This is a genomic window from Aureibaculum marinum (assembly GCF_003813905.1).
GTDB classification, from domain to species: Bacteria; Bacteroidota; Bacteroidia; order Flavobacteriales; family Flavobacteriaceae; genus Aureibaculum; species Aureibaculum marinum.
Map to the genome: position 1 here is coordinate 62,672 of NZ_RPFJ01000003.1, position 57,671 is coordinate 120,342.

General features: G+C 31.1%; 42 protein-coding genes and 1 pseudogene (2 of these 43 running past the window's edge). 18 read left to right on the forward strand and 25 right to left on the reverse strand.

The genetic code is table 11. From position 1 onward, the window contains the following. Positions 1-677, reverse strand: partial view of a PPK2 family polyphosphate kinase gene (locus EGM88_RS03260; protein ID WP_123896544.1) — the 5' portion only. 181 nt of this gene lie to the left of the window's left edge; only the first 677 of its 858 coding nucleotides appear in the window; the start codon lies at positions 675-677; its stop codon lies beyond the left edge, outside the window. Positions 678-990: 313 nt separating this feature from the next. Between EGM88_RS03260 and katG the strand changes: the two are divergent. Then, a pseudogene (gene katG / locus EGM88_RS03265) lies at positions 991-3,171 on the forward strand (catalase/peroxidase HPI). 285 nt (positions 3,172-3,456) lie between these two features. On the opposite strand, the gene EGM88_RS03270 reads toward katG, so the two are convergent. From EGM88_RS03270 to EGM88_RS03300, 7 genes are all read right to left on the reverse strand, one after another. Continuing rightward, positions 3,457-3,714 (reverse strand): DUF6952 family protein, encoded by a 258-nt coding sequence (locus tag EGM88_RS03270; protein WP_123896545.1) that lies wholly within the window; start codon positions 3,712-3,714, stop codon positions 3,457-3,459. A gap of 96 nt (positions 3,715-3,810) precedes the next feature. Then, complete coding sequence (locus EGM88_RS03275) at positions 3,811-4,122, reverse strand: thioredoxin family protein (protein WP_123896546.1); 312 nt, start codon at positions 4,120-4,122, stop codon at positions 3,811-3,813. Between the two features lie 73 nt (positions 4,123-4,195). Next, a complete protein-coding gene (locus EGM88_RS03280; RefSeq protein WP_123896547.1) occupies positions 4,196-4,834 on the reverse strand; it encodes a peroxiredoxin in 639 nt (212 codons plus the stop codon). Positions 4,835-5,015: 181 nt separating this feature from the next. After that, on the reverse strand, positions 5,016-6,179 hold the full coding sequence (locus EGM88_RS03285) for a sigma-54-dependent transcriptional regulator (RefSeq protein ID WP_123896548.1): 1,164 nt from the start codon (positions 6,177-6,179) through the stop codon (positions 5,016-5,018). Between the two features lie 71 nt (positions 6,180-6,250). Continuing rightward, positions 6,251-7,099 (reverse strand): mechanosensitive ion channel family protein, encoded by an 849-nt coding sequence (locus tag EGM88_RS03290; protein ID WP_123896549.1) that lies wholly within the window; start codon positions 7,097-7,099, stop codon positions 6,251-6,253. Between the two features lie 20 nt (positions 7,100-7,119). Beyond that, positions 7,120-8,439: an ABC transporter permease gene (locus EGM88_RS03295; protein WP_123896550.1), complete on the reverse strand. Its 1,320-nt coding sequence runs from the start codon at positions 8,437-8,439 to the stop codon at positions 7,120-7,122. A gap of 3 nt (positions 8,440-8,442) precedes the next feature. Then, positions 8,443-9,369 (reverse strand): ABC transporter ATP-binding protein, encoded by a 927-nt coding sequence (locus EGM88_RS03300; RefSeq protein ID WP_123896551.1) that lies wholly within the window; start codon positions 9,367-9,369, stop codon positions 8,443-8,445. 349 nt (positions 9,370-9,718) lie between these two features. Between EGM88_RS03300 and EGM88_RS03305 the strand changes: the two genes are divergently transcribed. From EGM88_RS03305 to EGM88_RS03325, 5 genes are all read left to right on the forward strand, one after another. After that, the gene (locus tag EGM88_RS03305) at positions 9,719-10,177 is read left to right on the forward strand and encodes a MarR family winged helix-turn-helix transcriptional regulator (protein WP_123896552.1); all 459 of its coding nucleotides are present in this window, start codon (positions 9,719-9,721) and stop codon (positions 10,175-10,177) included. A gap of 12 nt (positions 10,178-10,189) precedes the next feature. Beyond that, the gene (locus EGM88_RS03310; protein WP_123896553.1) at positions 10,190-12,580 is read left to right on the forward strand and encodes a 3-hydroxyacyl-CoA dehydrogenase/enoyl-CoA hydratase family protein; all 2,391 of its coding nucleotides are present in this window, start codon (positions 10,190-10,192) and stop codon (positions 12,578-12,580) included. A gap of 4 nt (positions 12,581-12,584) precedes the next feature. After that, positions 12,585-13,769, forward strand: coding sequence for an acetyl-CoA C-acyltransferase (locus tag EGM88_RS03315; protein WP_123896554.1), 1,185 nt, complete (start codon positions 12,585-12,587; stop codon positions 13,767-13,769). 220 nt (positions 13,770-13,989) lie between these two features. Then, positions 13,990-15,801, forward strand: coding sequence for an acyl-CoA dehydrogenase family protein (locus tag EGM88_RS03320; RefSeq protein WP_123896555.1), 1,812 nt, complete (start codon positions 13,990-13,992; stop codon positions 15,799-15,801). 217 nt (positions 15,802-16,018) lie between these two features. Next, positions 16,019-19,306, forward strand: a complete 3,288-nt coding sequence (locus tag EGM88_RS03325; protein WP_123896556.1) for an amidohydrolase family protein — start codon at positions 16,019-16,021, stop codon at positions 19,304-19,306. 185 nt (positions 19,307-19,491) lie between these two features. Here the strand turns inward: EGM88_RS03325 and EGM88_RS03330 are convergent, their stop codons facing one another. Then, positions 19,492-20,220, reverse strand: a complete 729-nt coding sequence (locus EGM88_RS03330) for an NYN domain-containing protein (protein WP_123896557.1) — start codon at positions 20,218-20,220, stop codon at positions 19,492-19,494. A 134-nt stretch (positions 20,221-20,354) separates the two neighbouring features. Further along, complete coding sequence (locus tag EGM88_RS03335; protein ID WP_123896558.1) at positions 20,355-20,939, reverse strand: hypothetical protein; 585 nt, start codon at positions 20,937-20,939, stop codon at positions 20,355-20,357. A 123-nt stretch (positions 20,940-21,062) separates the two neighbouring features. Here EGM88_RS03335 and EGM88_RS03340 point away from each other — a divergent pair, with 123 nt between their 5' ends. Continuing rightward, positions 21,063-22,040: a YpdA family putative bacillithiol disulfide reductase gene (locus EGM88_RS03340; protein WP_123896559.1), complete on the forward strand. Its 978-nt coding sequence runs from the start codon at positions 21,063-21,065 to the stop codon at positions 22,038-22,040. 20 nt (positions 22,041-22,060) lie between these two features. Here EGM88_RS03340 and EGM88_RS03345 read toward each other — a convergent pair whose 3' ends face one another. The 5 genes from EGM88_RS03345 to EGM88_RS03365 form a co-directional block, all read right to left on the reverse strand. After that, positions 22,061-22,915, reverse strand: a complete 855-nt coding sequence (locus EGM88_RS03345; protein WP_123896560.1) for a hydroxymethylglutaryl-CoA lyase — start codon at positions 22,913-22,915, stop codon at positions 22,061-22,063. Between the two features lie 31 nt (positions 22,916-22,946). Further along, complete coding sequence (locus EGM88_RS03350) at positions 22,947-23,561, reverse strand: LysE family translocator (protein WP_238988366.1); 615 nt, start codon at positions 23,559-23,561, stop codon at positions 22,947-22,949. Between the two features lie 184 nt (positions 23,562-23,745). Further along, complete coding sequence (gap, locus tag EGM88_RS03355) at positions 23,746-24,747, reverse strand: type I glyceraldehyde-3-phosphate dehydrogenase (RefSeq protein WP_123896561.1); 1,002 nt, start codon at positions 24,745-24,747, stop codon at positions 23,746-23,748. 12 nt (positions 24,748-24,759) lie between these two features. Then, complete coding sequence (pfkA, locus tag EGM88_RS03360) at positions 24,760-25,746, reverse strand: 6-phosphofructokinase (protein WP_123896562.1); 987 nt, start codon at positions 25,744-25,746, stop codon at positions 24,760-24,762. A gap of 136 nt (positions 25,747-25,882) precedes the next feature. Further along, positions 25,883-30,316, reverse strand: a complete 4,434-nt coding sequence (locus tag EGM88_RS03365; protein WP_162497537.1) for a translocation/assembly module TamB domain-containing protein — start codon at positions 30,314-30,316, stop codon at positions 25,883-25,885. Between the two features lie 131 nt (positions 30,317-30,447). On the opposite strand from EGM88_RS03365, the gene tsaD reads away from it, so the two are divergent. After that, positions 30,448-31,476, forward strand: a complete 1,029-nt coding sequence (tsaD, locus tag EGM88_RS03370) for a tRNA (adenosine(37)-N6)-threonylcarbamoyltransferase complex transferase subunit TsaD (RefSeq protein ID WP_123896564.1) — start codon at positions 30,448-30,450, stop codon at positions 31,474-31,476. 153 nt (positions 31,477-31,629) lie between these two features. Here tsaD and EGM88_RS03375 read toward each other — a convergent pair whose 3' ends face one another. From EGM88_RS03375 to EGM88_RS03385, 3 genes are all read right to left on the reverse strand, one after another. Continuing rightward, positions 31,630-32,877 (reverse strand): aminotransferase class I/II-fold pyridoxal phosphate-dependent enzyme, encoded by a 1,248-nt coding sequence (locus EGM88_RS03375; RefSeq protein ID WP_123896565.1) that lies wholly within the window; start codon positions 32,875-32,877, stop codon positions 31,630-31,632. 164 nt (positions 32,878-33,041) lie between these two features. Continuing rightward, complete coding sequence (locus EGM88_RS03380; protein WP_123896566.1) at positions 33,042-34,079, reverse strand: PLP-dependent cysteine synthase family protein; 1,038 nt, start codon at positions 34,077-34,079, stop codon at positions 33,042-33,044. A 293-nt stretch (positions 34,080-34,372) separates the two neighbouring features. Then, positions 34,373-36,538: a S9 family peptidase gene (locus EGM88_RS03385; protein ID WP_238988367.1), complete on the reverse strand. Its 2,166-nt coding sequence runs from the start codon at positions 36,536-36,538 to the stop codon at positions 34,373-34,375. Between the two features lie 145 nt (positions 36,539-36,683). Between EGM88_RS03385 and EGM88_RS03390 the strand changes: the two genes are divergently transcribed. The 3 genes from EGM88_RS03390 to ric all read left to right on the forward strand — a co-directional run bounded on the left by EGM88_RS03390 (position 36,684) and on the right by ric (position 38,363). After that, positions 36,684-37,007 (forward strand): YbaB/EbfC family nucleoid-associated protein, encoded by a 324-nt coding sequence (locus EGM88_RS03390; protein ID WP_123896567.1) that lies wholly within the window; start codon positions 36,684-36,686, stop codon positions 37,005-37,007. Between the two features lie 133 nt (positions 37,008-37,140). Beyond that, entirely contained in the window at positions 37,141-37,575 is a 435-nt protein-coding gene (locus EGM88_RS03395; protein WP_123896568.1) for an RrF2 family transcriptional regulator, read from the forward strand. Positions 37,576-37,631: 56 nt separating this feature from the next. Continuing rightward, positions 37,632-38,363: an iron-sulfur cluster repair di-iron protein gene (ric, locus tag EGM88_RS03400; RefSeq protein ID WP_203229421.1), complete on the forward strand. Its 732-nt coding sequence runs from the start codon at positions 37,632-37,634 to the stop codon at positions 38,361-38,363. A gap of 170 nt (positions 38,364-38,533) precedes the next feature. Here the strand turns inward: ric and EGM88_RS03405 are convergent, their stop codons facing one another. Beyond that, complete coding sequence (locus EGM88_RS03405) at positions 38,534-39,220, reverse strand: DUF4294 domain-containing protein (RefSeq protein WP_123896569.1); 687 nt, start codon at positions 39,218-39,220, stop codon at positions 38,534-38,536. Positions 39,221-39,345: 125 nt separating this feature from the next. Here EGM88_RS03405 and EGM88_RS03410 point away from each other — a divergent pair, with 125 nt between their 5' ends. From EGM88_RS03410 to EGM88_RS03435, 6 genes are all read left to right on the forward strand, one after another. Further along, a complete protein-coding gene (locus tag EGM88_RS03410; protein ID WP_123896570.1) occupies positions 39,346-40,434 on the forward strand; it encodes a M42 family metallopeptidase in 1,089 nt (362 codons plus the stop codon). A gap of 91 nt (positions 40,435-40,525) precedes the next feature. After that, the gene (locus tag EGM88_RS03415; RefSeq protein ID WP_123896571.1) at positions 40,526-42,442 is read left to right on the forward strand and encodes a DUF294 nucleotidyltransferase-like domain-containing protein; all 1,917 of its coding nucleotides are present in this window, start codon (positions 40,526-40,528) and stop codon (positions 42,440-42,442) included. Beyond that, on the forward strand, positions 42,442-43,092 hold the full coding sequence (locus EGM88_RS03420; RefSeq protein WP_123896572.1) for a 3'-5' exonuclease: 651 nt from the start codon (positions 42,442-42,444) through the stop codon (positions 43,090-43,092). Before EGM88_RS03415 ends, EGM88_RS03420 begins: the two co-directional genes overlap by 1 nt. A 29-nt stretch (positions 43,093-43,121) precedes the next feature. Further along, positions 43,122-43,610, forward strand: coding sequence for an acetyl-CoA carboxylase biotin carboxyl carrier protein subunit (locus EGM88_RS03425; RefSeq protein WP_123896573.1), 489 nt, complete (start codon positions 43,122-43,124; stop codon positions 43,608-43,610). Between the two features lie 71 nt (positions 43,611-43,681). Then, positions 43,682-45,121: an acetyl-CoA carboxylase biotin carboxylase subunit gene (accC, locus tag EGM88_RS03430; RefSeq protein ID WP_123896574.1), complete on the forward strand. Its 1,440-nt coding sequence runs from the start codon at positions 43,682-43,684 to the stop codon at positions 45,119-45,121. A 5-nt stretch (positions 45,122-45,126) separates the two neighbouring features. Continuing rightward, positions 45,127-46,668 carry an acyl-CoA carboxylase subunit beta gene (locus tag EGM88_RS03435; protein ID WP_123896575.1) on the forward strand — a complete coding sequence of 514 codons (1,542 nt, stop codon included), beginning with the start codon at positions 45,127-45,129 and terminating at the stop codon, positions 46,666-46,668. An 81-nt stretch (positions 46,669-46,749) separates the two neighbouring features. On the opposite strand, the gene ppdK is transcribed toward EGM88_RS03435, so the two are convergent. The 3 genes from ppdK to EGM88_RS03450 form a co-directional block, all read right to left on the reverse strand. After that, positions 46,750-49,479, reverse strand: a complete 2,730-nt coding sequence (gene ppdK, locus EGM88_RS03440) for a pyruvate, phosphate dikinase (protein ID WP_123896576.1) — start codon at positions 49,477-49,479, stop codon at positions 46,750-46,752. Positions 49,480-49,621: 142 nt separating this feature from the next. After that, positions 49,622-50,185: a hypothetical protein gene (locus tag EGM88_RS03445; protein WP_123896577.1), complete on the reverse strand. Its 564-nt coding sequence runs from the start codon at positions 50,183-50,185 to the stop codon at positions 49,622-49,624. A 159-nt stretch (positions 50,186-50,344) separates the two neighbouring features. Further along, positions 50,345-52,261, reverse strand: a complete 1,917-nt coding sequence (locus tag EGM88_RS03450; RefSeq protein ID WP_123896578.1) for an ABC-F family ATP-binding cassette domain-containing protein — start codon at positions 52,259-52,261, stop codon at positions 50,345-50,347. Between the two features lie 69 nt (positions 52,262-52,330). On the opposite strand from EGM88_RS03450, the gene EGM88_RS03455 reads away from it, so the two are divergent. After that, a complete protein-coding gene (locus tag EGM88_RS03455) occupies positions 52,331-52,729 on the forward strand; it encodes a DUF983 domain-containing protein (RefSeq protein ID WP_123896579.1) in 399 nt (132 codons plus the stop codon). Between the two features lie 4 nt (positions 52,730-52,733). Here EGM88_RS03455 and EGM88_RS03460 read toward each other — a convergent pair whose 3' ends face one another. From EGM88_RS03460 to EGM88_RS03470, 3 genes are all read right to left on the reverse strand, one after another. Beyond that, on the reverse strand, positions 52,734-53,921 hold the full coding sequence (locus EGM88_RS03460; protein ID WP_123896580.1) for an exo-beta-N-acetylmuramidase NamZ family protein: 1,188 nt from the start codon (positions 53,919-53,921) through the stop codon (positions 52,734-52,736). Positions 53,922-54,022: 101 nt separating this feature from the next. After that, on the reverse strand, positions 54,023-55,369 hold the full coding sequence (locus EGM88_RS03465) for a RagB/SusD family nutrient uptake outer membrane protein (protein WP_123896581.1): 1,347 nt from the start codon (positions 55,367-55,369) through the stop codon (positions 54,023-54,025). A gap of 10 nt (positions 55,370-55,379) precedes the next feature. Then, a protein-coding gene (locus tag EGM88_RS03470; RefSeq protein WP_123896582.1) for a SusC/RagA family TonB-linked outer membrane protein crosses the window boundary here: on the reverse strand, positions 55,380-57,671 show its 3' portion. 678 nt of this gene lie beyond the right edge of the window; only the last 2,292 of its 2,970 coding nucleotides appear in the window; the start codon falls outside the window, past its right edge; the stop codon is at positions 55,380-55,382.

Below are 57,671 nucleotides of genomic sequence, written 5' to 3' on the forward strand. Positions count from 1 at the left end.
GTTCTATTAATTGCATCTTCATAGCAAGCTTGATATTTATCCCACAGTTTTCGTTCTTTTAAATCACTTGCAGAAAACTTCCAATTTTTATTCTTTTTCTCTATTCTGCGTAACAACCTATTTTTTTGTTCTTCTTTAGATATATGTAAGAAAAATTTTAAAATTATAGTACCATTTTCAGAAAGGTGTTTTTCAAAATTATTAATGTGTTCCATCCTGTTATGGAAAAACTCATCAGTAACATCATTAATACTTCTAATTGAAGGAAGGTTTTCTCCTAAAATATATTCAGGATGTACTCTAGTTACCAATACATTCTCATAATGTGTACGGTTAAAAACACCTATTTTACCTCTTTGGGGCAAAGCAATATAATGCCTCCATAAATAATCATTTTTTAATTCATTTTCCGTAGGCACTTTAAAACTTTGCACAACAACACCCCTAGCATTTACTTGTTTAAAAACTTCTCTAATTAAACTGTCTTTACCTGCGGTATCCATCCCTTGTAAACAAACAAGCATACTATATTTACCATGAGCATACATAGTGTCTTGCACTTCACTAAGCTTTTTTCTAGCTTTTTTAAGTTTACTTTTAGCTTTATCGTCTATTTCTTTAGTCTCTATTTCTGCAAGTTTAATTGTACCTGTTACTTTATAATTTCTACTACTCATTACTCTTTTTTTATTGGGTTAAAATTAGGTAAATTATTCTGTATAGGAAAAGGAATACTTTTTTAGTTTTTAATATCAACCCCCAATCAACAATCACTTTAAATCAGATAAATTGTTATAAAACATCTATCAATAAAACTACTTTTTTAATATAACAAGTCTGCATCACACACATTATTATAAGAATAATTTAAAACTTTTTCAGTAATGATAGATTATCTTTATAAAATAATAAAATATAAAAATAACATTTAAAGATTTCTAAATCTCTAATCATTAACTTTATACAATAAATAATTTTAAAATTTTAAGTATGAAAAATAACCAAAACAACAATAAAAGGCAAGGTAAATGCCCTGTTATGCATGGAGCAAACACTGTATCTGACAACTCTGTTATGAATTGGTGGCCTAAAGCTTTAAACTTAGATATTTTACATCAACACGATACTAAAACCAACCCTCTAGGTAAGGACTTTAATTATCGTGAAGAATTAAAAAAATTAGATGTTAATGCTTTAAGAAAAGACCTCACTCATTTAATGACCGAAAGTCAAGATTGGTGGCCTGCAGATTGGGGACATTATTGAGGATTAATGATTCGTTTATCATGGCATGCTGCTGGAACGTATAGAATTGCTGATGGTCGTGGAGGTGGAGGAACTGGAAATCAACGTTTTGCCCCATTAAATTCTTGGCCTGACAATGTAAGTTTAGATAAAGCGAGACGTTTGCTATGGCCAATTAAAAAGAAATATGGAAATAAAGTTAGTTGGGCTGACTTAATTATTTTAGCCGGCACTATTGCTTATGAAAGTATGGGCTTGAAAACATTTGGTTTTGCTTTTGGTCGTGAAGATATTTGGGGGCCTGAAAAAGACACTTATTGGGGAGCTGAAAAAGAATGGTTAGCTCCTAGTGATGGACGCTATGATAATATAGACAAACCTTCTACAATGGAAAACCCTTTGGCTGCAGTTCAAATGGGATTAATTTATGTAAATCCAGAAGGTGTTAATGGAGTACCTAACCCTCTAAAAACCGCCCAACAAATTCGTGAAACTTTTAAAAGAATGGCCATGAATGATGAAGAGACTGTAGCCTTAACAGCTGGAGGGCATACAGTAGGAAAAACACATGGAAATGGTGATGCTAGCATTTTAGGACCAGATCCGGAAGGCAGCTCGGTTGACCAACAAGGTTTAGGATGGCTCAACCCAACTAGGACAGGAAAAGGAAAAGATACTGTAACTAGTGGTCTAGAAGGTGCTTGGACAACAAACCCTACAAAATGGGATAATGGTTTTTTTGAAATGTTATTCAATCATGAATGGGAATTAACAAAAAGTCCTGCAGGTGCTTGGCAGTGGGAACCTGTAACTATAAAAGAAGAGGATAAACCTGTTGATGTAGAAGATATGACTACGCGTCACAACCCTATGATGACCGATGCGGATATAGCAATGAAAGTAGACCCTATTTATAGAGAAATTTCATTAAAATTTATGAATGATTTTGATGCTTTTTCTGATGCTTTTGCAAGAGCTTGGTTTAAATTAACACATCGAGATTTGGGCCCGAAAGATCGTTATTTTGGACCAAACGTACCTAAAGAAGATTTAATATGGCAAGACCCAATACCAAAAGGAAATAAAGAGTATAATATAGACGCTGTTAAAGCTAAAATTTCCGATTCAGGATTATCTATTTCTGATATGGTTTCAACAGCTTGGGATAGTGCCCGAACTTTTAGAGGTTCAGACTTTAGAGGAGGTGCTAATGGTGCTAGAATACGCTTGGCTCCACAAAAAGATTGGGAAGGTAATGAACCTAAACGTTTAGCCTACGTACTTTCTATATTAGAACCAATTGCCAAAGAATTTGGAATTAGCATTGCTGACACCATTGTTTTGGCTGGTAATATCGGCGTAGAAAAAGCTGCAAAAAATGCTGGCATTAACATTAATATTCCATTTACACCTGGTCGTGGTGATGCCTCAGATGAAATGACTGATGCTGAATCTTTTGAACCTTTAGAACCACTAGCTGATGGTTATAGAAATTGGTTAAAAAAAGATTATGCCGTTAGCCCTGAAGAATTAATGTTAGATAGGACTCAATTGATGGGATTAACAGCACCTGAAATGACGGTCTTAATTGGAGGAATGCGTGTTATGGGAACCAATTATGGGGAAACCAGTCATGGCGTATTTACCGATACTATTGGTGCATTAACTAATGACTTTTTTATTAACCTCACAGACATGTCTAACTATTGGAAACCAAAAAATGGAATTTACGAAATATGTGATCGTAAAACGGGTAACGTAAAATGGACTGCCACAAGAATAGACTTGGTATTTGGATCTAACTCTGTTTTAAGGGCATATGCAGAAGTTTATGCTCAAGATGATAGTAAAGAAAAATTTGTGCAAGACTTTGTGGCAGCTTGGACCAAAGTCATGAACCAAGATCGATTTGACGTAAAGTATTAATTTATTTGAGTAGAACTAAAATAAGTTGTTAAATTAAACCGTTGAAGCTAGCTTCAACGGTTATTTATTATGTATAATTTTTTTTAATAAGACTCAACTACAACCTTTGTAGTTTCTATTGATTCTTTTAACAGTAGTTTAAGATGTTTACAATTCTCTCATATATAAATAAAACCTGTTTTACAATACCATTTGCATCCAATTTAATGCCTAAGCAACAATCACGTTTCAACAAAAAAGCCACTTCAACTGAAGTGGCTTTTTGTTATTGATATCTTTTATCTTCTATTTATCAATAGAACCTAAAACCCTTTTCATAAAATTATTGAGAGCCTCTTTTTTTGGTGTACCTTCTTTAATCATTTTATCCACTTCTATTGCACCATAGAGATTAGATATAACTTCTCCTAAAACATCTAGTTCCTCATCTTTTAACGATGGTACTTCAGTTAAAGCTTCTAATGTCTCAATTGTTTCAATAACATAATCTTGATCATTTTCTTCAATAAAATTAGTCAAGTGTTTTATTATAGGTAATTTCATTTGTAGCTTATAAATTTATGTATTTACCGAATTAACTCTATATGATTTCACAAAAGCTAACTCTCTTTTTAATTAACCTATCCGGTTAAGATATAATTATTTTAAAGTTTTATCAAGTAAACCACTTAACACATCAAATTTATTTGTTTGTGTCTGATCTACAAAACTACCTCCTTTAAACATAGCAAAAGTTGGTAAATTGTCAACTGTAGCCATTTTTCTAGATTCTGGATATTTTTCAGCATCTACAATAACAAAGGTAATGTCTTCATTTTCTGATGCCAATTTTTTAAATTTAGGCTTCATAATTCTACAATTACCACACCAAGAAGCCGCATACTGTACCGCAACTTTATCATTATTGGCAACTATTTCTGCCAAATTATCATTATCTATTTCTTTTACCATAATTTTTATTTGTTTTTCAGATTCCAAATTCCAATATTTTTATTGGAATTTGGAACTTGAAAGTTAAAATTTATTAGTGTGAAGCTAAGTATTCAGCTGTACCTTTAGCATTAGCTTGCATAGCATCTTTACCTTCTTCCCAGTTAGCTGGACAAACTTCACCTTTTTCTTGTACATGAGTTAAAGCATCAATTATACGTAAATACTCATTTACATTTCTACCAATTGGCATATTATTAATACTTTCATGTTGTACCACTCCTTCTTCATCAATAACATAAGTTGCTCTGTAAGTTACGTTGTCTCCTTCTACTTGTACAGTTCCTGTAGCTTCATCGTAAGTTTCATTAGTTATATCTAAAATTCCTAAAATACTAGACAAATTACGATTGCTATCTGCTAAAATTGGATAAGTTACCCCTTCAATACCTCCATTATCTTTAGAAGTGCTCAACCATGCGAAATGTACTTCAGGAGTATCACAAGATGCACCAATAACAATTGTATTTCTTTTTTCAAATTCTCCCATAGCTTCTTGAAAAGCATGCAATTCTGTTGGACAAACAAATGTAAAATCTTTTGGATACCAAAACAGTACCACTTTCTTTTTGTTGTTTACGGCTTCGTCTAATACATTTACTTTAAAAGTTTCGCCCATTTCATTCATGGCGTCAACACTCAAATCTGGAAATTTTTTACCTACTAATGTCATTTTATAATTTTTTTGTTATTATTAATTGTCTTTAACCAAGGTAGAAACCATAACATGAACTACCTTTTTTTAACGACTACAAATATACCATCAAAGAAAAGGCATTACAAGTAGATTCAATCCATTTTTTTTATACAATCATAAAGTTTATTTATAATTAAAAATATTTTATAAAAAGATGTTATTTACTAGCAAATAACTTAACATCTTCTTCAGACACTTCACTACCTCCTAAAATAATTAAACGTTCAACAACATTACGTAATTCTCGAATATTACCGGTCCAATCATATTCTTGAAGTTTTTTAATTGCTTTATCTGAAAATGATTTTTTAGCATTCCCTTGTTCTTTTGCAATTTTTTCAGCAAAAAAATCAACCAATAGCGGAATGTCTTCTCTTCTGTCATTTAGCCCTGGAACTTCTATTAAAATTACAGCTAATCTGTGATACAAATCTTCTCTAAAATTACCTTCTTTTATTTCGTTTTTTAGATTTTTATTTGTGGCTGCAATTACGCGTACATTTACTTTAATATCTTTATCACTGCCTACTCTACTTATTTTATTTTCTTGCAAAGCACGTAATACTTTAGCCTGAGCAGAAAGGCTCATATCTCCTATTTCATCTAAAAAAATAGTTCCCCCATTTGCTGCTTCAAACTTACCTGCACGGTCTTTATTAGCACCTGTAAACGACCCTTTTACATGGCCAAATAGTTCACTTTCTATTAACTCTGAAGGAATTGCTGCACAATTTACCTCTACCATTGGAAATTTTGACCGTTCACTCTTTTCATGTAACCAATGAGCTACTAATTCCTTACCAGTTCCATTTGGACCTGTAATTAACACTCTAGCATCTGTAATTGCAACCTTTTCTATAATGTTTTTAATAAGAGAGATGGCTTTACTCTCCCCAATCATTTGGTAGTTTTTACTAACTTTTTTCTTTAGTTTTTTATTCTCTACAACCAAATTCTTTTTATCCAATGCATTTCGTACGGCATTTAACAATCTATTTAAATCTGGCGGTTTAGAAATATAATCAAATGCTCCCATACGCATAGTCTGCACTGCTGTATCCAAATCTCCGTGGCCCGAAATCATCAAAACTGGTATTTCTGGTTTAATTTTTTGAGTTTTTTCCAAGACCTCAACACCATCCATTTTTGGCATTTTTATATCACATAATACTAAATCATAGTCATTATTTTTTATCATTTCCATTCCCGAAAGTCCATCTTCCGCTTCTTCAACTTGATAGGTTGAATTTTCTTCAGAAATAATTTTTTTTAATACTCTGCGGATAGCCGCTTCATCTTCAATAATTAATATTCTCGACATTTTTTATATGTTATTTTAGGAATGCTAAATCTAATCCTAAAGTTATTTTTTATTTTTTTAAAACACAATTTTTATTCCATTTTTGGCTTACTTTGCTCTGTAGAGTAAACATGCACATCTCTTTGAGGAAATGGAATTGAAATATTATGCTCTCGAAACAATCTATCTATTTCAAATCGAATATCACTTTTAGGAATTCGAACATTAAAACTATCATTAATAGAGAAAGACACTTTAAAATCTAATGAACTTTCTCCAAAATTCAAAAATAAAACCTTTGGTTCTGGTTCTTTCAAAACTGCTGGGTGCGATTTTGCAGCTTGTATTAATAACGATTCTACCAACCTAACATCACTACCATAAGCTACTCCAATTTCAATACTTTCTCTGGTTTCAATTCCGTTGGCTGTCCAATTGAACAAACTATTAGTTAAATATAAATGATTAGGTATAATTAATACTTTATTATCTACGGTTACCGCTCGTGTAGTACGCAATTTGATTTCTTCTACCCTACCTACTTTTCCGTCAAGTTCAATAATGTCACCAACATGAACAGATTGATCTATTAAAATAAAAACTCCTGAAATAATATCTTGAAACAACGTCTGCAATGCTAAACCAACACCAATTAACAACGCCGCCGAAGCAGTTAACATGGCTGTAACATTTACCCCAATATTATGGAGTGTCATTAATAAGATAATCAGGTAAATAAACCATCTTCCAAATGAAAATAATGAAATAAATTTCACCTTATCCAATTCCGGTAACTTTCTAGTTAAAATTTGCCTAAATAATCTTAAAATTACAGAAGTAATAAATAAAGCTATAATTACAACTAAAATTCCCTTTATTGTAATTGAAATAGTATCTGAAAATTGAATTGACGTATTTAAAATCCCATTAATTTCACCCATAAGTTAAATTGTTAAACAAACTAATACTTTAACCATTTATACAGTTCTTTATATGTAGGTTTTTTACCATACATTAAAATTCCTACTCTGTAAATTTTTGCAGCAATAATTACAGTAAAATAAAAGGTTATAAATAATATTAATACAGACACTAATTGTTGCCAAATAGGTACTCCAAATGGTATACGCATTAACATTACTACAGGAGATGTCAACGGAATATATGAAAAGACTTGTGAAACCGTACCGTGTGGATTTTCAATTACTGTAAAAAAGCCAACATATATAGCTAACATTAAAGGCATAATTATAGGCATCATAAACTGTTGCGTATCTGTTTCATTATCTACAGCAGCACCGATAGCTGCATATAATGATGCGTACAATAAATACCCACCGATAAAAAATAATATAAACATAATAATTAAGTTGGCAATTGGCATATTCCAAAATTCTAGAACAACTTCTGTTACCTTATTTTGCATATCAGAATTATCTGCCATTTGTTGCATTATTTCTTGTTGCTGTCCAGCCATAGGATTTTGTGACACATCTATACCAAAAAAAGCAGAAACACCAACCATTAATAAACCTCCAACAATTGTCCAAATTACAAATTGTGTTAAACCTGCTAATGAAGTACCAAATATTTTACCTAATAATAATTTTATGGGTTTAACGGACGATATGATAACTTCTATAATTCTACTTGTTTTTTCCTCAATAACGCTACGCATAATCATATTGCCATAAATTATAATAAACATAAACAACAAATATCCTAAAGCTCCACCAAAGACCAACTTCATTAAGCTACCAACTTTTGAAGTCTTCTCTCCATCAAAAGTTTCTAAATTTGTTCTTACATTAACACTTAATTTATTAACTATATCTGGGTCTAAACCTGATTTTCTCAGTTTTATAACTCTGGCTTTTTCTTCAATTTTATCTTCAATATTATCCATTACATTTAAAGAAGGAGATTCTTCAGAATAGAATACAATTTTATTAGCAATAGCATCAACATTTTCTGCTGGAGGTATATATAACAATCCATAATTTTCAGCTTCACGAACTACTTTTTTAGCATCCTCCAAATTTAGACCTGTTAAAATATCATATTTAGTATGGTCTGTGTTTTCAAATTCATTAGAAAACAAATTACTTTCATCTAGTATTGAAATTGTTTTAACACTATCATTATTCAATTGAGTTAAAAACCCAATTAAAGCGAAAATGCCCACCATAATAAGAGGACTCAAAAAAGTCATAATAATAAATGACTTGTTTTTTACTTTATTAAGATATTCTCTTTTTGTAATTAGAGATAAATGATTCATAAATTAATGATTTTGAACAGTTTGAATAAAAATATCGTTTACACTTGGTATTACCTCTACAAAATGAGTAAGTTCTCCTTTTGAAGTTAAATGTTTAATCAATTGATTTGCTGAAGTTTTATCGTCAATTTTAATATTGAATTGTAGTTCATTATTTAAACTTTTAAATGTAGCCTTTGTCAACTCAAAATTATCTTTCAAGTTCTGAGTTACTTCTGCTTCATTATCAGTAATCAAGCCTATTTCATACTCATTGTTTTTATATTGGCGTTTGATATCTATCAATTTCCCTTCTAAAACTTTATTTGATTTGTGGATTAGAGCAATATCATCACATAACTCCTCAACAGATTCCATTCTATGTGTAGAAAAAATAACACTGGCTCCTTCATCTCTTAATTTCAGAATTTCATCTTTTATTAAATTGGCATTTATAGGGTCAAATCCGCTGAATGGCTCATCAAAAATCAATAATTTTGGTTGATGCAATACGGTAACAATAAATTGTATTTTTTGAGCCATCCCTTTAGATAGTTCTTGAATTTTTTTATCCCACCAATCTCCTATTTCAAATTTATCAAACCAATATTTTAACCGTTGACGTGCTTCTGATTTAGACAACCCTTTCAGTTGTGCTAAATAAAGAGCTTGTTCTCCAACTTTCATGGATTTATACAAACCTCGTTCTTCAGGTAAATATCCAATATCTTTTATATGATCAGGTTTTAATGGTTGACCATCTAATGTAACCAGCCCTTCGTCAGGCATAGTAATTTGATTAATTATTCTAATTAAAGTGGTTTTACCAGCTCCATTTGGGCCTAAAAGACCGAAAATACTACCTTTTGCAACATTTATAGAAACATTATTTAATGCCCTATAATCGCCATAATTTTTTACAACATTTTCAACAACAAGAATATCTCTCATATTATTATTTTATTTTTTCAAAGATATTGATTTGACGTTGGTTTTTGACCATTGTTACATACATATTTACAGTATTCTAATTTAATTTATAAAAAATAAGAATAAAAATACCTGTGTACCAACTACTAAAAAAATAATTGATTTTAATTCTTAACCAATATATATAAACATCCCAGCAATACTACATATAAAAAAATCAATTATTAAAGATAATTATTTTTTAGCAACTCTAAATATCAGCTATCAAAGAAAAATATACTAAAAGTTAAAAACTACTTATACAACCTTATAAGTTTCAAATTTTTAATTTTACTATGCGTGCATAATATTTTTTTGTTATATTTGTGAAATGCAAAAAGAACATACTATTGATCATGTACTGAGAGCAACTTGGCAGGCCGTTGCAAAAATGTACAACGAACAAGCTGCAAAACATGGTAGTACCATGGCTACAGCATTTGTATTATTAAATATAGATTACGAAAATGGTACACCATCAACTTCCTTGGGTCCGCAAATGGGAATGGAACCTACTAGTTTATCCCGTATTTTAAAAACAATGGAAGAAAAAGGTGCAATTTATAGGGAGAAAAATCCAGAAGATGGCAGAAGCGTACTTATAAAATTAACTGACTATGGCAAAGAAATGCGTAAGATTTCAAGAGCTTCTGTAATTGCATTTAACGAAAGAGTTAGAGGCGAACTCTCCGAAGAACAAATAAATCACTTCTTTGAAGTTACAGAAAAAATAAATCAATTAATAGCAGAGCGTGAAATTTTCAAAGAGATTAAACGTAAAGCGGTATAAAAAACAATTATAATGGACAAAAGACATATTAAAAAAGTAGCCATAATTGGTTCCGGTATAATGGGATCGGGTATTGCTTGTCATTTTGCTAATATTGGTGTCGAAGTTTTATTACTAGATATTGTTCCAAGAGAATTGACCGATTCAGAAAAAGCAAAAGGATTAACATTAGAACATAAAAATGTAAGAAACAGGTTGGTTAATGATAGTTTAAAAGCATCATTAAAATCAAAACCATCACCTATTTACAATCAAAAATTTGCAGACAGAATTTCTACTGGAAACTTAGAAGATGATTTACATAAAATTTCAGAAGTAGACTGGATTATAGAAGTTGTTGTTGAACGTTTAGATATTAAACAAAAAGTATTTGAGCGTGTTGAAAAACATAGAAAACCTGGTACTTTAATTTCTTCAAACACTTCTGGTATTCCTATTCACTTTATGAATAAAGGTAGAAGTGAAGATTTTCAACAACATTTTGCGGTAACACACTTTTTCAATCCACCAAGGTATTTACAACTTTTTGAAGTGATTCCTGGACCAAATTGCAAACAGGAAGTTACAGACTTTTTAATGATGTATGGCGAAAAGTTTTTAGGAAAAACTTCTGTTTTAGCAAAAGACACTCCTGCATTTATAGGCAATAGAATTGGTATTTTTGGTATTATGAGCCTTTTCCATCAAGTAAAAGAACTTGGGTTATCTGTTGAAGAGGTTGATAAATTAACAGGTCCTGTTATTGGACGCCCAAAATCAGCAACTTTCCGTACGGTTGATGTAGTTGGATTAGACACACTGGTTCATGTAGCTAATGGCATTTATGAAAATTGCCCAAAAGATGAGGCTCATGACCTTTTTAAATTACCTGATTTCATCGACACTATGATGAAAAATAAAATGCTAGGTAGTAAAACAAAAAAAGGTTTTTATAAAAAAGAAGGTAAAGAAATTTTAACACTTGACCTTGATACGCTAGAATACCGTCAAAAGAAAAGAGCAAAATTTGCCACTTTAGAATTAACAAAAACAGTAGATAAGGTTATAGACCGTTTTAAAATTTTAGTAAATGGTAAAGACAAAGCTGGTGAATTTTACAGAAAAAATTTCACAGCAATGTTTGCCTATGTACAAAATAGAATTCCCGAAATTTCTGACGAACTATTCAGAATTGATGATGCAATGAAAGCTGGTTTTGGTTGGGAACACGGACCATTTCAAATATGGGATGCAATTGGGGTTGAAAAGGGAATAGAACTTATGAAATCCGAAGGTTTTGAGCCTGCTAAATGGGTTTCTGAAATGGTAGCTAGTGGAAACACTTCTTTTTATACCGTTAAAGAAGGTTCTAAATATTATTATGACATTTCTGCAAAAAAACAAACTAAAATTCCAGGTCAAGACTCATTTATTATTTTAGATAATATTAGAGAAGCACAAACCATTTGGAAAAATAGTGATGCTTCTATTCAGCATTTAGGCGATGGAGTTTTAAATGTAGAATTCCAATCAAAAATGAATACTTTGGGTAGTGGCGTTTTACAAGCGATTAACAAAGGCATAGACTTAGCTGAATCTGAATACGATGCTGTTATTTTAGGAAATCAAGATGCAAACTTTACTGTAGGGGCAAATCTTGCTATGATTTTTATGATGGCTGTAGAGCAAGAATACGATGAGCTTAATTATGCCGTAAAATATTTTCAAGATACGGTAATGCGATTGAGGTATTCTTCTTGTCCTACAATTGTTGCTCCACATGGAATGACCTTAGGAGGAGGGTGTGAACTTTCTTTACATGCAGATAAAGTCGTGGCGGCAGCTGAAACCTACATCGGGCTAGTAGAATTTGGTGTGGGTATAATCCCTGGAGGTGCTGGTTCTAAAGAAATGGCTCTTCGTGCTACAGAAGGTCTTTTAAAAGATGATGTAAAACTTAACAAATTAAGAGATTACTTTATTAATGTAGCAATGGCCAAGGTAGCAACCTCTGCTTATGAAGCTTTTGATTTAGGCTTCTTTAAAAAACATAAAGATAGTGTAGTTGTTAACAAAAACAGACAAATTGCCACTGCAAAAAGACATGCTATTCAAATGCTAGAAGATGGTTACACACAACCAACACCTAAAAAGGCATATGTTATGGGACAACAGGCTTTAGGTATGTTTTTAGTAGGAACTGACAGTTTGGAAAAAGGACGTTATGCCTCTGAACACGATAAAAAAATAGCTAATAAACTAGGCTATGTTTTAGCTGGCGGCGATTTATCTGAACCTACTTACGTGTCCGAAAGATACTTATTAGATCTTGAACGTGAAGCATTTATGTCTTTAATAACGGAAAGAAAAACGTTAGAAAGGATTGAGCATATGTTAAAAACAGGAAAACCTTTAAGAAACTAAAAAAATGAAAACAGCATATATAGTAAAAGGATACAGAACAGCAGTTGGTAAAGCACCTAGAGGTGTATTTAGGTTTAAAAGACCTGATGAATTAGCAGCAGAAACAATTCAACACTTATTAAAAGAAGTTCCTACTCTTGATAAAACAAGAATTGATGATGTAATTGTTGGTAATGCTATGCCGGAAGCTGAACAAGGGTTAAACATTGGTAGATTAATCTCTTTAATGGGGCTAAAAATTGAAGATGTTCCTGGAGTAACAGTAAATAGATATTGTGCTTCTGGATTGGAAACTATTAGTATTGGCGTAGCCAAAATACAATCAGGAATGGCAAAGTGTGTTATTGCCGGTGGTGTAGAAAGTATGAGTTATATCCCTATGGGTGGATATAGACCAACACCTAATTATAAAGTGGCAAAAAATGGGCACGAAGATTATTATTGGGGCATGGGCTTAACTGCAGAAGCCGTTGCTGATAAATATAAAGTTTCTAGAGAAGAACAGGATGAATTTGCATTCAATTCTCATCAAAAATCGCTTAGAGCTCAAGACAATAATACTTTTCAAGACGATATTGTTCCTATCGAAGTTGAAGAAATTTTTGTTGATGAAAATGGCAAAAAACAATCAAAAAAATATACCGTGTCAAAAGACGAAGGTCCACGAAAAGGTACTTCTATTGAAGCTCTAGCTAAATTACGTCCTGTTTTTGCTCAAGGCGGAAGCGTAACCGCAGGAAACTCATCACAAATGAGTGATGGTGCTGCTTTTGTATTGATAATGGATGAAGATATGGTTAAAGAACTTAATCTTGAACCCGTGGCCAGAATGGTTTCGTTTGCCGCAGCAGGTGTTGATCCAAAATATATGGGAATTGGCCCTGTAAAAGCCATTCCAAAAGCCATTGAACAAGCTGGATTAAAATTAAAAGATATTGATTTAATTGAATTGAATGAAGCTTTTGCTTCTCAATCCATAGCCGTAATAAAAGAGTTAGGCCTAAATAAAGACATTGTAAATGTAAATGGCGGTGCAATTTCTTTAGGGCATCCATTAGGATGTACTGGTGCTAAATTATCAGTTCAATTGTTTAATGAAATGAGACGTAGAAAAAACAAATATGGAATAGTAACCATGTGCGTAGGTACTGGACAGGGTGCAGCTGGAATCTATGAGTTTTTAAAATAAAAAACAGAACAATTGTACTCTTAATGTAAAACTGAAAAGGATAGAAAATTTGCCAATTACATAAATACGTTAAAATATTAATTTAGTTGTTGCCAATAAATTCATAATACCTGAAAATAAAATAATTCCAAAAACTGATTTCAAGTTTTCAAGATAGACTGCACTGGTCTAAACTCTTGCATCTTGTTATCCAGATTCAATAATAATTAACACAAATAACATGAGTACAGAAGATAAAAATTTATTAAGAGGTGGACAATTTCTCGTAAGAGAAATAAATAGCGATGAAATTTTCACACCTGAAGATTTTAACGAAGAACAACTGATGATGAAAGAATCAGTTACAGAATTTGTTGACCGTGAACTTTGGCCAAATAAATCTAAGTTTGAAGCTAAAGATTATGCTCTAACCGAAGAATGTATGCGAAAAGCTGGAGACTTAGGTTTCTTAAGCGTATCTGTTCCTGAAGAATATGAAGGCATGGGAATGGGATTTGTCTCAACCATGTTAGTCTGCGATTACATTTCTGGAGCAACGGGCTCTTTTAGTACAGCTTTTGGTGCTCATACAGGTATTGGAACTATGCCAATTACACTATACGGAACAGAAGAACAAAAGAAAAAATATGTCCCTAAATTAGCCTCAGGAGAATGGTTTGGCTCTTACTGCTTAACTGAACCCAGTGCAGGTAGTGACGCAAATTCAGGAAAAACCAAAGCTGTACTTTCTGATGATGGAAAATATTACAGTATTACTGGACAAAAAATGTGGATTTCAAACGCTGGTTTCTGTAAATTAATGATTGTTTTTGCTCGTATAGAAGACGATAAAAATATTACTGGATTTATTGTTGAGTATGATAAAGACAATCCTAACGGAATTACTATGGGCGAAGAAGAGCACAAGCTCGGAATTAGAGCTTCTTCTACTCGTCAAGTGTTTTTTAATGAAACCAAAGTTCCAGTCGAAAATATGTTGTCTACTCGTGGTAATGGTTTTAAAATTGCCATGAATGCTCTTAATGTTGGTCGAATTAAACTAGCTGTTGCGTGTTTAGATGCTCAACGTAGAACAATTACCGAATCTATAAAATATGCTAACGAACGTTTGCAATTTAAAACACCTATTGCTAAGTTTGGTGCCATTCGTCAAAAAATTGCAGAAATGGCAACAAACTGTTGGGTAGGTGAATCTGCAAGTTATAGAGCGGCTAAAAATATAGAAGACAGAATTGAACTTCGTAAAAAAAATGGAAAAGACACAGATCAAGAAGCTGAATTAAAAGGAGTTGAAGAATATGCAATAGAATGTTCTATTTTAAAAGTTGCTGTTTCTGAACACATTCAAAAATGCACAGATGAAGGCATTCAAATATTTGGAGGAATGGGCTTTTCTGAAGAAACTCCAATGGAATCAGCATGGCGTGATGCTAGAATTACTAGAATTTACGAAGGGACCAATGAAATTAACAGAATGCTATCTATTGGCATGTTAATAAAAAAAGCCATGAAAGGTCATGTAGATTTATTGGGCCCTGCAACAGCAGTAGCAAACGAATTAACAGGCATCCCTTCTTTTGAACAACCCGATGCTAGTGTTTTATTTTCAGAAGAAAAACAAATTATAGTAAACTTAAAAAAATTATTTTTAATGGTTGCGGGTGCTGCTCTACAGAAATATGGAGAAGAAATAGAAAATCATCAACAACTAATGTTAGCTGCTTCTGATATTTTAATCCAAATATATCTAGCTGAATCTGCAATTTTAAGAGCTGAAAAATTGGCAAAAAAAGAAGGTGAAGAAAACGTTAAAGAACAAATAGCCATGGCAAAATTAAACTTATTCCATGCTATAGACATTATAGAAACCGCAGGTAAACACTCCATAATTTCTTTTGCAACAGGAGATGAGCAACGCATGATGTTAATGGGCCTTAAACGTTATATTAAATATGTTAACATGCCAAATATAATAGAGTTAAGAAATATAATTGCAGATAAAATAACAGAGAAAAATAAATATTGCTTTTAGTAATACTATTATTTTAAAATAGTATTCTCAAATAATTTTAGCGAATTAAACCGTTTTTTAAATACCTAAATTGTTTATAGGTATTGAAAACGGTTTTTTGTTTCAAATAAACTTCTATTCTAATCTTTTTCTATAATTATTAGGGTAATAAATTCCCTTTTTTACAATATAAAGTTTTATAGTTATCTTCGCATTTCATGTCTAAAACATTTTCAAAATGTCAAAAATTAACCTACTTTTTTTTATTACGCTAGTTTTATCAATAAACCTTTTGGCCCAAGATAAAAAATCTAAAAAATGGGATGTTTCAAATCCTGAAGGAAATTGGGAATTTAAAGAGGTTCAACTAAATACTGATGAAGGTACATGGATGAATTTAGATGTAAGCCCTGATGGAAAAACTATCGTTTTTGACCTCTTAGGTGATATTTACAAGATGCCAATAACTGGAGGAAAAGCAATAATATTAAGAGAAGGATTACCTTTTGAAATTCAACCACAATTTAGTCCAGATGGCAAGAAAATATTATTTACTAGTGATGCTGGTGGTGGTGATAATATTTGGATAATGAATTCTGATGGTTCAAATGCAAAACAAGTAACTAAGGAAAATTTTAGATTGTTAAACAATGCTACTTGGACGCCTGATGCCAATTATATTATTGCTAGAAAACATTTTACTTCTGGGCGTTCTTTAGGTGCCGGTGAAATGTGGATGTATCATATCACAGGTGGTTCTGGCACGCAACTCACTAAAAGAAAAAATGATCAACAGGACGTTAACGAACCTACGGTATCTCCTGATGGAAAATACTTATATTACAGTGAAGATGTATACCCCGGAGGAGCATTTAATTACAACAAAGACCCTAACAGTCAAATTTATGTAATTAAAAGATATAGTTTTGAAGATGGAAGCAATCAAACTATTACTGGTGGTCCTGGAGGTGCCGCACGACCTCAAGTTTCACCTGATGGTAAAAAATTAGCATTTATAAAACGTGTTAGAACAAAATCAGTTCTTTACATCCATAATTTAGAAACTGGTGAAGAATATCCTGTTTATGACAACTTAAATAAAGATCAACAAGAAGCTTGGGCTATTTTTGGAGTTTATCCTCGTTTTGATTGGATGCCCAACAATAAAGAATTGGTTTTTTGGTCAGGTGGAAAAATCAATAAATTAAATATTGAAACCTTAACAGTTAGCAACATTCCTTTTCAAGTAGAAACAACACTTAAAATTGCTAAGGCATTAGAATTTGATTCTCCTGTATATACTGAAAATTTTACTGCTAAAGCAATAAGAAATGCTGTTACATCTCCTGATGGAAAAACATTGGCGTTTAATGCTCTAGGTCATATTTACATAAAAAAACTACCTAATGGCACTCCAAAAAGACTCACCAAGGAAACCGATATTGAGGCTGAACCTCAATTTTCACCCAACGGAAAAGAAATTGTATATGTAACTTGGAATGATGAAAATTTGGGAGCTATCCGTACAGTATCAATTAAAGGAGGAAAAACCACAAAAATTACAAACGAAAAAGGAATTTATAGAATGCCTTCTTTTAGTAAAGATGGTAAAACTATTGTATACGTAAAAGAAAGTGGAAACAACGAACAAGGCAGAACGTTTTCAAAAAAATCAGGTATTTATACCATTAACAAAGATGGTTCTAATAATAAATGGTTAAAAGTTAAAGGAGAATATCCTCAATTTTCTAAAGATAACAAGAGGATACTTTACCAGACAGGAGGTACATATTTTGGAAAGCTCACTAAATCTTTAAAAAGTATTGATATAAATGGTAAAAATGAAAAAACATTAATTACTTCTAAATATGCAAATCGATTAGTGCCTAGTCCTGACAATAAATGGATAGCCTTTAGTAACTTACACAAAGTTTATTTAGCTCCTATGCCAACAACAGGTCAACCATTAAATTTAGATAGTAAAACCAAAGTAGTACCTGTTTCTCAAATTTCAAAAGATGCTGGTACAAATTTACATTGGTCTTCGGATAGTAAAAGCATACACTTCACTCTAGGTGAACAATATTTTAGTAATAAAATAGAAGAAAGGTTTACATTCTTAGAAAATTCACCAGATAGCATTCCTGCGATTAAAGAGAAAGGTATAAATATTAATTTGGTTGCTAAGATGGACAACCCCATGGGTAAAATAGCTTTTACTAATGCTAGAATTATCACTATGGAAGGTAATGAAGTTATTGAAGATGGCACCATAGTTATCCAAGAGAATAAAATTATAGCTGTTGGAAAATCGAAAGAGATAAAGCTCGACTCTAACACTAGAGTTTATGATCTAAGCGGAAAAACTATTATGCCTGGTATTGTAGATGTTCATGCTCACATAGGCGGGTTTAGATATGGATTAAATGCTCAAAAACATTGGCAATTTTATGCTAATTTAGCTTTTGGTGTGACCACCTCACATGACCCTTCTGCAAATACAGAAACTGTTTTTACTTTGGCTGAGCTGATAAAAAGTGGACAAATGGTTGGACCACGTCTCTACTCCACTGGTTTTATTTTATATGGAGCAGATGGTGATTTTAAGGCTGTTGTAAATAGTCTTGATGATGCCAGGTCTTCCATTCGAAGGACCAAAGCGTTTGGTGCAAAATCAGTTAAAAGTTACAACCAACCAAGAAGAGAACAACGCCAACAAATTATACAAGCTGCCCGTGAAGAAGGTATTTTTGTTGTTCCTGAAGGCGGCTCTACATTTTATCATAATATGACTATGATTATGGATGGTCATACTGGAATAGAGCACAATATTCCTATTGCTCCAGTTTATAAAGATGTAATTACATTATGGAGTAATAGTAACACAGGCTATACTCCAACACTTATCGTAAACTATGCCGGTATGAGTGGTGAATATTATTGGTATCAAGCAACCAATGTTTGGGAAAATGAAAAATTATTAAAATATACGCCTAGAGGTATTATTGATGCAAGATCAAGACATAGAACTATGGTACCAATGGAAGAGTATGAAAATGGACATATATTAACTTCTAAAACAGCTAAAGAACTTTCTGACGCTGGTGTAAAAGTGAATTTAGGTGCTCATGGTCAATTACAAGGTTTAGGAGCACATTGGGAGTTATGGATGCTACAACAAGGAGGAATGACCAATCACGAAGCATTACGTGCTGCTACTATTAATGGAGCCGAGTATTTAGGATTAAGCAATGATATTGGCTCTCTAAAAGTAGGTAAATTGGCGGATTTGATAGTACTGGATAAAAACCCTTTAGAAGACATTAAAAATTCAAATAGTGTTAAATATACTATGGTAAATGGTAGATTATATGATACTGAAACCATGAACGAAATTGGCAATACCATAAAAAAACGAAGTAAATTCTATTGGGAAAACAACAATTACAACCAAGCATTTCCTTGGCATGATGAAGCTCAAAGCTTTACACAACCAGGTTGCGGATGTGTTATAGGACATAATTAGAAAAAATATTAAATTTAGTATTTTCTTCTTGTAAAGAAATAAAATTAAGTTAAAGAAATAGTTCTCTAACCTCTAATTAAATGAAAAAAACTTGATATTGTGAATAAAAAATTCCTCTCCTATTATCAAGGAGAGGAATTTAAAATCTTATTTTAATATTTCTAAAGTTTTAAAAGAGAAAAACATTACTTATTCCTTACATAAATTAATTTAAAACGCTTATTTCCTTGATCTCGTTGTTCTATTTCAAATTGTTTTAGTGAATGAAATAGTGGTGTCAATTTATCAAAACCAAAGTTACGAGCATCAAAATTTGGTTGTTTTTTTATTATTAAAGAACCTACATCTCCTAAAAAAGCCCATCCATCTTCATCAGCTGCATCATCAACTGATTGTTTTAACAGCCGTATGGTTGTAGGGGTTATTTTGTCTAAACTTGGCTTTTTAGAATCATTCTTACCATCTTCTTTATCGGTATAGGTTTCTAATATTTCCAAATAAATAAATTTATCACATGCAACAATAAATGGATCTGGTGTTTTTTTCTCTCCAATACCAATTACCTGCATTCCGGATTCTCTTAATCGAGTAGCTAATTTTGTAAAATCACTATCTGAAGAAACCAAACAAAAACCGTCAATATTTTTAGAATAAAGAATATCCATTGCATCAATAATCATAGCAGAATCTGTTGCGTTTTTACCAGTAGTATAAGCATACTGCTGTATTGGATTAATGGCATTTTCTAACAATACGTTTTTCCACTTGTTTAAATTTGGTTTAGTCCAATCACCATAAATACGTTTAATAGTTGGAGTACCATATTTGGTAATCTCTTCCATCATCTCTTTTATATACTTTGATGGAATATTATCTCCATCAATAAGTACCGCTAATTTTATGTCTTTTATCATGTAGGTAAAGATACAATTTTAATAAAATTTAACAAGTTCTCTCTCTAACACAAATTAATTCTCAGATTGATCAAAAATAGCAAATAGAATACTTTTTTTGACAATTCAAATTTAATCCTTATTTCGTTAACCTTTTACTTTCTTACCTTACCACTAAAGACACTTACTTTAGAGTTAAAAGGATTTCCTGACGCTCTTCTCAAAATGGCTATTTGTCCTGAATGCCACACAGCATCTTCGATAGGTCCATTAATTGTTTTCCAAAATGGGTGCTCTGAAGTACCATAATCATTTTTAAAAATAATTTTAAAATCGTTTAACGATTCCGCTTTTAATAAAATTTCACTAGCCTTTTTAAAATTTAGCAATGTAGCTTTACGTAGTTCTTCAAAAGATAAAGAATCTTTTTTAGTGTGAGCATTGGGGGTTTTGGTAGTAGCATTAACAATCATTTTAGACAACTCATAAATATGCTCAATGGTTTTAATTGTGGTTCTTCCCTCTTTATTAAGCTTATACGCCAAATCTTCTGCTCTCAATCCTTCAGTAGCCCAATAATATCTAAATCCCAGTCCATCAACCATTCTCGCTACTACTGTGGTAGCTGAATATTCTTTAGGATAAGGTGGAATTTCTGAATAAGGCAACTCTGTTTTCAAACCTTGTGCATTTATTGATGAAATAACTAAAAACAATGTTATATATAAAAATGATTTCATTATGAAATGATTAATTTTGTTTTTTAAAAGTAATACAAATATTGATTGCATACCCCTATAAGAGACATTTATTAAAAATTAGTTCTTTTGGGTTACTGTAAACAATTAAAATAAAGCAAGTTGATGAAAAATAATTTCGATGTTTTAATCATTGGAGCTGGTCCAATTGGTATTGCCTGTGCTTTAGAAGCCAAAAAAAAGGGATTGAGTTACATAATTATTGAAAAAGGAGTTTTGGTTAATTCTCTTTATAATTATCCCACAAATATGACATTTTTCTCTACTTCTGAAAAGTTAGAGATAGACAATATCCCCTTTATTAGTAGTAACCCTAAACCAAATAAAAAAGAAGCCTTAGAGTATTACAGACGTATTGTTTCATCTAACAACCTCAACGTTAATTTATTCGAAAAAGTTGAGACTGTAACTTCAGAAAATGGAATCTATACTGTAAAGACGAATAAAAATAATTATCATTCAAAAAATATTATAATTGCTACAGGCTTTTATGACCTTCCAAATTATTTAAATGTTCCTGGAGAAGATTTACCTAAAGTGTTCCATTATTATAACGATCCTCATTATTTCTCAGCTCAAGATGTTATTGTAGTAGGAGCTAGCAACTCTTCTGTCGATGCTGCTTTAGAAGTCTATAGAAAAGGTGGTCGGGTTACTATGGTAATACGTGGTAAGACCATTGGTGAAAGAGTTAAATATTGGGTTAAGCCTGATATTATAAATAGAATTAAAGAAGGCAGCATTAAAGCCTATTTTAAAACTGAAATTAAAGAAATATTTGAGGATAAAGTAATTATCACAACAGAAAATGGAAAAGATATTACGCTTAAAAATGATTTTGTTATTGCTTTAACTGGATACCGTCCTAATTTTGAATTTTTAAAAAACATTGGTGTAGACCTTTCCAATGATGGATTAAAAAAACCTGTTTATAATCCTGAAACTATGGAAAGTAATTTAAAAGGCATCTATTTAGCTGGAGTTATTTGTGGTGGTATGGAAACGCATAAATGGTTTATAGAGAACTCAAGAATTCATGCAAAAATGATTATTCAAAACATCACCACATCTTCTAAAATTTAATAATTATAATACTTAGATAGTTATAAGAATACATTTGAGGATTTTGCAAAGGCATTATCAAATTCAATAGTATTTAGGTCAATATCAACATTATTTTCTTTAAAATAAGATACTAGCTTTTCAGTAGGCATATTACCTGTTAACTCATCTTTTGCCATTGGACAGCCACCATAACCTTTTATAGCACTATCAAATCGTTTACATCCAGCGGCATAAGCAGCATGTACTTTCTCCTTCCAAGTTGTTGGGGTAGTATGTAAATGAGCACCAAATTCTATTTCTGAATACATTGGAATTAAATTTGTAAATAAATAGTCAATAATATCTGGTGTTGAACTACCAATAGTATCTGATAAAGAAATTATTTTTATACCCATAGTAGCCATTTTTTGAGTCCAATCTGCTACAATTTCTACATTCCATGGGTCTCCATAGGGGTTTCCAAAGCCCATAGACAAATAGGCAACTACTTCTTTATTAGATTTATGAGCAATATTCAAAATTTCTTCTAAAATAATTACTGATTCTGCAATGGTTTTACCCGTATTACGCATCTGAAAGTTTTCAGAAATGGAAAAAGGATATCCTAAATAGTCTATTTCTTCAAATTGAGAAGCATCATTTGCTCCCCTAATATTAGCCACAATAGCGAGTAATTTACTTTGAGTAGCACTTAACTCTAGCTTAGAAAGTACATCTGCTGTATCTCGCATTTGCGGTATGGCTTTTGGCGAAACGAAACTACCAAAATCAATAGTGTCAAAACCTACTTTTAGCAATTGATTAATATAGTTAACCTTTATTTCTGTAGGTATAAACATTTTAATCCCTTGCATAGCATCTCTAGGACATTCTATGATTTTTAGTTTACTCATTAATTCAAAGATACAATTTGAAATTACTTTTTTATGAAAATAAAATAAAAATTGCAATTCCTACAAAAACGAGAATTTGCAACCATTTTAAAAACTTACCAATACTTTTATTTTGCTTAAGATATTCAGCAATTTGTCCTGCTAATATGGCTATTAAGGAAAAAATTAATAGTGAAACTGCCATAAAAATAAAACCTAAAATAAAAAATTGAGTTATTGTATTAAGTTCATTATTAAACAAAAATGCAGGAAAAAAAGCCAAAAAGAAAATTGAAACTTTGGGATTTAAAACATTCATTATAAATCCTTGTTTGAATAACTGATTGGTACTTATTTTAAAATTATTATCGGAAGATAACTCTATTTGCGACGTACTTTTATAAACTTTATATGCTAAAAATACCAAATAACTTGCTCCGAAAATCTTTAAGGCTAAAAATAAATTTTCATTTTCTTTAATAATAGCAGAAACTCCAAAAGCGACCAAAGAAGTGTGTACGATACAACCTGAAATTAGTCCAAAAACAGTTGCTAAACCATATTTTACACCATTAGTAATACTTTGAATTAATACAAACATATTATCTGGACCTGGAGCTATTGCCAATAAAGCAGTAGCTGCTATAAAAGAAAGTAAAATATCCAAGTTATTTATATAAGGTATTAGTACAAATTCATTAATAATTTCTCTAAAATCATCAGATATTTAAACTAAACAAGTTTAAATAGGGATATTACAATATAAAATAGAGAAGTGCTAATTTATAAAATAAAAGCAAAAAAAATCCTGCCAAAGGCAGGATTTTAATATTCTTAACTTTCTGTATCTATTACAAAGTTGCAGCGTATTCGATAAGGTCAACAATTTTAGTTGAATATCCCATTTCGTTATCATACCAAGAAACAACTTTTACAAAGTTATCGTTTAACGCAATACCTGCTTTTGCATCAAATATTGAAGTACGAGTATCTCCAACAAAATCTTGAGAAACTACTGACTCTTCAGTATAACCTAAAATTCCTGACATTTCTTTACTTTCTGAAGCTGCTTTCATTGCTGCACAAATTTCATCGTATGAAGCAGATTTTTCTAATTTAACAGTTAAATCTACAACAGAAACATCCATAGTAGGCACTCTAAATGCCATACCTGTTAATTTACCATCCATAGCAGGAATAACTTTTCCTACAGCTTTTGCAGCTCCTGTAGAAGAAGGTATTACATTACCTAATGCAGAACGTCCACCTCTCCAGTCTTTCATTGAAGGACCATCTACTGTTTTTTGAGTAGCTGTAGTAGCATGCACGGTTGTCATTAAACCTTCTACAATACCAAAATTATCATTTAATACTTTAGTAATAGGAGCTAAACAGTTTGTAGTACATGATGCATTAGAAAAAATCTTTTGATCTGCTTTTAATTCTGTATTATTAACACCCATTACAAACATTGGTGTATGATCTTTAGAAGGTGCTGATAAAACAACTTTTTTAGCTCCTGCTTCTAAGTGTTTCCCTGCAGTTTCTTCTGTTAAGAAAAATCCTGTAGACTCAATTACAAAATCTACATCAACTTCATCCCATTTTAAGTTTGCTGGATCTCTTTCTGCAGTAATTCTTATTTCATTTCCATTAACAACAAGTTTTCCGTCTTTAACTTCTACGGTACCATCAAATTTACCGTGAACTGAATCGTATTTTAACATATACGCTAAATAATCTACATCAAGTAAATCATTAATGGCAACTACTTGTACATTATCTCTTAAAACTGAAGACCTGAATGCTAATCTTCCTATTCTTCCAAAACCGTTAATTCCTATTTTAATCATAATTTTTAATTTTTAAACTGATAATATATCAGATATTCTTAATAATTCTCTATTTATATCATGAGAGCCTTTAATAGCCTCTTCAATATTTGTTGTTACTATTTTATTATCTAAAAAGCCGACCATAGCGTTAGATTGTCCATCTAAAAGACTTTCAACAGCTTTAACTCCTAACTTACTAGCTAGTACTCTGTCAAAACATGAGGGACTACCACCACGTTGCATGTGACCTAATACAGAAACCCTAGCATCGTAGTGTGGTAAATGTGAAGTAACATATTCTGCCAATTCAAACACATTTTTTCCTGTTTTATCACCTTCTGAAACAACAACAATACTAGACAGCTTTCCACTACGTTTACTTTTCTCTAGCGATTCTAACAGTCTATCTAATCCTAAATCTTCTTCTGGTAATAAAATTTCTTCAGCTCCTGCACCTACACCTGCATTTAAGGCAATAAAACCAGCATCTCTACCCATTACTTCAATAAAGAATAATCTATTGTGTGAACTTGCTGTATCTCTAATTTTATCTATACACTCAACAACAGTATTTAACGCTGTATCATATCCAATTGTTGATGAAGTTCCTGCAATGTCATTATCTATGGTTCCTGGAATTCCAATAAAAGGAATTCCATACTCTTTTCCAAATACGATTCCTCCATTAAAAGTTCCGTCGCCACCAATAAGCACTAGTGCATCAACACCTGCTTTTTTTACTTGTTCATAGGCTTTTTTTCTACCTTCTTCTGTTCTAAATTCTTTTGACCGAGCAGATTTTAAAATTGTACCACCTTTACTAATTATATTTCTTACACTTCTTGCGGTAAGCTCCATATAATCACCTTCAATCATTCCTTGATACCCTCTGTAAAACCCAACACATTCAATGTTGTAATAAGAACAAGCTCTAGCTACAGCTCTAATAGCTGCGTTCATTCCTGGAGCATCTCCACCAGAAGTTAAAACACCTATTTTCTTTATATTTCCCTTCATTATTACTCTTATTTTTAAGTAGTGTAAAATTAAGAATAATTAAGGTAAATAAGACTTTTTTTAAAAGATTTATACGAAATCGTTATCGTATAACAATGGTATTATAATGCCTCAAAAAAACAGTTCTAAAATTAGGTTATTTTATTACCTTTTTAGGTATAGAATCTCGTTTCCTAGAACCTATATTTATTAGTTGTTTTTCAGTTTGCAAACTGTCTTGTACTTTTTTATCTTGTTTCTTTTTATTTTTCTTTTGAAATAATTTGTTAAGTAATTCATCTGTATTATCAAAATCAACACGCCAAGACAATCCAATGCCGTGTGTATAACCCTCTACATCTGTAACATCATATTCAATATCATTTTGTCTTGTATATGCTTTGGCTCTTAATGTACCTTCTTCGTTTATTGGAAGCTCAACTTCAACTTCTCCTACTATATTATTTTGTTGTGTATTCGTACTTACTGGGACACCTACTTTTCCATTAACTATAATTCTATCTGCAATAGTACTTGAAAACGAAACCCCGAGTTGATCACTTATATCATAAGACCTTACATCTGTTTTACTTGCAATATCATAAGACACGCCAAATTCAAATTTATCTCCTTTAGATTTTAATATTCCAGAAAGTACTTTTGTTATTTTCTCAGATAAATTCCCTGTTAATGCAGCATTTCCGTCAAAGTTTAAATTGCCTTCATTAAGTGGCATAAATGAATTGGCCATTAATAATGAGAAAAACTGTGTCATTTTAGCATCTTCACTACTAATTTTAAATTCTAATTCTGAATTTATTGAAGAGTTTTGATTAACAAGTTCAACATCAAAATCAATTTCAGAGTTTAATAATTGGCCTGTAATGTTAGCAATTAAATTTACATCTATTTTACGATTTGAACTTTGATCTATATTATCTAATAGCACAGAAGGATTTGCTTTCGTTTTATAAATAGCTTTAATATTTAAAAAAGCATCAAACGGATTTCCATTCCATATTACTTGCCCACCAGGTTGTACTATAAAATCTTTATTGACAATATTTCTAAACTCATAAATACCCTCTGAAATAACATAAACTCCATTGATTATAAATTTACCATTTGTATTAATTTCTATGCCCATATATCCGTTACCACTACCTCTTAAAATACTACCCGTATTTTTATCAATTACAATTTCTGCAATAGCATTATCTCTAACTTCTAAATCGAAATTAAGATTTAAGCCTTTTAATCTATCAAATACTATTTCTTCTTCTTTATTCTTATCGATTCCGTTTTCTGCCAAAGTCACAAAATTAATTAGTCCAGAATCTCCAATAGTAGACACATCACTTAACGGGACTATAAATTCTGTACCTGGCATGGTTGCACCTTCTACATTAATTGTTAACTGATCTGTATAACCTTTAATAGAAGCTGTACCATCCATAAAAGCGGTTCCATAATATTGTATTTCTTCATCTTCTTCAGTATTTAGCACTAATAAATTATCAGTATCTATATTTAAATTTAAATACCATTTTTGAAACTTGTAATGTATAATACTTCCCGAAAAATTTCCTTTTGTATTTTTATCCACATCCGTTATTGTAGTTGGTAAAAACTTAAAAGTTCTATTCTTCAGTTCTACAATAGTGTTATTATCTAATGCATAATCAACATTTAAATAGGGAATTTTAAGTCCTGCATTATCTAAGGTTAATCTTCCATTAAAATCAGGATTTTCAAGCAATCCTGATACTGTTCCACGACCTTTTATTTTACCTCTAATATTGGTTAAAATATCTTTTCCTAAATCACTAAAGGAATTAATATCAAACTCATAAAAATTATAGTTAGCCAAGATGGTAGGTTGTTCTACTGAAAAATCTACTTCACCATCGGCCACAAAAACATCAAATCTATCATTAGTTAATCTCGCTGCAATTTGATATTGTTCAATAGAATTATCTCCTTGTGCGGTAAGGTAAAGATTACCTTGTTTAATGTTATTAATATAAAAGTCATTAATGGAAACATTAGCTAATGGAAAAGTCTCACCATTCATTTGTTTATAATTCACCTTACCATTAACTAAACCTGTCATTTCAAGACCTTCAATAAATGGCGTTATTCCGTTAAGATCAACATTTTTAAGATTTAACGTTAGGTCTTTATTATTTTGCCCTGTCATGACACCTGACATATCAATAACTTGATCATCATGCGTAATAATAAATTTATCAAAAGCAACAGTATTTAATTCTTTATCAAACACAACCTTATTTTGATTGTTATTATTGGGATTAATAGCCCAATCGTTATCTTTAAAAATAATATTTGATTTTTTTAAACCAATTACCGATTTGTTATTCTCATTAATGGTGTGATAAAAACTTAAATCGAATTTTTCTTTTAAATCTTTACCTCCAACAAAATCTGTTCTAAAAAAAAGTGTATCATTTAATGTTACGTTTACCAAGTTTAAATCTGCAACATTGTAATATTTCGTATTAATTTTATCTACACTCAGTAACGTATTATAAATAGGATTTTTATTATCTATCTGTAATCTAATATTCTCAATTAAATTCTCATAGGCTTCAATTTGAGGCGACTTAACGGTTAACTCAAACTTATCAGAGTCTGAACTAATAATTCCTTTAATGGTAGAGTTTGCTCCAATTTTTACTTCAGGAAAAAAGACATCTACTATTTTATTATAAATTTTAAAGTTAAAATCAACAAATTGACCTTCAGTTACTACCGCTGGACTATAATTTGCATACATACCAGCAAAAGAATTTGTTGCTAACTTACCTAGTTCATTATATTTAAATACCCCTTTTATTCTTCCTTCAATAATATCTGTAGAATTAATGGTTATTACCCTTATGCTATCTTGAAACTCTGAAACAACTTTAAAATCAGTAAAATAATAGTTGTCGTTTTGGTTTGTATAGGAAGCGTCAGAAAAGTTTATTTCTCCTGCTATATTATCTAATGTATTCCCTTGTAATTTTATGTCTATTTTTCCTCTAAGAATAGCCATAGAATCTCTTTTAAAAAGATTAAGTTTATTAAAATCTGAGTAAGTTACATCTGCAACAAAATCAAAATCATAAACTTTTTTAGACAAATCTGCTAAACCAGTAAAACTCATTTGTAAATTTTCGTCTTTTGAAACTAGACTTCCATTAAAATGTTTATTTTTAAATACACCATTAATATTTATATTATTATACGTATACCCCTTATATTCATGCTTAAAAATATTTCCTTTAATTGAGGTATTTATGTGATCTAACGTAAATCCTTTACCCTTAACATCGGCAATTAAAGACAATTTACCTACAAGACTATCTTGAATAATTTTTCCAAATTCTAAATCAACAAATTCTATTTCCCCAGCATATTTGGCATTGTCTACATTATCAATATTTGTCATATGCAAATTGGAAACAATTGTACCTAAATCTGTTTTTATAAGTACATCTGCATCCATTAAATTAGTAGTAACAAAAGATTTCCCAGTAACACTAAACCTCCCCAATTTGTTAATTGCAGGAGGCAAGTTTTTACCTAATAAATTGGGTAAAATAATTTTTAAATTTTCGTAATTAGAAGTGAGTTCATTTAAGTTAGCCGTTAACGAAAATCCGTTTTCTGTATTTACGGCATTTTTAAAACGAAAATGCCCATTAATTATTGAATTTCTATTTGATACTAATTCAAAATTTGTAAGTTTAAAATCATTCAAGGTTCCATTTAATTCTGTAGTAAAATTTACCTTATCGTTTAAACCAATCTCATTATAAAACTTATTCAAATCAATTAGTGATACTTCTGCCTTGTTTACTTTTCCTGTAATTTTAACTTTATTATTAAAATCAACCAAATCTTCCCTATTATAATCAAAAGTAAAATCAGCACTAATAGTAGAATTTGCAGTTGCTAAATAGGTGGCATCGAAAGTCATTTTACTTTTAGTATAAATAAAATTAGAAGTTAACTGCTTGACTTTAATACCATGATTTTCCACTAAAGAAATACGTCTAACATCTGCATATACTCTAGGACCTTCAATTTTAAAATTATCTACAATACCTGTTATATCTTTGTAATAAACTATGGCCACTTTCTGCTTATTTTCATCAAAAAGATAAAAATTAACATTGTCAAGATTTAATTTTGAAGAAGTCAACAAAAATGGGGTTGATGATGGCTTACTCTCTTCTTCGTCAAATTTTTCAACAAATACAGACAGGTTATCATTTACTTCGTCTTTGTAGGTTTTCATGTACATTTTTAAACCTTCCACATCAATTTCACCAAACTCTAATCGGTTATCTAAAATGTTTTTATAACTAAACACAGAAGTATTAAGTCTATTAACATAAATTAAAGTATCGTTATGATGATCACTTATCAGAACTCCTTTTAAAGCGACATTTCCCAAATAAGACAAATCAACTTTTTTTACTACTATATTGGTATTGTAGGTCTCATTTAAACTATTAGTAACTATTTTAGCAATTTTAGTTTGTACTATTGGCAATGAAAGTAGAGCAATAGAAACCACCACTAATAACAGTAAAATTAGTAGTAATCTCAGTATTATTTTTTTTGCTCTTTTGATAGTTTTAAATGTTATAAATTTGCCGTGATAAAAATACATAAATTACAGGTACAAAATTTGTGCCTATCTAATAAACTTTGGGATCAAATAATTCAACATACATTCTAGCAATAGAATCATCTTGCGATGATACGGGGGTAGCTATTTTACACAACGACAAAGTGTTGTGTAATGTTGTAGCAAATCAAGAAATTCATTCGCAATATGGAGGAGTAGTACCTGAACTGGCATCTCGAGCACATCAACAAAATATAGTTCCTGTTGTTCACCAAGCCTTAAAGCAAGCTAATATTGACAAAACTCAACTTAATGCTATTGCATTCACAAAAGGACCAGGATTAATGGGGTCTTTATTAGTAGGCAGTTCTTTTGCAAAATCGATGTCTTTAGCCTTAGAAATTCCTTTAATTGGAGTAAATCACATGCAGGCTCATATTTTAGCTCATTTTATTAATGATAAAAATCAAAAAAAACCACCTTTCCCATTTTTATGTTTAACTATTAGTGGAGGCCATACACAAATTGTAAAAATAAAAGACCATTTTACGATGGAGGTTATTGGAGAAACTATTGATGATGCTGTTGGTGAAGCTTTTGACAAATCTGCTAAAATATTAGGATTACCTTATCCAGGCGGGCCATTAATAGATAAATATGCACAATTAGGAAACCCAAATGCTTATAGTTTTACCAAACCAAAGACAAAAAATCCGCTAGATTTTAGCTTTAGTGGATTAAAAACAGCTATTCTTTATTTTATTCAAAAAAATATAAAAGAAAACCCTCATTTTGTTGAAGAAAATTTAAATGACATTTGTGCTTCTATCCAATATACTATTACTTCCATTTTAATGGAAAAATTAAAAAAAGCAGTGAAACAAACTCAAATTAAACACATTGCCATTGCTGGTGGAGTTTCTGCAAATTCTGAAATACGAAAAGTATTAAAAGAAGCTGAAAATAAATACGGGTGGACAAGCTATATTCCTAAATTTGAATACACTATGGATAATGCTGCTATGATAGGAATAGTTGGTTATTATAAATTTTTAGACAAACAATTTGATGATTTGGGAATTACAGCCAGTGCTAGAATTAAGTTTTAATACGATAAAAATAATCACAAAAAATGATTAAATACGTTTCTAAGAACACTTAATCAAGTTTCTTTTAGTAACATCTAGCATATAGAAATAAAAAATCCCAAATTTTAATTATTGAAATTTGGGATTTTTTATTTTATTACAATTTATTAAATGCTATCCAAGCATAGCTGCTGCTATCTTTTTATAAACACCATTTTTTAATTTATCTCTAATGGCTGAAAATGCAACAATAGTCTCTTCTACATCTTCCATAGTATGAGCTGCTGTAGGAATCATTCTTAATAATATCATTCCTTTTGGAATTACTGGATATACTACGATAGAACAGAAAATTCCATGATTTTCTCTTAAATCATTAACCATAGCCATTGCTTCAGGAATATCTCCTTCTAAAAATACGGGAGTAACACAAGTATTGGTATTACCAATATCAAAGCCATTTTCTTTTAAACCTGATTGTAAAGCATTTACATTTTCCCAAAGTTTTTCTTTAAGCTCTGGCATGGTACGCAACATATCTAAACGTTTTAATGCTCCTTTAACCATTGTCATTGGCAATGATTTAGCAAACATTTGCGAACGCATATTGTATTTTAAATATTGAATAATTTCTTTATCCGCAGCAAAAAATGCTCCAATACCTGCCATAGATTTAGCAAAAGTTGCAAAATACACATCAATATCGTCTTGCACGCCTTGTTCTACTCCTGCTCCTCGACCTCCTTCTCCTAGAGTACCAAAGCCATGAGCATCATCTACTAAAAATCTAAAATTATACTTTTTCTTTAAAGCGACAATTTCTTTTAACTTTCCTTGTTCTCCACGCATACCAAAAACACCTTCGGAAATTACAAGAATACCTCCACCATTTTCATTAGCCATTTTTGTGGCTCTTTTTAAGTTTTTTTCTAAACTTTCAACATCATTATGTTTGTAAACAAAACGTTTACCTGCATGCAATCGAACACCATCAATAATACAAGCATGGGTATCCATATCATAAACAATAACATCATGTTTAGTTACCAATGCATCTATTGCAGATACCATACCTTGATATCCAAAATTAACTAAATATGCTGCTTCTTTATTTACAAAATCTGCACATTCTTGTTCTAGTTGTTCATGAAAAACGGTGTGTCCAGACATCATTCTAGCACCCATAGGGTATGCCATACCGTGTTCTGCAGCCGCCTCCGCATCTGCCTTTTTAACCTCTGGGTGATTAGCTAAACCTAAGTAATCATTGATACTCCAAGTAATTACTTTTTTTCCATTAAACATCATCCTATTAGAGATTGGACCTTCTAATTTTGGAAAAACATAATATCCTTCTGCTTGCTCAGCCCATTTACCCAATGGTCCTTTATCTTTAATTATTCTTTCAAATAAATCTTTCATCTCAAATCTATTATTTATAAGTGCAAATTAACTAATTTTTTCACGTATTTTAAGCTACTGCACAACTCTTTTTTAACAAGTTTCTATTTTTATGTGAATATTCTAGTACACCTTACATAAAAAAAGGCTTCTAAATGAAGCCTTATTAATAAACTATCAATATATTATTTTACAAATTCAATTTCTGCCTGAGCAAATTTTTCAGTATCAAAAAAACCTTGTTCTCGCATCCAATCATCACTATAAATTTTACTCATATATCTTGAACCGTGATCTGGAAAAATAACAACAACGTTACTATTTTTATCAAATTCACCTTTTTCAGCTAATTGAAAAGTTGCTTGCATAGCAGCTCCACTTGTGTACCCAGCAAAAATACCTTCTGTTAAAGCTATTTCTCTAGCTCTATGTGCACTATCCTCATCACTAACTTTTTCGAACTTATCAATAACTTCAAAATCTGTAGCTGTTGGAATTAAATTCTTACCTAATCCTTCGATACGGTAAGGATAACTCTCTTCCAAATCCAATTCGCCTGTTTCATGAAATTTCTTTAAAACAGACCCAAAAGCATCTACGCCAAGGATTTTTATATTTGGATTTTGTTCTTTCAAATACTTAGCAGTACCTGAAATTGTTCCTCCAGTACCACTAGCAGCAACTAAGTGAGTGATTTTACCATTAGTTTGCTCCCATATTTCTGGTCCAGTTGTATTGTAATGTGCATCAACATTTAATTGATTAAAATATTGATTGATATATACTGAATCTGCTATTTCAGAATGTAATCTTTTGGCAACATTATAATATGATCGCGGGTCATCAGCACTAACATGAGCTGGACAAACATAAACTTTTGCCCCCATAGCTTTTAACATGTCTATTTTATCATTAGACGATTTTGACGAAACTGCCAAGATACAATCGTAACCTTTAATAATACTAACCATAGCAATACTAAACCCTGTATTACCAGATGTAGTTTCTATAATTGTTGTTCCTTTTTTGATTAAACCTTGTTTTTCTGCTTGTTCAATAATGTGAAGTGCTATTCTGTCTTTGGTTGAATGACCTGGGTTGTAACCTTCAAACTTAGTGTAGAACTTACCGTCTAATTTCTCGGTAATTTTATTTAATTTAATCATTGGGGTATTGCCAATGAGCTCTAAAACGTTTTCGGTTATACCAAATTTATGGCTCATATAAATCAATTTCTGATTACTATTAACTAAGTAGCAAATTTACTGCTTTTTTTTAAAACGGTTTTAAAATCCTGTTAAAAACCTAATTTTCAAACACAAACTACTGCTTTTCAATCATTTAAATAAAAAACAATATTTTTTAGATTGAATATCTAATCAAAATCTCTTTTTACAAATCAGACTAGATTTTCTATTTAATATAAATACGATGGTAGTTACTATATTAAAAAATAGAGTGCTTTTAAACAAAAAAAGTACCATTAAAAGGCACTTTTTTTTAACTTTATAATAAACTATTCTTTAATTCCTTCCATTTCTAATATAAATCCATAATCTCTTGCTGTATCTCTTAAAGCATTAAATCTTCCTGAAGCCCCACCATGACCAGACTCCATATCAGTATACATCACTAGTAAATTATTGTCCGTTTTATTTGCTCTTAATTTGGCCAACCATTTTGCTGGCTCGTAATACTGTACTTGACTATCGTGTAATCCTGTAGTAATTAACAAATTAGGATATTCTTTTTTCTCTACATTATCATAAGGTGAATAAGACAACATATAATCATAATATTCTTTTTCATTTGGATTACCCCATTCATCATATTCAAATGTAGTTAACGGAATAGTCTCATCTAACATGGTAGTAACAACATCTACAAAAGGTACAGCGGCAACTACACCTTTATATAATTCTGGATTCATATTAATAACAGCACCCATTAATAGTCCTCCTGCTGATCCGCCCATCGCATATAAATGTTCTGGTGATGTATAATTGTTTTCTATTAAGTATTTTGTACAATCAATAAAGTCAGTAAACGTATTCATTTTATTAAATAATTTACCATCTTCATACCATTGTCTGCCTAAATATTGCCCTCCACGAATATGTGCCAAAGCATATACAAAACCTCTATCTAATAAGCTTAAACGTGTAGTGCTAAATCCGTCAGGTATAGTTGCTCCGTAAGAGCCATAAGCATATAATAATAAAGGGGTATTCTTTCCTAATTCTGTGTCTTTTCTATGAACGATTGAAATCGCAACTTTTTTACCATCTCTGGCCGTTACCCAAATTCTTTTACTAGTATAATTATCTTTATTAAACTTACCTCCTAGTACTTCTTGCTCTTTTTTAATTTCTTTAGATTTATCTTTCATGTTATAATCAATAACTGAAGCTGGAGTAGTAAATGAATTGTATCCATACCTTATAATATCTGTATCAAATTCTAGATTATTATAAACATTTACAGAATAGGTTTCTTCATCAAACGGTAAGTACTCATCTGATGTACCGTCCCATCTTTTGATTCGAACTTTACTTAATCCGTTTGAACGTTCTTCCAACACCAAATAATCTTTAAATATAGATATGTCTTCTAGTAAAACATCTTCTCTATGTGGTATAACATCTACCCAATTTTCTAATTCAGTCTTATTAATTGGAGTTTTCATCAGTTTAAAGTTTGAAGCTTTATCTTTATTTGTATAGATATAAAAATTGTCTTCAAAATGAGAAATATGATATTCTAATCCTTTTACTCTTGGTTGTACAATTTTAAATTTACCATCAGGATTGTCTGCATTTAATACTTGATATTCTGTAGTTAACGTACTACTTGAACCAATAGAAATAAACTGATTAGATTTAGTTTTAAATACATAAGTGCTGAAAGTATCATCTTCTTCGAAATAAATTTCAACATCTTTAGAAGGATCTGTACCTAAAACATGCTTAAATATTCGTTCTGCACGTAAAGTAGTTGGATTTTTCTTTGTGTAAAAAACTGTTTTATTATCATTTGCCCATACTGAAGATCCTGTTGTATTCTCAATCTTTTCTGGATAAAACTCACCAGTTTCTAAATTTTTAAATTGCAAAACATATTGGCGACGACTAACTGTATCTACACCAAAAGCAACATATTTGTTATTTGGACTTACATTTAATCCTCCTAATCGATAATAATCATGACCTTCTGCCATTTTATTAACATCAAACAACAATTCCTCTTCAGTCTCTAATGATTCTTTTTTACGAGCATAAATTGGATATTGTCCTCCTTTTACATATCTAGTAATGTAAAAATATCCATTATCTTTATAAGGTACAGATTCATCATCTTCTTTAATTCTAGCTTTCATTTCTTGGAACAAATCCTCTCTAAATTTCTCTGTATGTCCTAATTTTTTATCAAAATAATCATTTTCAGCATTCAAATAGTCTAACACTTTTTGGGTATGTTCATCCGGATTTTCAGCATTCTTTTGCTCATCTGACAATCGCATCCAATAATAATTATCTATTCTAACATCACCGTGCGTTTTTAATTCTTTTGGTATTATATCAGCAACAGGTGGTTTTATATCTACAACTTGCATATTATCTTTTTTACATGAAGCGACAAAAGTAATGAGAACAATTAGGAAAACAGAAACAATCTTATTCATTTTTTATTATTTAGAATTATTCCCTAAAAGTAGTAATTTTGCAAGTACAATTAATTCTTTACACAGTAAAATTCAGTTTACACGCTTCTTTTACAATAAAGTAGTACAATAATTAAAAGAATATAAGCACTAAAAGTAAAAAATAATGTTTGGAGATTTTCAAGGTATGATGGGTAAATTAAAAGAAGCCCAACAAAAAATAGAAGAAACAAAAAAAAGATTAGATACTGTATATGTTGAAGGCACTTCTAATCAAGGAAATATTAAAGTGACAATTACAGCCAATAGAACTATAAAAAGTATATCAATTGACGATAGCCTTTTACAAGATAAAGAAGAATTAGAAGATTATTTAATTATTGCTTTAAATGATGCTCTTAAAAAAGCCAATTCAATAAACGATTCTGAAATGGCTGCTGCGGCAAAAGATGGAATGCCAAATATACCAGGATTAGATATGTTTAAATAATAATTTGGTTATTTAAATTAAAAACATATAGAATAAGATTTCCTTTCTATATATAGATTTACAAGATAATTTCCGATAAATTTGTCCGAATTAAAATTCTAGTGTACCTTTGTAACAAATTAAAATCTAAAGAATGTTTTCTAAAGCCTGTGAGTACGGTATTAAAGCCTCTACATACATTGCCTTACAATCGTTGCAAGACAAGCGTGTGAGTTTGAAGGAAATTGCCGAAGAAATTAATTCTCCTGTTGCCTTTACTGCTAAGATACTTCATCAGCTTGCTAAGAATAACATTTTAGATTCAGTTAAAGGGCCTTCAGGTGGATTTCAGATTGATAAGGCCACTATTAAAAAGATAAAACTAAGTAACATTGTATATGCTATAGACGGAGATTCTATATATTTAGGTTGTGGTTTAGGACTAGATAAGTGTAATGCTAAAGAACCTTGCCCGTTACATAATAAGTTTGTTGTTATTAGAAATAAATTAAAACAAATGTTAGAAGAAACCAGTTTATTTGAATTAACAACAGATTTAAATATAGGACTAACCTACTTAAAACGATAAAAAAAAATTAAATTAATTTATGATAAAAAGGTAATAATATCTAACTTACAAATATTATGAAAAAAATAGCACACAAAACAGTTGGTCAAATAGTAACAGAAAACTACAGAACTGCACAAATTTTCAAAAAATATGGCATCGATTTTTGTTGTAAAGGAAATAGAAACGTTGAGGAAGTTGCCAAAAAAAATAATGTAAATGCCTCTGTGCTTTATAATGAATTAGAGGCTGTTCAAAATCAAAGCAACAATGATCAAGTAGATTTTAAATCTTGGCCTTTAGATTTACTAGCAGATTATATAGAGAAAAAACATCACCGTTATGTTGAAGAGAAAATTCCAATTTTAAAACAATATTTAGACAAGCTTTGTAAGGTTCATGGTGGTAGTCATCCCGAATTATTTGAAATAAATGAACATTATATAGCTTCTGCAGGTGAACTTACTGCACATATGAAAAAAGAAGAGTTAATCTTATTTCCATTTATCCGAAAAATGGTTGATTCTAAGCAAAAAGGAACAATAATGAAAAAACCTCATTTTGGCACCGTTGAAAATCCTATTGAAATGATGATGCATGAACATGAAAATGAAGGTGATAGATTTAGAAAAATAGAAACTTTAAGCAATAATTATACCCCTCCAGCTGATGCTTGTAACACCTATCGAGTTACATTTTCTTTACTAAAAGAATTTGAAGATGATTTACACAAACATATTCATCTTGAAAATAATATACTTTTTTCTGAAGCTAAACTCATGGAAACGGGACTGACATATAGCAATTAATAGTATAGTTATAAAAAAGTAACACCACATTTTTAAATTGAGACTACAAAAAAGGATTTATTTAAACCAATTAATCATAAGTCTTGTAGTCTTAATTTATTAAATGACGCTAACAACTCAGGTTGTTAAAAAAAGTACATTTATTGAGCAAACAATGCTTAAAACTAAACCTATTTATCTCTATTATTAATCACTTCAACGATATCAATATCTTTATATTTAGGTACTAAATCCAAATAATCAATCTTTAATCTAGCTTCTTGTCTTTCAAGATTACCTTGTATAAATGACCGTTGTAAAATATCTTCAATTAAAAAATCAATTGCTTTACTTTCTGGATGATATTCACTTTTTAACGATAATTTAAAAAGTCCTGCCGTAGAATTATACCAAAATGCGTTCCAACCACTACGGTATTCTTTTATTAATTCAAACGTAGTTAATCCTGTTTGACGATGAATTAATTTAATAAGTATTCTCCCTTCTGTACGCGTCATTTTTTTAAGTTTCTCTGCAAACTCATCTTCCATGTAATTCTGCATTTTTTTTATATGCTTTTTCCGTTTACGTTTTGACCTAATTTTTTTTAACTGTTCATTTAATTGTAACAACCTTTCAGCAGCTAGTTTTGCATAAGGATAAGCATTGTGCACTTTTTTCCAATACCAATAATAATAACGTTGCTCTTTAGTTGAATTAAATTTTAGTTTACTTAACACAATTACATCATCTAGAGTAAACATTATAGAATCTCCTTCAATCAATATTTTATCTCCAATAATTGTGTCTTTTTTTACAGATTGAGCTTCTATTAATGAAGATGATAAAAAAAGTAATATGATAAAAAAGTGCTTCATTGTAAATATATAACAGACATACAGCTAAAATCATTCCAAAATTACATGTTTCAAACAATTACATTTAAAATATAAACGTTAATTTTGAGATAAAATATTTTTAAAGTAAAAACTAAAATAAGATTATGGCGAAAAGTAGTATTCTCACAAAAAAATCAATAACATTTCTAGAAAAATATTTAAATAATGCATCACCTACTGGTTATGAATGGGATGGTCAAAAAATATGGATGGATTATCTAAAACCATATGTAGACGAATTTATTACCGACACCTATGGCACCGCAGTTGGCGTTATAAACCCAAAAGCAAAATATAAAGTAGTTATAGAAGGCCATGCTGATGAAATTTCATGGTATGTAAATTATATTTCAGATAATGGATTAATCTATGTGGTACGTAATGGTGGTTCTGATCATCAAATTGCACCAAGTAAAGTTGTAAATATTCATACTAAAAAAGGTATAGTAAAAGGTGTATTTGGATGGCCTGCAATACATACCAGAAATAAATCAAAAGAAGAAGCCCCAAAACCAGAAAATATTTTTATTGATTGTGGTTGTAAAACAAAAGATGAAGTAGAAAAATTAGGTGTTCATGTAGGTTGTGTTATTACGTATCCTGATGAATTTCACATCTTAAACAAAGACAACTTTGTTTGTAGAGCGTTAGATAATAGAATGGGTGGCTTTATGATTGCTGAAGTAGCAAGACTTTTAAAAGAAAATAAAAAAGAATTACCTTTTGGTTTGTATTTAGTTAACTCTGTTCAAGAAGAAATAGGCTTACGAGGTGCTCAAATGATTGCAGAAAGAATTAAACCTAATGCTGCAATTGTAACTGATGTAACTCATGACACTACCACTCCAATGATTGATAAAAAAATTCAGGGACATTGTGAAACAGGTAAAGGTCCTGTTATTGCATACGCACCAGCTGTACAACAAAAATTACGTGATTTAATAACTGAAACTGCTGAAAAGCAAAAAATTCCTTTCCAAAGAGCAGCCTTATCTCGTGCTACTGGTACCGACACCGATGCCTTTGCATACAGTAACAGCGGTGTAGCAAGTGCTTTAATTTCTTTACCTTTACGTTATATGCACACTACTGTAGAGATGGTTCATAAAGATGATGTAGAAAATGTTATAAAATTAATTTATGAGTCTTTACTGCAAATAAAAGATGGTGAAACTTTTAGTTATTTTGATTAACATATTAGCTATATAATTCAAATAAAACTGAGGCTACATCATAACAATTATGGTGTAGCCTTTATTAATAATTGCAATATTAAATAAGTAAATGAAGAATTCAATAGCCGAAAGAATATATGATTTTATAAAAAGATTTCCTCCCTTTGATTTGTTGAAGGATGAAAAATTAGAACAAATATCTAAAGAAGTTAAAATAATTTATCTAGAAAAAGGGAAAATTGTTTTTAACGTAAACGAAGCTTACCACGATCATTTTTATATGGTTAGAAATGGAGCTATCGGTCTTCATAGAATTAAAGGAGATAAAAATGAAATGATAGATATTTGTGACAGCGGTGATATTTTTGGTTTACGTGCATTACTAGCTCAAGAAAATTATACATTAAAGGCTTCTGCCAATGAAGAATCTATTATCTACGGCATTCCTATCAATGTTTTTCAGCAAGCCTCTGAAAACAATAAAAAAATAAATAAATATTTAATTACCACTTTTGCATCAAATGCATTTACCCCTTATACTCAAGAGCAAAGTGATGAAATTTTTAATGATTATATACCCAATAACAATCAAGATATTCAAAACTTAAAAACAGCAAATTACACTAAAAAACCCATAATTTGTCAAGAAGATGCCACTGTAAAAGAAGCCGCCATATTAATGAGTAAACACGGTATTAGTTGTATAGTTATTGTAAATCAAAAAAAGCATCCTATAGGTATTATTACAAATAGTGATTTAAAACATAAAATTGCTACAGGAAAGTTTTCTATTGAAAATAGTGTTAAAAATATTATGTCTCATCCTGTGGTTGCCTGTAATAAAAAAATTACTGTTGCTGAAGCACAATTGCAGATGATTAAGTTCAATATTGGACACTTATGTGTTACCAAAGATGGCACTTACAACACCCCTTTAGTTGGTGTTTTAACACGACATGACATTGTACTGTCTATAGGCAATAACCCTTCAGTTTTATTAAAAGAAATAAAAAGAGCTAATAGAACTAAAAGTTTAAGAAATGTTAGAGCTAAAGCTCACAATTTATTAAAAGCTTATTTAGATCAGAATATTCCAATACGTCATATCTGTAAAATTATTTCTGAACTTAATGATGCTATTACATTTCGGGTTATTGAAAATGCCATTAAAAAAATGGAAACTCCCCCTCCTGTAGAATTTTCATGGCTGGCATTAGGTAGCCAAGGTAGAAAAGAGCAATTGCTATATTCTGATCAAGATAGTGCCCTAATTTTTCAAGATGTACCAGAAGATAAATATGACGAAACACAAGCCTATTTTTTAAAATTAGCAGGACATATTACTAAATCTTTACATAAAATAGGGTACGAATACTGTACTGCAGAAATGATGGCTAGCAACCCCGAATGGTGTATGTCATATTCTAATTGGAAAGCTCAATTTGAAAATTGGATTGTAAACCCAGATAACAAGGCCATTCTTTTATCTTCTATCTTTTTTGATTTTAGTAGAATTTATGGTAATAAAACATTAGTAAATAATTTAACCGACAGTATTTTTAATTCGTTAGAACAATCATCACATTTGTTATCGTTATTGGCTAAAGATATTTTACAGAGCCCTCCGCCTCTTGGATTTTTTAAACAAATGGTATTAGAGAAAAATGGGAAATATGAAGATTTTTTCAATATTAAAGTTAGAGCATTAATGCCATTAATTGATGCTGCCAGATTACTCATTTTAACTCATAAAATAAAAAATATAAATAATACAGCCTTGCGTTATGAAAAACTTAGTGAGCTAGAACCAGAAAATAAAGAATTGTACGATTCTTGCTCCTATGCTTTTAAGGCATTACTAAAATTTAAAACCAAACAAGGTATTGCAAATAACGATTCTGGTAAGTTTATTAATTTAGAAACCTTAAATAAAGAAGAAAAATTGAAACTTAAACGCTGTTTTAAACCCATTAGAGAAATCCAAGATTTATTAAAATATCGTTTTAAAATTATAAATTTATCATAATGTTTAAATGGTTATTTAAAAGAAAGAATTATCCTGATTCTTACAAAACGTACTTAGCCGGATTTAAAAAGGATGAAAAAAAATTATTATCAGAAACTCGGTTTGTAGTTTTTGATACCGAAACAACAGGTTTTGACAAAATTGAAGATAGAATTTTATCTATTGGGGCAATTTCAGTTTTAAACAATACAATAAATGTTTCTGATAGTTTTGAAATATACCTTAAACAAGACGTATTTAAATCAGAATCAGTAAAAATACATGGTATTCTAAAAGGAGGAAATTTAGAAAAGGTATCTGAAAAAGAAGCCATTGAAAAATTTTTAGATTATATAAAAAATGATGTCTTAGTTGGACATCATGTTGGATTTGATATGGCTATGGTAGATCGTATGATGCGTAGAAATAATTTAGGAAAATTAAAAAATCTCTGTTTAGATACTGGTGTACTTTTTAAAATGTCTAAACATTTAGTCTATCAAGAAAATTTAAAAAATTATAGTTTAGACGATTTATGTGAAGAGTTAAAAATAGAAAAAGTAGATCGGCATACCGCCACTGGTGATGCTTTAATTACTGCTATCGCTTTTCAAAAAATATTAGCAAGGCTAAATAAAAACAAAAACTTAAAATTAAAAGATTTATTATAGCTTTGAAAAATCCTTAATTAACAAATTCTATGAGCAACACTTATAAAGTTATAGTTAACGATACTGAAGAGTTTAATATCAGTAATAAAGATATTATATCTCTTAATGTTATTGAAAATGATACTAATAAATATCATTTGCTTGATTGTAGCAAACCATATCATATTGAAATTTTAGAATCTAATTTTAACAAAAAACAATATGTTATCATAGTTAATCGCAACAAATACGAAGTAGCAATTAATGATAATTTAGATCAATTAATTAAAGAGATGGGATTCTCTTCCAGCTCAACAAAGAATGTAGATTATATAAAAGCACCGATGCCTGGTTTAATTTTGGAAGTTAATGTAAAAGCAGGTCAAGAAGTTAAAGAAAATGATCCGTTACTTATACTAGAAGCTATGAAAATGGAAAACATAATAACTTCACCACGTAAAGGAACTATTAAGTCGGTTACTGCTGTTAAGGGAAACACCGTAGAAAAAGGAAATATGTTAATAGAATTTGAATCATAATAAGCCCCTAAAAAAATATACTACCAAACTTTAAAATTATTAATCTTTATGATTGGTAAAAATTTAAGCAAATGAAAAAAATACTAATAGCCAATAGAGGAGAAATTGCAATAAGAGTAATGAAAACCGCACAAAAAATGGGTATAAAAACAGTTGCGGTTTACTCAACAGCTGATAGACATGCCCCACATGTTGAATTTGCAGATGAAGCCGTATGTATTGGCCAACCTCCTTCGAATGAATCGTATTTACGGGGTGATAAAATTATTGAAGTTGCAAAAAATTTAAACGTAGATGCCATACATCCTGGATATGGTTTTTTAAGTGAAAATGCTGAATTTGCTGAACAATGTGAAAAAAACAATATCACTTTTATTGGACCAAAGAGCAAAGCTATTAAAATGATGGGTGATAAATTGGCTGCAAAAGATGCCGTTAAAAATTATGATATCCCTATGGTTCCTGGTATTGATCGTGCAATATCTGATCCTGAAGAAGCTATTAAAATTGCTAAAAAAATAGGGTTTCCAATACTTATAAAAGCTGCTGCTGGTGGTGGAGGTAAAGGAATGCGAATTGTAGAAAAAGAAAATGAATTAAATGAACAAATGAATAGAGCCATAAGCGAAGCTACTTCAGCTTTTGGTAATGGTGCTGTTTTTATAGAAAAATACATTAGCTCACCAAGACATATTGAAATACAAGTGATGTGTGACAGTCATGGAAATAACATTCATTTATTTGAACGAGAATGTAGTATTCAACGTCGGCATCAAAAGGTAATTGAAGAGGCTCCATCCACCGTTTTATCTACTGAACTTCGTGGAATTATAGGGCAAGCCGCTATAAATGTTGCTAAAGCTTGTAACTATGTTGGTGCTGGAACAGTAGAATTTTTAGTTGACGCTGATAATAATTTTTACTTTCTTGAAATGAACACCAGATTACAAGTAGAACATCCTGTTACCGAACTAATTACAGGTTTAGATTTGGTTGAACTGCAAATACGTGTTGCTCGAGGAGAAGAATTACCCATAAAACAATTTGATGTAAATATTAATGGACATGCTTTAGAATTAAGAATTTATGCCGAAGATCCTTTACACAACTTTTTGCCAAGTGTGGGTACGTTAGAAACATATAATTTACCATCTGGAAAAAATATTCGTGTTGACAATGGGTATAAACAAGGAATGGATGTTCCTATATATTACGATCCTATGTTAGCAAAACTAATCACTTATGGCAAAACACGTGAAGAATCTATTGCTTTAATGATTAGAGCTATTGAAAACTATCAAATAGAAGGAATTGAAACTACATTATCTTTTGGTAAGTTTGTTTGTAAACACGAAGCTTTCCGTTCTGGAAATTTTGACACACTTTTTGTAAAAAAGCATTACGCTCCTGAGGCCTTAAAAGAAAGTGTTGAACATGAAGCTAAAATTGCAGCATTAATTGCTGTAAAAAAATATGTAGAAGATCAAAAGACATTAAGACTTCCAAACTAATTACTATGGATAAAAAATCAAAAAAGTTAAAAGAAAAGATTGTCCAAGCACATTTAGGTGGTGGTCAAAAACGAATTGAACAACAACATCAAAAGAAAAAACTAACAGCAAGAGAACGCATTAATTTCTTACTTGACGAAGGTTCTTTTGAAGAAATGGGCATGTTAGTTACCCATAGAACCACAGATTTTAACATGCAAAAACAACAGTTTCTTGGTGATGGTGTTGTAACTGGTTATGGTACTATTGATGGTAGATTGGTATATGTTTTTGCTCAAGATTTTACTGTTTTTGGAGGTTCATTATCAGAAACACATGCAGAAAAAATATGTAAAGTAATGGATGCCGCCCTAAAAGTTGGTGTACCATGTATTGGTTTAAATGATTCTGGTGGAGCTAGAATTCAAGAAGGAGTTCGATCTTTAGGTGGTTATGCTGATATTTTCTATAGAAATGTACAATCATCAGGTGTTATCCCTCAAATCTCAGCCATTATGGGACCCTGTGCCGGTGGAGCGGTGTATTCACCTGCAATGACCGACTTTACATTTATGGTAGAAAACACGAGTTATATGTTTGTGACAGGTCCAAATGTTGTAAAAACAGTTACAAACGAAGAAGTTACTAGTGAAGAACTGGGTGGAGCTTCTGCACACTCCACAAAATCTGGTGTTGCTCATATCACTTCTGCAAATGATTTTGAATGCCTTAAAGACATTAAAAAACTTTTAAGTTACCTGCCTCAAAACAATAAAGAAATCACCAAAAAGCTACCATATTCCTTTCGTGATGAAATTAGAGATGAACTAGAAAATATTGTCCCAGATAATGCGAATAAGCCCTACGATATGCATAAGGTTATTACTGGCATTATCGATAATGATTCTTTTTTTGAAATTCATAAAGATTATGCTGAAAATATAATTGTAGGTTTTGCCCGCTTAGGAGGTAGAAGTATAGGTATTATTGCAAACCAACCTTTATTTTTAGCTGGTGTATTAGATGTAAATAGTTCTAAAAAAGCTGCTAGATTTGCTCGTTTTTGTGATTGTTTTAATATTTCTTTATTAGTACTGGTAGATGTTCCAGGATTTTTACCAGGAACAGATCAAGAGTGGAACGGCATTATTGTAAATGGTGCGAAATTACTTTATGCTTTAAGTGAAGCTACAGTACCAAGAGTGACTTTAATTACCAGAAAAGCCTATGGCGGAGCTTATGATGTAATGAACTCTAAACATATTGGTGCAGACATGAATTTTGCATGGCCAAGTGCAGAAATTGCGGTTATGGGAGCAAAAGGTGCTAGTGAAATAATTTTTAAAAAAGAAATTAAAGTAGCTGATAATCCGGAAGAAAAATTAGCAGAAAAAGAAAAGGAATATGCAGAAAAATTTGCAAATCCTTTTAGAGCAGCTGAGCGTGGATTTATTGACGAAGTAATTTTACCAAAAGATACACGCAGAAAATTACTAAAAGCATTTAGTATGTTAGAAAATAAAGAAGTGCATAAACCCGATAGAAAGCATGGAAATATTCCACTATAATCGGAAATATATTTTTATAATCAATAAAAAAAACCCAAAGTAAAAATTACTTTGGGTTCTTTATTTTAAAATTTAAATAAATTATTTATTTGACTTAATTGCTGCTTGAGCGGCCGCTAATCTTGCAATTGGAACACGATACGGAGAACAACTTACGTAGTTCATACCTGTTTCATAACAAAATTCAACAGAGCTAGGCTCACCACCATGCTCACCACAAATTCCAACTTTTAAATTCTCTTTGGTACTTCTTCCTCTTTGAGTTCCTAATTGTACCAATTGGCCAACACCATCTCTATCTAATACTTCAAAAGGATCTACTTTTAAAATTCCTCTCTTTAAATAAATTGGTAAAAACTTACCAGCATCATCACGTGAATAACCAAAGGTCATTTGAGTTAAATCATTAGTACCAAAAGAGAAGAAATCTGCTTTTTCAGCAATTTTATCTGCTAATAATGCAGCTCTTGGAATCTCAATCATGGTACCAACCAAATACTTAACAGTAGCTCCTCTTTCTTCAAAAACTTCATTAGCAGTAGCTCTAATCACAGCTTCTTGATTTTCAAACTCAGCAACTGTACCAATTAAAGGTATCATAATTTCAGGAATAGTTTCTATACCTCTTTCTTTTAGATTTAATGCCGCTTCAAGAATTGCTCTAGTTTGCATTTCTGTAATCTCAGGATACGTTATACCTAATCTACAACCACGATGACCTAACATTGGGTTAAACTCTTCCAATTCAGAAACTTTACTTTTTACGGCTTCTAATGTAATATGCATTTCTTCTGCTAAATCTTTTTGAGTTGCCAATTGATGAGGCACAAACTCATGTAAAGGTGGGTCTAACAACCTAACAGTTACAGGAAGACCTTGCATTGCTTCAAAGATACCTTCAAAATCTTCTCTTTGCATTGGCAGCAATTCTTTTAAAGCTTCTTTTCTACCTTTTACGGTATCTGCAAGAATCATTTCTCGCATAGCTTTAATTCTATCAACTTCAAAAAACATATGTTCCGTTCTGGTCAAACCAATACCTTGTGCTCCAAAACTTCTTGCCACTTTTGCATCTTTAGGAGAATCTGCATTAGTTCTAACTTGCATAGAACTGAATTTGTCAGCTAACTTCATTATTTCAGCAAACTCACCACTTAAATCAGGTTCAACAGTTGCTACTTTACCTTCAATTATATTACCTGTAGAACCATTTAAAGACAACCAATCACCTTCGTGAAACTCTTTACCATCTACAACTAATGTTCTTTTTTTATAGTCAATTTTTAAGGCACCAGCTCCTGAAACACAACATTTACCCATTCCTCTGGCTACTACGGCAGCATGAGAAGTCATACCTCCTCTTGCTGTTAAAATTCCTTTCGCAATATTCATACCCTCTAAATCTTCTGGAGAAGTTTCTATTCGTACCAAAATACTGCTTTTGTATTTATCTGCCTCATCTGCAAAGAATACAATTTTACCAGTAGCTGCACCTGGAGATGCTGGCAATCCTTGAGCAATTACATTAGAAGATTTTAATGCTTTAGGATCGAAAACAGGATGTAATAATTCATCTAATTTATTTGGTTCTATAGACATTACAGCCTCTTCTTCACTGATTAACCCTTCATCTAAAAGATCTTTTGCAATTTTTACCATGGCTGCACCAGTACGCTTACCATTCCGTGTTTGCAATATCCAAAGTTTACCTTCTTGTATGGTAAACTCCATATCTTGCATATCTCTATAATGTTTCTCTAATTTATCTTGATATTCATTCAATTCATTAAATATAGCTGGCATTAATTCTTCTAAAGAAGGATACTTTTCTGCTCTTTCATCTTCTTCTATTTTAGCCAATTCTGCCCAACGTTTAGAGCCAATTTTAGTAATTTGTTGTGGAGTTCTTACACCAGCTACAACATCTTCTCCTTGAGCATTGATTAGGTATTCTCCGTTAAACATATTTTCCCCGGTACCCGCATCTCTCGTAAAACAAACACCAGTACCTGAATTGTCACCCATATTACCATAAACCATAGCTTGTACGTTCACCGCTGTACCCCAATCGGCAGGATAACCATTCATATTTCTATAATAAACAGCTCTATCTCCATTCCAACTATTAAACACTGCCATTACCGCACCCCAAAGTTGATCCCAAGGATCTGTAGGAAAATCATGACCTGTACGTTTTTTTACCGCATCTTTAAAATCATATACCAAATCTTTTAAATCTTGAATAGAAAACTCAGTATCTAATTCAATGTCTCTTTTTTCTTTGAGGTGTTCCATAATTTCCTCAAAAGGATCTATATCTTCTTTTGATTCTGGTTTCATTCCTAAAACTACGCCTCCATACATTTGAATAAATCTTCGGTAAGAATCCCAAGCAAAACGCTCATTTTTTGTTTTTTCTGCCAATCCTAAAACAACATCATCATTTAATCCTAAATTTAATACAGTGTCCATCATACCAGGCATAGAAACTCTAGCTCCAGATCGTACGGAAATTAATAGAGGATTATCTTTATCGCCAAATTTGGCATTCATAATTTGTTCAATATTCTCTATGGCAGCTTCTACATCTCCCTTTATCATTTGAACTACAGCTTCTCGTCCTAGTTCATTATATTCAGTACATACTTCTGTTGTAATTGTAAATCCAGGAGGTACAGGAATCCCTATTTTACTCATCTCTGCTAAATTAGCTCCTTTTCCACCTAATAAATTCCGCATTGTGCTATCACCATCTGCAACTTTATTTCCAAACTTGTAAACTCTTGTCTTTACTTCTTGTGCTATTTCCATAATTTTGAAGTGTTTATTTAATTATTATCTTCAAAAGTAAAAAGGAAAAGAATTTTATTAAATGATATTTATCATCTCAATATGAAACTTTTGTTACATTCTGTTTTTTTAATTTCTGTAAAATGGAAAATTGTTTGATAAATTATAATTTATAAGATATTTTTAACATCAAAATTCTAGGCAACACAAATGTACTTTGGTCGCTTATCAAAAAGTCTGAAAAAAAATTTTCTTTTCTAAATTGATTGTTGAAAAGGTTTGTAATTTCAAATTCAAAACCCCAAGGACTATCTTCTTTTCGATAAAAAAGCGAAGCATTTGCAACGTCGAATTTGTTTTTAAAATCCGCATCTTCATTTTGATAATTAAACCTTGAATAATCTGCTTTTAAAGTAAAGTCTTTTAAAAAATCATAATCAAGATTAATAAAAAACTCATTATTCTTAAATTTTGAATTTGAAAAATTACTTACGTAATTAGATGGAGAATATTCATACCCTATTTCAAAATTCGGAGCTTTTTTAAAAAATGTTCTTACTTTACCGAGTAGCGATGCACTTTTTGAAGTATTTTTTGAAGTATTGGAGTTAACTATTTGAAAGAATTCATTATACGTTCCAGATGCGACTAACCCATATTTAATTTGATTTATTTTCTTACTTAAACTAAATTTACCTGAAATATTATTTTCGGGTATTGCAAACATTTTTAACGTGGAAAACTGATCAATACCTTTTAATTCTGTGGTGTTTTTAACGCTTTTTATTTTTCTATTGTATATTACTTTGGCGTTAAAATCCAGTCCACGAGTTAATTTGAATTTATTATAATTGAGTGCGTAAGTGTGATATTTCTCGTAAGATAACTACCCCTCCAACAACTCATGTAAACTTTCCCATTCTTCCATTAATTGCTCTATTTTATCTTTTTTTGCTTGATATTTTTTAAAGAAATCTGGTTGACTGGTTACTTTTTCATACTGACTTTCGTCGGCTAGTTTTTTATCTATTTGAGCTACCTCTCTTTCTAAATCGGCAATTTCAGTTTCAATTTTAGAGAGTTTATTTTGTATTTTTTTTAGTTCCTTATCTTTTAGATAATCATTTTTAGAAGTACTTTTTGAACCAGCTACTTTTATTTCTTCTTTGGTTCGTTTTTCGACCTCTCGTAAATTTTCTAAGTTATGTTCTTCTAAATAATAATCAATATCTCCTAAATACTCCTTAATATGACCATCTTTAAATTCATAAACGGTTTTGGTTAACCCTTGAAGAAAATCTCTATCATGAGATACTATTATTAGAGTTCCTTCGAAATTTTGAAGTGCTTGTTTCAATACATTTTTTGAGGCAATATCTAAGTGATTGGTAGGCTCATCCATTACCAATACATTAAATGGAGAAAGTAACATTTTACATAAAGCCAAACGGTTACGCTCACCACCAGAAAGTACTTTCACTTTCTTTTCCACATCATCTCCTCCAAATAAAAATGCACCTAACATATCACGTACTTTTACACGATTGCCATCATTAGAAGCATCTTCCATAGTTTGCAACACTGTTTTTTCTCCATCAAGGTATTCCGCTTGATTTTGAGCAAAATAGCCTATTTGAACATTATGCCCTAATTTTAGATCTCCTTGGTAAGGAATTTCACCTACTATCATTTTTGCCAATGTAGATTTTCCTTGTCCATTCTGACCAACAAATGCAATCTTGCTATTCCTCTCTATCAATAAATTTACATTATTAAGTACTTGATTATCTCCATAATGTTTAGCCACATTTTTAGCTTCTACCACTATTTTTCCTGGATGAACCGACATCGGAAATCGCACTTTCATTACAGCATTATCATCTACATCAACCTCAATTCGCTCAACTTTATTTAGTTTTTTAATTAACGATTGTGCCATAGAGGCTTTATTTGCTTTAGCTCTAAATTTCTCAATCAATTGCTCTGTACGTTCAATTTCTTTCTCTTGATTTTTTTGAGCTTGCAATTGCTTTTCTTTCAATTCTTTTCGCTGCACTAAATATTTAGAATATGGATATTTATAATCATAAATCTTACCCAAAGAAATTTCAATAGTACGGTTGGTTACATTATCTAAAAACATTTTATCGTGCGAAACCAACATAATAGCTCCAGGATACCCTTTTAAAAACTCTTCTAACCAAATAATAGACTCTATATCCAAGTGATTTGTAGGCTCATCTAATAATAAAATATCATTATTTTGAAGAAGAAGCTTTGCCAGTTCAATACGCATTCTCCATCCCCCAGAAAACGTATCTGTTAGTTTATTAAAGTCTTGACGTTTAAAACCTAACCCTTGTAATATTTTCTCAGTATCTCCCTGATAACTATATCCTCCAATCAGTTCAAAACGATGCGTTAAATCACTTAAATCTACCATTAATTGATGGTAACCTTCACTTTCGTAATCGGTTCTTTCAACCAACGCTTGGTTTACTTCTTCTAATTTTTTTTCTATTTCTTTTATTTCAGTAAAAGCTTCATAGGCTTCTTCTAATACTGTTCTTCCAAAAACGAAATCTATATCTTGTTTTAAAAAGCCAATTTTTAGATTTTTTTCTAAAGCTAGTGTTCCTGTGTCATACTCTTGTTCTTTAGAAATTACCTTTAGCAAGGTAGATTTTCCTGCTCCGTTTTTCCCTACAAGTCCTACTCTATCTCCACCTACCAACTTAAAGGTTATGCCAGAAAACAAATCTTCTCCAGAAAAAGAAACAGTTATATTATGTGCATTAAGCATCTTTTGTTACAATTATGAATTTATAATATTTTACATTTGCAAAAGTATCATTTATATTTAACAATAAATATGTTTGGAAAGGGAAGTAAAATTTACAGTATAGTTACCAATAAATGTCCAAGATGCCATGAAGGTGCATTTTTTGAAGATAATAATCCTTTACACTTAAAAAAGGTATTAAAAATGAACCCTAATTGCCCTAATTGCGGACTTAAATACGAAATAGAGCCTTCATTTTTTTATGGGGCCATGTATGTTTCTTATGCTTTAACTGTAGGCATGTCTATTATAACTTTTATAATATTATATTTTATTGGCTTGGATTTAATGACCATTTTTATAAGTATTTTTGTATTACTTGTATTGTTTACACCGTTAACCTTACGATTAGCAAGATTAATTTATGCCAATATTTTTATCCACTATGATAAAGATGTTAAAGCTTTAAGAGAGCCTAAACAGTTATAATCACTTAATATATTTTAATTTGATTGAGTTGCTCTTTATAGTCTTTTAAATGTTCAAAAGTATCTAGTTTTTCTAAAGGTTCATTATTCACTACCCAATGCCTTAATTTATCAGAACCATTGATAATATCAATAGGTTGATGGATATAATCATACTCATATGGAGGTTGTTTCCATTGAAAATTGTCGCCTAAATAATGATAAATTTCTCGCATTAAAAGTTGACCTACTCTCCAAGGTTTAAATAAAGATTTATCTGTTACATGTATTTGAAAACCACCACAAACGATATCTGCTTGTTTTTGAAAGGTTGGGAGAAACGTTATTGGTCTAATGGCAAACCCTTTTAAATTAGAATTTTTTATACAATTTGATAAATGAGATGTAAAAAAAGAATAGGGTTCTATTTTTGGATGTCCAACAATTTCTAATGATTGTGTAGTTCCTCTTCCTTCACTTAAAAGCGTCCCTTCAAAAAGAACTGTTGTAGGAAAAGTAAAAGCACTTTCAGAACGAGGCAAATTTGGAGAAGGTAAAAGCCAAGGTAACTTTGTATCTTCATAATACATTTCTCGTTTCCAATATTGCATTTTAATTACCTCTAAATTAGCTTTCTTTTTTGCCCAAAATTTTTGATGCATTAAGGCTACTTCTCCAATAGTCATTGCATGTCTTACTGGGATAGGATGTCGCCCTATAAATGACTCAAATTCCATATCTAAAATATTGCCTTCAATAGCTACTCCGTTTAGTGGATTAGGTCTATCAAGTACAACAATTTGAATATCTCTATTTGCACATTTTTCTAAAATAAGAGTAAGAGTATAAATGTAGGTATACATTCGGCAACCTACATCTTGTAAATCAACAAATAAATGATCTATCCCTTCAAGCATTTCATCAGTAGGTATTCTCGTTTCTGAATAAAGAGAATATACAGGAATATTAAAATAAGGATGAATAAAATGATCAGTTTCAATCATATTATCTTGAGCATCGGTAGAAAAACCATGTTGTGGCCCGAATAACTTAATAAATCGAGACTGAAAAATTTCTTGAAATTTTAATGCAGCTGGTATATATGTTGAATCTATAGAAGCATTATGACATAATAAAGCCACATTACCTGTATATTTTTCTTGAAGTGTTTTGTCTTGTATTAAAACATCCAGACCTGTTAAAACTGGTTTCATATTAATGTTGATTTGAGTTTAAATTTACTATAAAAAAAGCGTATTTAAAATACAAAAATTCATCTTAAATACGCTTTTCTGTTATTTAATTAAAATTAATTTTAGATAACTGGATCGGCTGGAGTATTAGGATTATTTTCTCGCTCTATAAACGGATAGGGATAAAAATTTCTATTTCTCTCATTGGTAGTATTTGTTTCCATAGGAACAACAAAGTCAGGATGAAATCTTCTACTATCTTCTAACCGCATACCTGTTAAAAACATTTCAATACATCTATTTTTATAAATTTCTTCTAAAATATCTGTTTTACTAGATTCATTACCAGTCCAAGCCCCAAGATTTGCATTAACACCTAAAGGATCATTATTTTTTTGTCTCACTAAATTTAATTGAATAACCGCTTTATCAAGTTGATCTGTTCTGGCATAAGCTTCTGCCTTATTCAACATCATTTCCCCCGGAAGATAAATAGGTATTGGAGTGGTACCCGTTTCAAAAAAACCAAGCATCTCACTTAGAGGTTGACCTCCTGCATCTGCATTAGCATTTCCTGCAGCAGCTCCTAAGTAAAAGCTCACACGACCATCTCCTGCTTCTGGAATATACGCTCCTTGTAATCCAAAATTTGATTGAGGATTTAAATCATCAGAATTCACCGTTCTATTCCAAATAGGGTTCTGATTGTTAGCATCATAAACCCACATTGAATTTACTGTACTTGTAGAGTTTAAAACAGCATCAGCAGCAGAAATAGATTCTGTGTAATTTCCTGCAATCAATTGATATCTAGACAAAAAAGCATTTATCGTTTTTAGCATATCAAAATTAGACCAAAGTACTTTTGATTCAAATTCTTGTGACATTGGCGAAGTAGTAAGACCGTCACGGGCATCTTCTAATAACCTTATACATTCAGCCAAAACAGTAGCTCTATCACTGAAAGGGGCTGCACCATCTGCAGCATTGTTAATTGGAGCTTGCTCGTACATTTGAATCATATAACCCAAACTCATTGCCTTAAACAAATTACCATAAGCAATAAGTCCACTTCTTGTACCGCTTGTTAGTTCAACATTATTTGCCCCTTCAATTAATGATTCTGCCATTCCTTTTGTTTTGAGCAAACTAACCCAAGGATTAGTAATACCTCCACTTTCTGAAGGTAATTCTGCCCCACCTCTTGCTAGTTCATTTATATTTAAAAAAGTATTGGTAACTCCTAATTCTCTAGTTGTTATTCCAGGAGCTTCTATTACTTGTCTTAAAGTTGCTGTAGAATAATATTGTCTAATACCTATGCTTAATGCAAAAAGACCTTCTTTTGTTCCTAATACAACCTCTTCACTAGGGTTATTAGGATTATCAAATTCCGTTTCACATCCAGTAAATAAAAAGCTGGTAATTAGTAAAACGATTAAAAATTTATATGTTTTTGAATTTTTCATCTTTTATATATTAAAATGTTGCTGTTAGTCCTATCTTTATTACTCTTGGTATTGGGGTTAATCCCATTACTCCTCCTCTAGATCCATTACTTTGACCATCCATATTTACTTCAGGATCATAACTTGAAAAGTTGTCAAAAGATAATAAGTTACGACCAGTCAATGTAAATTTTACATTATCAATGCCTTTTAAAGGATCTTTTAATAAATAAGAAGCTGATAGCTCTCTTAATTTCACATAAGAACCATCTTCTATATAAGATTCTGCTATACCAAACTTAGCTGCTCCTGTACCTCTAACACTTTCGCCTCTTAACTCACTAGCAGTTTGAGGTCCTCCTCCAAAACGATAATACATTCTAGTATCCCAACTTAATACATCAACACCTTGTACTGCATCTAACTGCATTCTAAATGAGAAATTTTTAAACGTAACTTCATTTATTAAGGAGGCAATAAAATCAGGATTAGGGTCACCTATTACTTTACTTAAATTAGCTCCACTAGGTTGTCCGGAAGCATCTCTTTCTGGAATAGGATTACCATTTGAATCATATGATCCTTTTTCTCTTTGAGGAAGCCCTCCTGGAGTTAGCAATAAGCTACCATCATCATTTCTTGCATAATATCCTTGATAAAATACACCAAGTGGTTGTCCGTTTTTAGCCACTGAAAAACCAAAATTACCAATTGAAAATTGTTCCCCTTCTATATTATTCACTTCATTTTCATTAGTAGAAAAAGTTCCTGTTACAGACCAAGTAAAATCTCCAGATTGGACAGGTGTTGCAGTTAACAACGCTTCAAATCCTTTATTTTTCATTGTTCCAATATTTTCAATTCTAGAACCTGCTCCTGTAGATGGAGATAATGTTCTAGCCAATAAAAGATCTTCAATATCTTGGCTATAATATGTTAACTCAATTCCTAGTCTATTTTTAAACAAGCTTAAGTCTAATCCAAATTCTAATTCTGTTTGTCTTTCTGGTTTTAAATCTGGATTTCCAAGTTGTGTTGGGGAAATTAAACCTGAGCTACCATCAATACTTACAGCACCGTAATTTGAAAGTCGATCAAAAGGACCAATTGCTGTTAGGTTTCCTGCTTGCCCCCAAGCCGCTCTAATTTTAAAACTATCAAAAATACTTCCTAAACTATTTTGCCAAAAATCTTCTTGCGAAAGTAAATAAGACATACTCGCTTTTGGGTAGAATTGATTTCTTTCATCTGCACCAAATACCGACGAGCCATCTAATCTCAATGCTCCTGTTACAAATAATTTATTATCAAAACCAAATGTTTGTTGTACAAAACCACCCCAAAATGTTCTTTGACTTCTGTTTTCATTCGTTGAAATTGTAGCAGCTCCATCTGTAGTTTTTACCCCCAATGCTAAGCCTGTAGCTGAAATAGCTCTTACTTCTGTATCATCTGATTGCCATGAGAAACCTGCTGTAGTTGTAGATTCAAATTTATCACTAATATCTGTAATAAAAGATGCATTTAAGTCACTATTAACTTGTTTAGTAGTAATAGTAGATGTACTAGCACTACCTAATGCAACTGTATTGGTTCCAATAGGAACGTATGTTGTACCTGTAGACTCAGCACTATCATAACCTAAGGTATAATTTACGCTTAAGCCCTCAACTGGATTTAAGTTAAGTTGCAAATCACTAATCATCCTATTATTTTTTTGTTGGAATTCAAAAGTTTCAATGTATTCCAAAATATTTGGATAAAAAGTCAAATTCGGATAATTACCTTCCGCATCTTTAGAAGGGTCTATTTTATTATCAGCAAATAAAATGGTTGGCAAAATTCCAAAACCATAACCTCCACTTGGTGTATCATTACTATTGCTCGTAGAAAAATAAGTTCCAATTGAGGCAGAAGCCCAATCATTAATATCTTGATTAATTCTTATCCTCCCTCCTATTCTTTCAAAATCAGTTCCTTTCATTATCCCTTCATTTTGTAAATAAGAAAGAGATGCAAAATAATTAGTTTTTTCCATTCCACCTGCAATGGAAACATAGTTATCTGTACCAACTGAGTTTTGAAAAACCATATCCTGATAATCATATCTTGTCACTGGCACCTTAGTTAAGTCTGTAATATCACTTGATGCCCAATCAAACGGTTCTTCGTTAAAATCTCGTTTTTTTCGTAATGAATTAAAATTAAGGCTGGTTGACAATGTAATTACAGGTTCTCCTGTTTTTCCTTTTTTAGTGAAAATTTGAACCACACCATTACTTGCTCTTGATCCATATATTGCTGCTGCTGCTGCACCTTTTAT

What these genes read in the sequence shown, in the direction of transcription:
- EGM88_RS03270 (WP_123896545.1), bottom strand. Translation starts at nt 3,714, where the DNA reads ATGAAATTACCTATAATAAAACACTTGACTAATTTTATTGAAGAAAAT.
- EGM88_RS03275 (WP_123896546.1), bottom strand. Translation starts at nt 4,122, where the DNA reads ATGGTAAAAGAAATAGATAATGATAATTTGGCAGAAATAGTTGCCAAT.
- EGM88_RS03280 (WP_123896547.1), bottom strand. Translation starts at nt 4,834, where the DNA reads ATGACATTAGTAGGTAAAAAATTTCCAGATTTGAGTGTTGACGCCATG.
- EGM88_RS03285 (WP_123896548.1), bottom strand. Translation starts at nt 6,179, where the DNA reads ATGTCGAGAATATTAATTATTGAAGATGAAGCGGCTATCCGCAGAGTA.
- EGM88_RS03290 (WP_123896549.1), bottom strand. Translation starts at nt 7,099, where the DNA reads ATGGGTGAAATTAATGGGATTTTAAATACGTCAATTCAATTTTCAGAT.
- EGM88_RS03295 (WP_123896550.1), bottom strand. Translation starts at nt 8,439, where the DNA reads ATGAATCATTTATCTCTAATTACAAAAAGAGAATATCTTAATAAAGTA.
- EGM88_RS03300 (WP_123896551.1), bottom strand. Translation starts at nt 9,369, where the DNA reads ATGAGAGATATTCTTGTTGTTGAAAATGTTGTAAAAAATTATGGCGAT.
- EGM88_RS03305 (WP_123896552.1), top strand. Translation starts at nt 9,719, where the DNA reads ATGCAAAAAGAACATACTATTGATCATGTACTGAGAGCAACTTGGCAG.
- EGM88_RS03310 (WP_123896553.1), top strand. Translation starts at nt 10,190, where the DNA reads ATGGACAAAAGACATATTAAAAAAGTAGCCATAATTGGTTCCGGTATA.
- EGM88_RS03315 (WP_123896554.1), top strand. Translation starts at nt 12,585, where the DNA reads ATGAAAACAGCATATATAGTAAAAGGATACAGAACAGCAGTTGGTAAA.
- EGM88_RS03320 (WP_123896555.1), top strand. Translation starts at nt 13,990, where the DNA reads ATGAGTACAGAAGATAAAAATTTATTAAGAGGTGGACAATTTCTCGTA.
- EGM88_RS03325 (WP_123896556.1), top strand. Translation starts at nt 16,019, where the DNA reads ATGTCAAAAATTAACCTACTTTTTTTTATTACGCTAGTTTTATCAATA.
- EGM88_RS03330 (WP_123896557.1), bottom strand. Translation starts at nt 20,220, where the DNA reads ATGATAAAAGACATAAAATTAGCGGTACTTATTGATGGAGATAATATT.
- EGM88_RS03335 (WP_123896558.1), bottom strand. Translation starts at nt 20,939, where the DNA reads ATGAAATCATTTTTATATATAACATTGTTTTTAGTTATTTCATCAATA.
- EGM88_RS03340 (WP_123896559.1), top strand. Translation starts at nt 21,063, where the DNA reads ATGAAAAATAATTTCGATGTTTTAATCATTGGAGCTGGTCCAATTGGT.
- EGM88_RS03345 (WP_123896560.1), bottom strand. Translation starts at nt 22,915, where the DNA reads ATGAGTAAACTAAAAATCATAGAATGTCCTAGAGATGCTATGCAAGGG.
- gap (WP_123896561.1), bottom strand. Translation starts at nt 24,747, where the DNA reads ATGATTAAAATAGGAATTAACGGTTTTGGAAGAATAGGAAGATTAGCA.
- pfkA (WP_123896562.1), bottom strand. Translation starts at nt 25,746, where the DNA reads ATGAAGGGAAATATAAAGAAAATAGGTGTTTTAACTTCTGGTGGAGAT.
- EGM88_RS03375 (WP_123896565.1), bottom strand. Translation starts at nt 32,877, where the DNA reads ATGAAAGATTTATTTGAAAGAATAATTAAAGATAAAGGACCATTGGGT.
- EGM88_RS03380 (WP_123896566.1), bottom strand. Translation starts at nt 34,079, where the DNA reads ATGAGCCATAAATTTGGTATAACCGAAAACGTTTTAGAGCTCATTGGC.
- EGM88_RS03385 (WP_238988367.1), bottom strand. Translation starts at nt 36,538, where the DNA reads ATGAATAAGATTGTTTCTGTTTTCCTAATTGTTCTCATTACTTTTGTC.
- EGM88_RS03390 (WP_123896567.1), top strand. Translation starts at nt 36,684, where the DNA reads ATGTTTGGAGATTTTCAAGGTATGATGGGTAAATTAAAAGAAGCCCAA.
- EGM88_RS03395 (WP_123896568.1), top strand. Translation starts at nt 37,141, where the DNA reads ATGTTTTCTAAAGCCTGTGAGTACGGTATTAAAGCCTCTACATACATT.
- ric (WP_203229421.1), top strand. Translation starts at nt 37,632, where the DNA reads ATGAAAAAAATAGCACACAAAACAGTTGGTCAAATAGTAACAGAAAAC.
- EGM88_RS03405 (WP_123896569.1), bottom strand. Translation starts at nt 39,220, where the DNA reads ATGAAGCACTTTTTTATCATATTACTTTTTTTATCATCTTCATTAATA.
- EGM88_RS03410 (WP_123896570.1), top strand. Translation starts at nt 39,346, where the DNA reads ATGGCGAAAAGTAGTATTCTCACAAAAAAATCAATAACATTTCTAGAA.
- EGM88_RS03415 (WP_123896571.1), top strand. Translation starts at nt 40,526, where the DNA reads ATGAAGAATTCAATAGCCGAAAGAATATATGATTTTATAAAAAGATTT.
- EGM88_RS03420 (WP_123896572.1), top strand. Translation starts at nt 42,442, where the DNA reads ATGTTTAAATGGTTATTTAAAAGAAAGAATTATCCTGATTCTTACAAA.
- EGM88_RS03425 (WP_123896573.1), top strand. Translation starts at nt 43,122, where the DNA reads ATGAGCAACACTTATAAAGTTATAGTTAACGATACTGAAGAGTTTAAT.
- accC (WP_123896574.1), top strand. Translation starts at nt 43,682, where the DNA reads ATGAAAAAAATACTAATAGCCAATAGAGGAGAAATTGCAATAAGAGTA.
- EGM88_RS03435 (WP_123896575.1), top strand. Translation starts at nt 45,127, where the DNA reads ATGGATAAAAAATCAAAAAAGTTAAAAGAAAAGATTGTCCAAGCACAT.
- ppdK (WP_123896576.1), bottom strand. Translation starts at nt 49,479, where the DNA reads ATGGAAATAGCACAAGAAGTAAAGACAAGAGTTTACAAGTTTGGAAAT.
- EGM88_RS03445 (WP_123896577.1), bottom strand. Translation starts at nt 50,185, where the DNA reads ATGTTTGCAATACCCGAAAATAATATTTCAGGTAAATTTAGTTTAAGT.
- EGM88_RS03450 (WP_123896578.1), bottom strand. Translation starts at nt 52,261, where the DNA reads ATGCTTAATGCACATAATATAACTGTTTCTTTTTCTGGAGAAGATTTG.
- EGM88_RS03455 (WP_123896579.1), top strand. Translation starts at nt 52,331, where the DNA reads ATGTTTGGAAAGGGAAGTAAAATTTACAGTATAGTTACCAATAAATGT.
- EGM88_RS03460 (WP_123896580.1), bottom strand. Translation starts at nt 53,921, where the DNA reads ATGAAACCAGTTTTAACAGGTCTGGATGTTTTAATACAAGACAAAACA.
- EGM88_RS03465 (WP_123896581.1), bottom strand. Translation starts at nt 55,369, where the DNA reads ATGAAAAATTCAAAAACATATAAATTTTTAATCGTTTTACTAATTACC.